Here is a 56165-nt window from a genome sequence, read left to right as displayed (position 1 = left end):
TGCTGCTACTGGGTGTGGTGTTGGCCCAGGCAGCCTTCGGAATGTGGACGGTCACCCTGAAGCTGTGGCCGCAGGTGGTCACGGCGCACTTGCTGGGTGGCTTTACCACGTTGAGCTTGCTGTTCCTGTTGTCTCTGCGTCTGTCCCGGGCTTTTGCGCCCTTGCCGAAACTGCCGCTGAGCCTGCGCCGGATCGCTGCACTGGCGCTGCTGGTGGTAATCGGCCAGATTGCTCTGGGCGGTTGGGTCAGCGCCAACTACGCAGCCGTGGCCTGCATCGACCTGCCGACCTGCCATGGCCAGTGGTGGCCAGCGGCGGATTTCAGCAACGGCTTCCACCTGACCCAGCATGTCGGCCCCAATTACCTTGGCGGGCAGTTGGACAGTGATGCGCGCACGGCCATCCACATCAGCCACAGGTTGGGCGCGCTGCTGGTGACCTGTGTGCTGTTGATGCTCAGCTGGAAGCTGCACCGCTGTGGTCTCCCCGGCCTGGCGCGGCTGGTGCTGCTGGCGCTGGCCTTGCAAGTGGGCCTGGGCATCAGCAACGTGGTGTTCCACCTGCCGCTGGCGGTGGCTGTTGCGCACAATGCCGGCGGGGCGATGCTGCTGCTGAGCATGGTGCTGGTGAACTACCGCATTCGAGTGGTCGACAAGGTTCGTATGGGTGTCGGCCATGGTTGGCGTCTGCGGCCGGTGGTCGGGGTGGGCATTTCCCATCACATGAGGAACGACTCGTGGCGACGCTTCTAAGCGTACGACGGGCCCGCTGGCGCGATTACCTTGAGCTGACCAAGCCCAAGGTGGTGGTGCTGATGCTGATCACCTCGCTGGCGGGCATGTTCCTGGCCACCCGGGCGGGCGTCAGCTGGAGCGTGCTGTTGTTCGGCAACCTGGGCATCGGCCTGTGCGCGGGTGGCGCAGCGGTGGTCAATCATGTGGTGGATCGGCGCATCGATGCGCTGATGGCACGCACCCACAAACGGCCTTTGGCCCAAGGCCGAGTCGAGCCCCTGCCGGCGCTGTTGTTCGCCTTGGCCCTGGCGCTGCTGGGCATGGTCCTGCTGCTGGTATTCACCAACGCCCTCACCGCCTGGCTGACCCTGGCCTCATTACTCGGTTATGCGGTGCTCTACACCGGCTTTCTCAAGCGCGCCACGCCACAGAACATCGTCATCGGTGGCCTGGCCGGTGCCGCTCCGCCGTTGCTCGGCTGGGTGGCGGTAAGCGGCCATGTCAGCGCCGAACCCTTGCTGCTTGTGCTGATCATTTTCGCCTGGACCCCGCCGCATTTCTGGGCGCTGGCCATCCACCGCAAGGAGGAATACGCCAAGGCCGATATCCCGATGTTGCCGGTGACCCACGGCGAGCGCTACACCAAACTGCATATCCTGCTGTACACCCTGATCCTGCTGGCGGTGAGCCTGCTCCCGTATGCCATCCACATGAGTGGCCCGCTGTACCTGGCCTGTGCCCTGGGCTTGGGCCTGCGCTTCCTGCATTGGGCCTGGGTGTTGTACCGTAGCAGCCGGCCGCACGCGGCGATCGGCACCTTCAAGTACTCTATCGGCTACCTGTTCGCGCTGTTCATCGCGTTGCTCCTTGACCACTACCTGTTGCTGAGCCTATGACCCGAACCCAGAAAACCGTCTTCATCCTCGTTGCCCTGGTCGCGTTGATCCTGGGCCTGACCGTCAACAAGGTGCTAAATGGTCGTGACCAGCCCAACCCTGCCGAGCTGATTGATGCGGGCATCATTCTGCTGCCGCAGAGCCGCGCCGTGGCTGATGTCACCATGACCAACCAGGACGGCCAGCCGGTGCAGATGGATGACCTCAAGGGCAAATGGTCGCTGCTGTTCTTTGGCTACACCTACTGCCCGGACATCTGCCCGACCACCCTGGCCCAGTTGCGCCAGGTGAAGAGCGAGCTGCCCAAGAATGCCGTCGACCGGCTGCAGGTGGTGTTGGTGAGTGTGGACCCTAACCGCGATACGCCGAACCAGCTGAAGCAGTATCTGGGCTATTTCGACAAGGACTTTGTCGGCGTGGCGGGGTCGATCGAGGATACCCAGAAGCTGGCCAATGCCTTGAGCATTCCGTTCATTCCGGCGGATACCAGCAAGCCGGGGTATACCGTGGATCACAGCGGTAACCTGGCGATTGTCGGGCCGGATGGGCGACAGCGTGGGTTCATTCGGGCGCCGTTCAACAACCAGAAGCTGGGGGCGCAGTTGCCGGGGCTGGTCAAGCGGGATTGAGAGTGCTGGGCTTCCTGCGCAGGCCTTTCGCGACACAAGGCCNGCCTTGCGTCGCGAAAGGGCCGCAAAGCGGCCCCGGGGATGTTGGCTCAGAACGCCGGAACCACAGCGCCTTTGTACTTCTCGATGATGAACTGCTTCACCTCAGGCGAGTGCAGTGCAGCCGCCAGTTTCTTCATGTCGTCCGAGTCCTTGTTGTCCGGGCGGGCAACCAGAATGTTCACGTAAGGCGAGTCGCTGCCCTCGATGGCCAGCGCGTCTTTTTCCGGGTTCAGCTTGGCTTCCAGCGCGTAGTTGGTGTTGATCAGGGCGGCATCTACCTGGGTCAGCACACGCGGGATGGTGGCGGCTTCCAGCTCGCGGAACTTCACGTTTTTCGGGTTCTCGGCAACATCCTTCACGGTCGACAGGATGTTCTTGTTGTCCTTGAGCTTGATCACGCCAGCCTTGTCCAGCAGCAGCAAGGCGCGGCCGCCGTTGGTGGCGTCGTTGGGGATGACCACGGTGGCGCCGGAGGACAGCTCGTCCAGTTTCTTGATCTTGGACGAATACACGCCCAGTGGCTCGATGTGCACGCCTGCCACGCTCACCAGCTGGGTACCCTTGGCCTTGTTGAACTCATCCAGGTAAGGCTGGTGCTGGAAGAAGTTGGCGTCCAGGCGCTTTTCGGCCACCTGCACGTTCGGCTGGATGTAGTCGGTGAATTCCTTGACCTTCAGCTCTACGCCTTCTTTGGCCAGTTGTGGTTTGACGAAGTTGAGGATCTCGGCGTGCGGCACCGGGGTGGCGGCGACGGTAAGGGTATCGGCCTGGGCCGAGAAGGCCGCGACAGCGGCAGCGACAGCAAGCAGCTTCTTCATTGATCACTCCTTGTGAGGGCCGCGACGGCCCCCGAACGGGTCGGCCAGGCCGACCCCATTGGGGTTACTTACGGGAAAAATGCACGACCAGTTTGTCGCCCACGCTCTGCAGGACTTGAACCAGTACCAGCAGCAGTACCACGGTCACTACCATCACATCGGTCTGGAAACGCTGGTAACCGAAGCGGATAGCCAGGTCACCAAGGCCACCGGCACCCACCACACCGGCCATGGCAGTGTAAGAAACCAGGGTGATGGCGGTTACCGTTATGGCCGCGAAGATGCCCGGACGGGCTTCCGGCAGCAGCGCACTGGTGATGATCTGGCGAGTGGTGGCGCCCATCGACTGGGTGGCTTCGATGATGCCGCGGTCCACTTCACGCAAGGCGGTTTCAACCAGGCGCGCAAAGAACGGCGTGGCACCCACCACCAGCGGCGGGATGGCGCCTGCAACGCCCAGCGAGGTACCGGTGATCAGCACGGTGAACGGGATCATCACGATCAGCAAGATGATGAATGGCAGCGAGCGCAGGATGTTGACCACCAGCGACAGCAGTGCGTAGACACCTTTCTGTTCGAACATCTGCTTTGGCCCGCAGAGGAACAGCAGCACGCCCAGTGGCAGGCCCAGTAGCACGGTGAAGAACAGCGAGCCGAACAGCATGATCATGGTATCGACGGTGGCCAGCCAGATTTCGGCCCAGTCGACGTTGGCAAAGAAATTCAGGGCGTCCATCAACGCAGTACCTCCATATGTACGTCAGCTGCCTTGAAGCGGGCGAACGCCGCTTCCATGTCTCCGCCGATCAGGGCGAGAGTGAGCTGGCCATAGGGGACATCCTTGATGCGGTCGATACGCCCGGCGAGGATGCTGTAGTCCACACCGGTTTCGCGGGCCACGGTACCCAGCAGCGGCGCGTAGGTGGCGTCGCCCTGGAAGGTCAGGCGTACGATGCGGCCTGGCACGTGGGCAAAGTCGTCGCGCTGCTCGCCTTCGTCGACCTGCTCGTCTTCCTGGACGAAGCGCTTGGTGGTGGGGTGCTGCGGGTGCAGAAACACCTCGGCCACCGAGCCTTGCTCGACGATCTGACCGGCGTCCATCACGGCTACGCGGTCGCAGACACGGCGGATCACGTCCATCTCGTGGGTAATCAGCACGATGGTCAGTTTCAGTTCACGGTTGATCTCGGCCAGCAGTTGCAGGACCGAGGCCGTGGTTTGCGGGTCGAGGGCACTGGTGGCCTCGTCGCATAGCAGAATCTTTGGGTTGGTGGACAGGGCGCGGGCGATGCCGACGCGCTGCTTCTGTCCGCCGGACAGCTGCGCCGGGTACTTTTTGGCGTGGTCCGACAGGCCAACGCGAGCCAGTAGTTCGGTGACGCGCTTGTCGATTTCGCTGCGCGACAGCTCACCGGCCAGGGTCAGTGGCAGGGCGACGTTGTCGGCGACGGTCTTGGAAGCCAGCAGGTTGAAGTGCTGGAAAATCATCCCGACTTGCTGGCGGAAGCCGCGCAACTGGCTGGCGTTGAACGCGGTGACATCTTCGCCGTCGACGATGATCGTGCCGCCGGAGGGCTCCTCCAGGCGGTTGATCAGGCGCAGCATGGTGCTTTTGCCAGCGCCGGAATGGCCGATCAGGCCGAACACCTGGCCATCTTCGATGGTCAGGCTGGTCGGATTCAGTGCGGGGATTTCCCTACCGGCAACGCGGTAGGTTTTATGTACCTGTTGGAACTCGATCACGTAGCGAACCTTGTGGGGCGCATTGAAATTTGGGTCAGCGGTTAGCTGGGGTCGCGCATTTTAGCCTTTTCCTATAGCTGTTCTTAGCATTTATTTCGTCATGCACCAATCCATCGGGCATATCGCGACAACCGGTAATCCTGATTGAACGCTCGGCAACGCCCTCCAGTCACTACTTGGACAAGCCCTGAACGGGCACGCCTTAAGACTGATGAGGAGAGCCGATCATGCCCAGCAAGAAAACGGATGCGCCCAAGCACAGCGAGGCCGCCGGTACCCAGACCCCTGACAGGGCCAACACCAATGCCAAGCTGCAGAGCCTGGAGGCCGACCGTAGCGATGCGACCGGGCATGCGCTGCGAACCAACCAAGGCGTGCGCATTGCTGACAACCAGAACTCCCTCAAGGCGGGTGATCGCGGGCCTTCGCTGCTTGAAGACTTCATCATGCGCGAGAAAATCACCCACTTCGACCATGAGCGTATCCCCGAACGCATCGTGCACGCACGCGGTACCGGGGCACACGGGTTTTTCCAGAGCTATGGCAACCACGCCGAGCTGACCAAGGCCGGCTTCCTGCAAGATCCGGAAAAGATCACTCCGGTTTTTGTCCGCTTTTCGACGGTTCAGGGCCCACGCGGTTCTGGCGACACGGTTCGAGATGTACGGGGCTTTGCCGTCAAGTTCTATACAGATGAAGGCAATTTCGACTTGGTCGGTAACAATATGCCGGTGTTTTTCATCCAGGATGCCATCAAGTTCCCCGATTTTGTCCACGCGGTGAAGCCAGAGCCACACAACGAGATACCGACCGGCGGTTCGGCTCACGACACCTTTTGGGATTTCGTCTCGCTGGTGCCGGAGTCGGCCCATATGGTCATGTGGGCCATGTCTGACCGCGCCATCCCGCGCAGCCTTCGAATGATGGAAGGCTTTGGCGTGCATACCTTCCGCCTGATCAATGCCGAGGGCGTGGCCAGCTTCGTAAAGTTTCATTGGAAACCACGCCAGGGCGTGCATTCCCTGCTGTGGGACGAAGCCCAGAAGCTGGCGGGCAAGGACACCGACTTCCAGCGCCGTGACCTATGGGAAGCCATCGAAACCGGTGACTACCCGGAATGGGAACTGGGCGTGCAGATTGTGCCTGAGGCTGACGAACACAAATTCGACTTCGACCTGTTGGACCCGACCAAGATCATCCCGGAGGAACTGGTACCCGTCACGCCGCTGGGCAAGATGGTGCTCAACCGCAACCCGGACAATTTCTTTGCCGAGGTCGAACAGGTGGCGTTCTGCCCAGGCCATATCGTGCCAGGTATCGACTTTACCAACGACCCGCTGCTGCAGGGCCGGCTGTTCTCGTACACCGATACCCAGATCAGCCGCCTGGGTGGGCCGAACTTCCACCAGATCCCGATCAACCGGCCGGTAGCGCCGAACCACAACAACCAGCGTGATGCCCTGCACCAGCACGTCGTGCACAAGGGCCGGGCTTCCTACGAGCCCAACTCGATTGATGGCGGCTGGCCGAAGGAAACCCCGCCTGCGGCGCAGGACGGCGGCTTCGAGAGCTATCAGGAGCGTATCGATGCGCACAAGATTCGCCAGCGCAGTGAGTCGTTCGGCGATCACTTCTCGCAGGCTCGGCTGTTCTTCCAGAGCATGAGCCCGACCGAGCAACAGCACATCATCAAGGCTTACAGCTTCGAGTTGGGCAAAGTGGAGCGTGAACATATCCGCGCCCGGGAAGTGAATGAAATTCTCGCCAACATCGACCTGAAGTTGGCGGCGGCGGTTGCGGCCAACCTGGGCCTCCCTGCGCCGAAAGCGGGTACGGTGAAGGTGAAGGGTAGCCAGCTGGCGCAATCGCCTGCGTTGAGCCAGATGAACCACCCAGGTTCGGTGGGTATCAAGGGGCGCAAGATTGCTGTGCTGGTGGCAGATGGCGTGGACGCTGCCAGCGTGGACAAACTGGTCAAGGCCCTGGAAGCGCACAGTGCCCGGCCGATGCTGCTGGGGCCGACCTCGGCGCCGGTGAAGGCGGCGGATGGCAAACAACTGCCGGTAGCGGCGTCGATGGAGGGGATGCCTTCGATCATGTTCGACGGGATTGTCGTGCCTGCGGGCAAGGCCTCTACGGATGCGCTGGCGGCTAGCGGATTGGCCAAGCACTTCTTGCTGGAGGGCTACAAGCACCTGAAGGCGCTGGTGCTGACCAAGGAACTGGCGAAAGCGTTGGGGCTCAAGGAGGACAAGGGGCTGCTGCTCGGGGATGAGCAGAAGGCAGTGGATGCCTTTGTCAAAGCGGTTGAAGGCCACCGGGTGTGGGAGCGGGAGGCGGCAGCTGAAGCTGTTCCTGCCTGATAAGGCCTCTTCGCGGGTAAACCCGCTCCTGNGCGGGTTTACCCGCGAAGCGTTTACTGCTGATGCGGGACCAGCACCACCTGTGCCGGCAGCGAGCGCTGGATCTGATGCTTCTGCTTCAGCTCGAACCCACTGTCAATCTTGCGCACGCGCTTTTCCAGCAAGGTCTTCAGCCAAGGTGCATCCTCGGTGCGCGGTACCTGAAATACCACTTCGCACTGGTAACTCACCACATCGGCGGCAATGTCGTCCAGTTGGCGGCGCAGCGCGCGGCTGTCAGTGGTCTTCAAGGCCACCACGGTACTTGGCGCTGTCGGGTCGATGATGCGTGCCTTGGGCTTGGCTTCGGCGGCTTTCAGCGCAGCTTCAGCCTTTTCCAGTTCGGCCTTGCGGGCCTGGGTCACGGCATCCCCGCCGGTCACCGCTGGCGCCTGCGGCATCAGTGCCCGGGCACGGGCCAGCGCGGTAGCTGCCGCGTTTACATCGCCCTTCTGCAGAACGATCTGGCTACGTTGCAGGTAAGCTTCGGCCAGTTGGCGCTGGTATTGCTCCAGGCGTGCATCATCCGGCGACTGGGCCTGCAGTGCAGCAAGCTGGTCTTCGGCGGTAGCCAGCTCATTGCTGGCGATGTTCTGTTGCAACTGCTGCCAGGCATCTGCTTGAGCAGGTGCGGTGGCCTGTTCGACCGGCGCATTGGAACAGGCAGCCAGGATCAGGGAAAACGCGGCAACAAGCAGATAACGGGAGGCGAACGGCTTCATTCCTGCGACTCTCTATTTGCGCAAAAAGCGAGCAAGTCTACACCCAGGTGCGCACGCTCGAAAATAGGCCTTACAGACCCTTTACGGGCCGAAGGTTGCAAGGCGTGCCTGCACACGCCTTGCTTTTCAGCGTTTTGGCAGAGCCAGGCTCAGCAAGAATAGCACCGCGGCGCAGACCACGATCGAGGGCCCGGCGGGGGTGTCCTTGAACCAGGACATGGCCAGGCCGCCGCACACTGCGGTGACACCCAGCAGGCTGGCACCCAGGGCCATCTGCTCTGGTGAGCGGGCGTGGCGCTGTGCCGCAGCGGCAGGAATGATCAGCAGTGAGGTAATCAGCAACACGCCAACGATTTTCATGGCAACCGCAATTACCACCGCGATCAGCAGCATCAGCGCCATGCGCAAGCCGGCCACGGGCAGGCCTTCAACCATGGCCAGTTCTTCGTGCACGGTAACCGCCAGCAGCGGCCGCCACAGCACAGCGAGCAGCAGCAGGACCAGTGCACTGCCGCCGAGGATCCAGGCCAGGTCGGTGGTGCTGATGGCCAGCAGATCGCCGAACAGGTAAGCCATCAGGTCAATGCGCACATCGTGCATGAAGCTCAGCACCACCAGGCCCAGCGACAAGGTGCTGGGGGCCAGGATACCCAGGAGGGTGTCGGAGGCCAGCGGCTGGCGTTGCTGCAATGTCACCAGCAGAATCGCCAGCAACAGGCAGCCCACGGTTACCGCCAGCGCCGGGCTGACATCCAGGGCAAAGCCCAGGGCCACACCGAGCAGCGCGGCGTGAGACAGGGTGTCGCCAAAATAGGCCATGCGCCGCCATACCACGAAGGAGCCCAGTGGGCCTGCAACCAGTGCGAGGGACAAGCCGGCAAGCAAGGCGTAGAGAAGAAAATCAGCCATGCTTGCAGTGCTCTCCGTGAACATGGGTGCCAGGGGCGACCACCGAGCCATGCAGGTCGTGGCTGTGGTCGTGATGGTGGTGGTAGATGGCCAGGCTCGGTGCGGTCTTGCCGAACAGCTCGACGAACGCCGGATCACCGCTGACTTGCTCAGGGTGACCCGAGCAGCACACGTGGCGGTTCAGGCACACCACCTGGTCGGTAGCGCTCATGACCAGGTGCAGGTCGTGGGACACCATCAGTACGCCGCAGCCGTGGCGGTCGCGCAGGCGGGTGATGAGGTTGTAAAGCTCGGTCTGGCCGACCACGTCCACACCTTGTACCGGTTCGTCGAGCACCAGCAACTGGGGTTCGCGCAGCAAGGCGCGGGCCAGCAGCACGCGTTGCATTTCGCCGCCGGAAATAGTCTGGATCGGGCTGTCGATGACCTGCTCGGCGCCCACTTCCTGCAGCGCCGACAAGGCTGCCACGCGGTCTACGCCGGGCACCAGGCGCAAGAAGCGCAGCACCGACAGCGGCAGCGTGGCATCAACCTGAATTTTCTGCGGCATGTAGCCAATGCGCAGCTTGGGTTTGCGCCATACCTTGCCGCGATGTGGCTTGAGCAGGCCAAGTACGGCCCGCACCAAGGTCGTCTTACCCGCCCCGTTGGGGCCAATCAGGGTGACGATCTGGCCTGGGGCGACCGACAGGTCGATGCTGTCGAGCACCGCCTCACCGCCAAAGGTGACGCCGACCTGCTCCAGGCGAATCAGGGCGTCGCTCATGCCGCGCTCCGGCAGTTACCGCACAGGCCGACCACTTCCACGGTCTGGGTCTCGACCGTGAAACTCACGCCTTTGGCGCTGTTGATGATGGCCTCGCTGATGCTGCTCTGCTCGAGCTCGATGGCCACATGGCAGGCCCGACAGATCAGGAACTGGCCTTGGTGCACGTGCTCGGGGTGGCTGCAGCCGATGAAGGCGTTGAGCGATGCGATGCGATGTACCAGGCCGTTTTCCAGCAGGAAGTCCAGCGCACGGTACACCGTGGGCGGCGCGGCGCGGCGGCCGTCCTGCTCACTGAGCACAGCGAGGATGTCGTAGGCGCCCAGTGGCTTGTGGCTCTGCCACACCAGCTCCAGCACACGGCGGCGCAGGGCTGTCAGGCGCAGGCCCTGGCGGGTGCACAAGGCGTCGGCTTCAGCCAGTGCGCTGTGTACGCAATGGGAGTGGTCGTGAGGACGGTTGGCCAGCGGTGTGATGGACATGGGCAGCGACGGTTCTGGACAGAGACGTTATTATGTTACCTGTTTCTGAAGATTCGAGTATCCACCGTGTCCCGATTCCTGGCTCTGTTTGTCGCTTTCATCGCATTATCCGCGCAGGCCGACGTGCGTGTGCTCACCAGTATCAAGCCCCTGCAGCAGATTGCCGCTGCCGTGCAGGAGGGTGTTGGCAGCCCTGACGTGCTGCTGCCGCCCGGCGCTTCACCCCACCACTATGCGCTGCGCCCCTCGGACGTGCGGCGGGTAGGCGATGCCGACCTGCTTTACTGGATCGGCCCTGACATGGAGAATTTCCTTCCGCGTGTGCTGGGAAGCCGTAGCAAGGCCACAGTGGCTGTGCAGTCGCTGCCGGGCATGAAGCTGCGCCACTTTGGCGAGGACAGCCATTCCCATGAGGAAGCAGACCATGACGATCATGACCACGATCACCGCCCAGGCAGCCTGGATGCGCATTTGTGGCTATCGTCGGTCAATGCGCGAGTAATCGCGGCAAAAATGGCAGCTGACCTGGCCCAGGTCGACCCGGCCAATGCGGCTCGCTATCAGAGCAACCTGAAGGCCTTCGATGAACGCCTGGATGCGTTGGATGGGCGTATCAAGGCGCGCGTGGCCGGTATTGCCGGCAAGCCGTACTTCGTCTTCCACGAAGCCTTCGACTATTTTGAAGCTGAATATGGCTTGAAGCACGCGGGCGTGTTCAGCGTGGCATCCGAGGTGCAGCCTGGGGCGCAACATGTGGCGGCCATGCGCAAGCGTCTTCAGGAAGTGGGCAAGACCTGCGTGTTCAGCGAGCCACCACTGCGGCCGCGATTGGCCGAGACCCTGACTGCCGGGTTGCCGGTGCGCCTTGCCGAGCTGGATGCCTTGGGTGGCACCGATCCGGTGGATGGCAAAGGGTATGAGCGCTTGCTGGAGAAGTTGGGCGGTGACCTGGCAGGCTGCCTGGAACAGCTGTAAGCCTGTACCGGCCCCTTCGCGGGTGAATCCGTGCCCACAGGTACTGCGCAGGCCTCAAGGCCGTCGCTATCCCTGTGGGAGCGGGTTCACCCGCGAAGAAGCAGACGTGGTCTACAGCGCGAACGGCAGGTGCAAAGCCACCTGCTGGCGCTGCGCCAGACGTACTTCAAACTCGCTCGGATCGTGGATCATCACATCCATCCCGGCAAACGATTCGGCGGCAATCAGGCGCGACAGCCAGAAACGTACGCAGCCTACCCTCAACATTTCCGGCCACAGCTCGGCTTCGGCTGCAGTGAACGGCCGCAGCGCCGCGTAGGCTGCCAGCAGTGCCTGGGCGCGTGGTACATCCACCGCTCCCTGCTCATCCAGGCACCAGTCGTTCACGGTGATGGCAATGTCATACAGCATCGGCCCGGAGCAGGCATTGTAGAAGTCGATCACACCGGTCAGGTGGGTGCCTTCGAACATCACGTTGTCGCGGAACAGGTCGGCATGCAGGTTGGCCCGCGGCAAGGCCAGGATCTGCGCCTTATGTGCGCTGATTTCGTCCAGCGCCGGCTGCAGCAATGCGGCTTGCTCCGCAGTCAGGCGTGGCAGTAGCTCGGCACCCGAGGCCAGCATCCAGTCCAGGCCGCGGTCGGTGCGGCGCTCGATGATGTGCTCTCGGGTGGCCAGGTGAATGTGTGCCAGTAGCTCGCCGACCTGGGCGCAGTGCTGGTTGTTGGGTGCCTTGATGTGTTTGCCCGACAGCCTGGGCTGCAGCAATGCCGGCTTGCCGCACAGCTCGCGCAGGCCGTTGCCGTCGCGATCACGAATGGCATAGGGCACCGGCATGTCGGCACCGTGCAGGGTATCGAGCAGTTCGATGAAGAACGGCATGTCCTCGCTGGGCCCACGCTCGATCAGCGTCAGGACGAACTCCCCCTGTTCGAGGCTGACGAAGAAATTGCTGTTCTCGGTACCGGCGGCAATGCCCTGGAAGTCGAGCAGACGGCCCAGCTCGTACGGCGCCAGAAAGGTTTCCAGCTCAGGCCGGGTCACGGGGGTGAAGACTGACATGATGAAAAATTGCCCATACGGGCACTTCCGCCGGGAAGTGCCGGGTTGATGTGAACGGTGCGCGTCAGCTTACCACTCGAAGATCTTCCAGGACGGAATCAGCATGTCCGGCTGGTCGGATCGAATGAAATTGGCATCAGTGCCATCAGCGCGTACCAGAAAGTAAGGCTTGCCGTTTTTCGGCGTGATCTTGATCGCATACAGGAAGCCGTTTTGCCGGTATTCCTGGATGGTTTTATCGCCTTCCGTGCGAATGGTCACCTCGGGATCGGCCGAGGGGGCGTCGTCCGCCGCCAGGGTGACGACAGGCGTGGTTGCCAACAGGCCGAGCAGTAACAGGCGATTGAGTGTGCGCATGATAACCTAGTCCCTTTGTCGTCAATGATTCTGGCTATTCTAGCGCCGGACCCGTCGAAAAGGTTGATTCTGCTCATGAGCCAAGCGCCCCTCGTCCTGGTGGACGGTTCCTCCTACCTTTATCGCGCCTTCCACGCGCTGCCACCGCTGACCACGTCCAAGGGCATGCCGACCGGTGCGGTGAAGGGTGTGCTGAACATGCTCAAGAGCCTGCGCAAGCAATATCCCGACAGCCTGTTTGCCGTGGTGTTCGACGCCAAGGGCGGCACTTTCCGCGATGCCATGTTCGCCGAGTACAAGGCTAACCGCCCCAGCATGCCGGATGACCTGCGGGTACAGATCGAGCCGCTGCACGCCAGCGTCAAGGCGTTGGGCTACCCGCTGCTGTGCGTGGAGGGTGTCGAGGCTGACGACGTGATCGGCACCTTGGCGCGCAGCAGTGCCGCCCTGGGTCGGCCAGTGATCATCTCGACCGGTGACAAGGACATGGCGCAACTGGTGGACGGGCACATTACCTTGGTCAACACCATGACCGGAAGCGTGCTGGACGTGGCTGGCGTGCACGAGAAGTTCGGCGTCGGCCCGGAACACATCATCGACTTCCTGGCCCTGATGGGTGACAAGGTCGACAACATCCCGGGCGTGCCGGGCGTGGGCGAAAAAACGGCGGTGGGGCTGCTGACCGGCATCGGCGGCGGTCTCAGCGACCTTTACGCCAACCTGGACAAGGTGCCAACGCTGGCCATTCGCGGCGCCAAGACCTTGCCGGCCAAGCTGGAGGAGCACCGCGACGCGGCATTCCTGTCCTACGAGCTGGCCACCATCAAGGTTGACGTGCCGCTGGATGTCGAGGTCGAGGCGCTGGTGTGCGGTGAACCTGACCGCGAGGCGTTGCTGGCGTTGTACACCGAGATGGAGTTCAAGAGCTGGGTCGCCGAAGTGCAGCGCGATGCGGCCAAGGCTGGTGATGATGTCGGCCCGGCTGTGGAGCCTGCGGCCAAGGTCGAGCCCAAATACGAAACCATCCTCGACCAGGCCCGTTTCGACGCCTGGCTGGAGAAGCTGCGCCAGGCACCGCTGTTCGCCTTCGACACCGAGACCACCGGCCTGGACGCCCAGCAGGCGCAGTTGGTCGGCCTGTCCTTCGCTGTCGAGCCGCATGAAGCGGCCTATGTGCCGCTGGCCCACGATTATGAAGGCGCGCCGGTCCAGCTGGACCGCGAGGCCGTGCTGTTGGCGCTGAAGCCCTTGCTGGAGGACCCGGCCAAGGCCAAGGTCGGGCAGAACGCCAAGTACGACATCAACATCCTCGCCAATGGCTCCCCCCCTATCGAGATGCGCGGTGTGGCCTATGACACCATGCTCGAGTCATACGTGCTGAACTCCACCGCCACCCGTCATGACATGGACAGCCTGGCGCAGAAGTACCTCGACCACACCACGATCGCCTTCGAGGACATCGCCGGCAAGGGTGCCAAGCAGCTTACCTTCAACCAGATCACCCTGGACAAGGCCGGCCCGTACGCCGCCGAAGACGCCGACATCACGCTGCGCCTGCACCATGCATTGCAGGCCCGCCTGGCACAGACGCCGAGCGTGCAACCGGTGCTGACGGATATCGAGATGCCGCTGGTGCCGGTGCTGGCCAGGATCGAGCGCCAGGGTGCGTTGGTCGATGCCGAGCTGTTGAAAGTACAGAGCGGTGAGCTGGGCGTGAAGATGGCTGAGCTTGAGCTGCGTGCCTACGAGCTCGCCGGTGAGACGTTCAACCTCGGCTCGCCCAAGCAGCTGGGCACGATTCTTTACGACAAGCTGGGCATGCCGGTGCTGAGCAAGACCGCCAAGGGCCAGCCATCCACCGCCGAAGCAGTGCTCGACGAACTGGCCGAACAAGGCTACCCGCTGCCAGAGGTGCTGATGCAGTACCGCAGCCTGAGTAAGCTCAAGAGCACCTACACCGACAAGTTACCGGGGCAGATCAACCCGCGCACCGGGCGCATCCACACGTCCTACCAGCAGGCGGTGGCGGCCACCGGCCGGTTGTCGTCGAGCGACCCGAACCTGCAGAACATTCCGATCCGCACCGCTGAAGGGCGGCGTATTCGCCAGGCGTTCATCGCCAGTCCGGGCTACAAGCTTCTGGCGGCGGACTATTCACAGATCGAGCTGCGCATCATGGCCCACCTGGCCAAGGACGAAGGCTTGCTGCATGCCTTCCGCAATGACCTGGACGTGCACCGCGCCACGGCAGCCGAAGTGTTCGGTGTGGCCCTGGAAGACGTGACCACCGACCAGCGCCGCAGCGCCAAGGCCATCAACTTCGGCCTGATTTACGGCATGAGCGCCTTTGGCCTGGCCAAGCAGATCGGCGTCGACCGCAAGCAGTCACAGGACTACATCGACCGTTATTTTGCCCGCTACCCGGGCGTGCTGGCCTATATGGAGCGCACCCGCGCCCAGGCGGCCGAGCAAGGCTTTGTCGAAACCCTGTTTGGCCGCCGGCTGTACTTGCCAGACATCAATGCCAAGAACCCTGCCCTGCGCAAGGGCGCCGAGCGCACGGCGATCAACGCCCCGATGCAGGGTACTGCTGCCGACATCATCAAGCGGGCCATGGTCAAAGTAGATAACTGGTTGAGCGAGAGCGGGCTGGATGCCCGGGTGATCCTTCAGGTGCACGACGAACTGGTGCTTGAGGTACGCGAGGACCTGGTGGAGCAGGTGAAAGATGAAATTCGCCAGCACATGAGCCAGGCCGCGCAGCTGGATGTGCCGCTGCTTGTCGAAGCAGGCGTTGGTGCGAATTGGGACGAAGCTCACTGATTGAGCAGGTAAAACTGTGTAGGATCTGCGGCGTAGTGACGCGGATCCGAGCACCGCTCAGTGCTGTGGGTGCTTAAGTTTCATGAAACTATCGCAAATAGTTTTGTGGGCTTCGGAACTAAACCGGTGAAGCGGAACTCAGAGTAACTGAATGGCTGGTGAAGCCCTTCGATGCTCCTATGTTGTGTTAAGTGTTGGCAGATATCTGGACCCCGCCCTAGCGGTCCGGACTTGGACCCCGAACTTCCCCCTCCCCATACGAAGTCCGGGGTTTTTTTTGCCCGGAATTTGCCGGATGGCTTGTACTGAGCCTCCGTAGGCGCGGGTTTNATGTCGAATTCACCGCTGCATTCGCGGGTAAACCCGCGTCTTCAAGGGCCTGCGCCCAATCACCAAAGCGTGTCCAACCCCGATCAGGTGTAGGAGCGGGTTTACCCGCGAATACGGTAGTGGCGGCAACGGTGAACGGCGGGTGGAGAGCAGGCTCGGCCCTTTTGCGGGCAAACCCGCTCCTACGGGTCAGGCGCAAAGCATTAAACGACCGGCTTGTCTTCCAGTTCCATCCAGTCTGCCAGCACTCGGTAGGCGTCTTCCACGCCCAGGCGCTTGGGTGCCGAGAACAGCTGGATGGTCACGCCATCCCCCCAGCCCTTGCGGATTTCCGACTGTACTTTCAGCAGTGTGTTCTTGCCCGCGCCGTGGGTCAGCTTGTCGGCCTTGGTCAGCAGGATGTGCATCGGCATGCTGCTGGCCTTGGCCCAGTCGAGCATCATCTTGTCGAAGTCGGTCATCGGGTGACGCACGTCCATCATCAGGATCACGCCACGCAGGCACTCACGGCTGCCCAGGTAGGCTTCCAGGTGTTTCTGCCAGTGCTGCTTGAGCGGAATCGGGACTTTTGCATAACCATAGCCCGGCAGGTCGACCAAACGCCGTTCATCGTCCAGACTGAAGAAATTCAACAGCTGGGTGCGTCCGGGCGTTTTCGAGGTACGCGCCAGGCTGGCATGAGTCAGGGTATTGAGGGCGCTGGATTTGCCGGCGTTGGAACGGCCGGCAAAAGCCACCTCGTAGCCCTGGTCGTCCGGGCATTGTTCGACCTTGGCTGCGCTGAGGGCGAATTTGGCTTTCTGGCAGAGGCCGAGGATGGGGTTCTTGACTTGCATGGGATATCCGATGTGGGTGTTGCCTGACTTTGTAGAGCCAAGCCTGGCAAGCGGTGTCGTTTCCGTTTGGATGGCGGAAGTATATAATGCCCCAGTTTTTGTGTGCTCATTCTCCCAGCGAAGGAGAACGGGCATGGGGTGTCGAACAATAGCTCGCGCAACAGAACGCAGCGCGGCCCCCAACCCTGAAGGTCGTTCCGCATGGCGAAATGGCTGCTTGCTGTCGGTATGTTCCTGCCGTTTTTCAGCGCACAGGCTACACAGGATCCCGAGGTGTTGTACAACCGCACGTGTGCGGCCTGCCACACCGGGCAGTTGCCACAGGCACCCAGACGGGGTGACCGGGCAGCATGGGAGCCAAGGCTGGCGCAAGGCATGGATGTACTGGTGAAGCACGTGACCCAGGGTTTCAAGGCTATGCCGCCGCGTGGATTGTGCATGGACTGCAGTGCCGAGGACTACCGTTTGGTCATCCTTTGGATGAGCGGCAGTCCCGATACATAACATTTCACCCTTAGCCGTGTTGGATTAGCTGATGAACAAACTAGTCGTGAGTCTGCTGTTGACCTTGGGTGTCGCTGGTGCGGCCACTGCTGCGCAACCTATCAAAGGCGATGCCGCCGCTGGCCAGGCCAAGACCGCCGTCTGTGGCGCCTGCCACAATCCTGACGGCAACAGCCTGGCACCGAACTTCCCGAAACTGGCCGGCCAAGGCCAGCGCTATCTTGAAAAACAACTGCACGATATCAAGTCGGGCAAGCGTACCGTGCTGGAAATGACCGGCATGCTGGCCGCATTCAGCGACCAGGATCTGGCCGATATCGCCGCCTACTTCTCCAGCCAGAAAGGCAGCGTGGGTGCCGCCGATCCCAAACTGGTCGAGCGCGGCCGTGCGCTGTTCAATGGTGGCGACCTGGAAAAGGGCATGCCGGCCTGCACGGGCTGCCACTCGCCTAACGGCGCGGGCATCGCCCTGGCCGGCTTCCCGCACCTGGGCGGGCAGCACTCGCAGTACGTGGCCAAGCAGCTCACTGATTTCCGCGAAGGCAACCGCACCAACGATGGCGATGCCATGACCATGCGCACCATCGCTGGCAAGCTGAGCAACCATGACATCGAAGCGTTGGCCAGCTACATCCAGGGCCTGCATTAACTTTCGGTTAATGTTGTAGGTCAATGATGAAAGGGCGGCCGGGCTGCCCTTTTTTCCGTCCGCAGCCGTTACACTACAGAACTCGAGCCCTTCCCGGCCTGTCTCAGTGCAGGTCGCGTCGTGGCGACCCATGACTGCTCAGGAGTAAAGCATGCGTAAACTGATTCTCAGCGCTGCGCTGGTCGCCGCCAGCGTATTCGGTATGACTGCCGTTCAGGCCGCCGAGCCTGTCGCCGGCAAGGAATACATCGAGCTGAGCAACCCTGTTCCGGTTTCCGTGCCTGGCAAGATCGAAGTCGTCGAGCTGTTCTGGTACGGCTGCCCACATTGCTACCACTTCGAGCCGACCATCAACCCTTGGGCTGAAAAGCTGCCCAAGGACGTCAACTTCAAGCGCGTACCGGCCATGTTCGGTGGCCCGTGGGATGCACACGGCCAGATGTTCCTGACCCTCGAAGCCATGGGCGTCGAGCACAAGGTGCACGCGGCGGTGTTCGATGCCATTCAGAACCAGCACAAGCGCCTGACCGACAAGAACGACATGGCCGACTTCCTCGCCACTCAAGGTGTGGACAAGGATAAGTTCCTCGCCACCTTCGACTCGTTCGCCATCAAGGGCCAGGTCAAACAGGCCAAGGAATTGGCGAAGAAGTATGAAATCACCGGCGTACCGAGCATGGTCGTCAACGGCAAGTACCGCTTCGACCTGGGGACTGCCGGCGGACCGGAAGGCGTGCTGAATGTCGCCGACCAGCTGATCGACAAGGAGCGCGCTGCCAAGTAGGCGGCGTCACCCATGCCCCGCTTCAGAGCTACGCGTGGCATTGGCCTGCACGAGCCGCAGGTCAACGAGCATCACCTGCAGGCCCCGGGCCTGCCCGAGGATGGTCGTCTGCGGCTGCTCAGTTTCAACATCCAGGTGGGCATAAGCACCGAGCGCTACCGCCATTACCTGACGCGTAGCTGGCAGCACCTGCTGCCGCATAACGGCCGTGCCGGTAACCTGCAGAAGATCGGCAGGTTGCTGGGCGACTTCGACCTGGTGGCCCTGCAGGAAGCCGATGGTGGCAGCCTGCGCTCGGGCTACGTCAACCAGGTCGAACACCTGGCCCACTTGGGGGCCTTCCCCTATTGGTACCAGCAGCTCAACCGCAACCTTGGGCGTTTTGCCCAGCACAGCAACGGTGTGCTCAGCCGCCTGAAGCCGCAACTGCTCGAAGACCATCCGTTGCCTGGCCCGGCCGGGCGAGGTGCGATTCTGGTGCGGTTTGGCGAAGGCGAAGATGCGCTGATAGTGGTGATGATGCACCTGGCATTGGGGGCCAAGACCCGCGCCCTGCAGTTGGGTTATATCCGCGAGCTGATAGGCGGTTACCGTCACCAGGTGCTGATGGGTGACATGAACACCCATGCCACCGACCTGCTGGAGCATTCGCCACTGCGCGACCTGGGCCTGGTCGCCCCGCAAGTCGAGGCCACCTTCCCCAGTTGGCGACCGCAGCGTTGCCTTGATCATATTTTGCTCAGTTCAAGCCTCACGCTGGAGCGTGTCGAGGTGCTGGCGCAGCCAATTTCGGACCACCTTCCCGTTGCTGTCGAGATTCGATTGCCTGATGCATTGACTGTGGATACGCTGCCGGTTTTGAGCTAATTGCCATCACCGTTTGCGGACCCGGGCATGACTGAAGACGCTGAGCGCTGGAAAGAAAAATACCTTAAAAGCATCGAGCAGCAAGAAAAGCTCGAACGCCGTTGGGATGCCCGTCTTGACCTGCTGCGTCGAGGCCTGGTGCGCAGCACCCTGGCTGCTGAAGGCAGTGACAAGGTGGTAGACGAGTGCATGAAGGAAATGCGCGATGTCATTCGCAGCGACAACATGGACGCCGGCCTCGCCGGCTTGATTCCGCGCCTTGAGAAAGCGGTACTGGATTCCGAACAGCGTCGCGAAACCCGCATGAACCAAGTCAGCGATGCGCTGACCGCACTGGTTGGCCAACTGCAAGGCCTGCCCCTGCCCAGTGATATCTCGCGGCCATTGAAAAAACTGGCGAAGAAGCTCGACGGCGGGGTTGCCCAGTCACGCGAGCTGCCGCCGCTGTTGGGCGAGTTGAGCGGCTTGCAGGGGCGCGCGCTGTCGGCCCTTGGCAAGCCGGGTGAAGAAGCCCGACCCGGGTTTCTGCAGCGGTTGTTCGGAAGCCGCGAGGAAGATGCACAGGCAGGAGCAGAGCTTGCGCCGGTGGCGTTGCCTGCTGCCGAGGTTGTGCCCCAGGCAGCCGGCAGTGCCGAGCCCTCGCGGCCCGATGACGTCGATACGCTACAACCGTTGCCGGCCCCTGCTGCTCCGACTGCCGAGGTGGCCGAAGCGCCCGAGCTTGAGCTGGAGGCATTTGGCCCGGCGCTGATCGAAACGGCCGAAATGGCGCCAGCCCCGTTGCCAAGGGACAAGGCGCCATTGCCGGAAGCTGCAGTTTCCGTCAGCGAGCCGTTGGCTGAGGCAGAACCCTTACATGCCCTTGAAGAAACCTTTGGTGAAGACGGCCCCTATGCCCTGCCCTACGCAGTGGAGCCGCCTTACAGCCAGGTTGCCGCGCACATCGAGCAGACCCTGATCGGTCTGCTCGATGACCTTAGCCTGCCCGAGCGCCACAAGGCTCAGGCGTTGGAAATGCGCGAGCGGGTTGCGCGCGGCTTGAACTGGTATGAGCTGATCCCGGTGCTGGATGACTTGGCAGTCCTCATGCTGGCGATCACCGACAGCGGCCAGCACGAATTCGAAACCTACCTGCAGCAGCTCAATGAACGCCTGGAAGGTTTCCAAAGCCACCTGCACGAGGCCAGCGCCGGTCACGCGGACAACAGCACCGCTGCCCGCGAGCTGGATAGCCAACTGCGTGAGCACGTCGACGGCCTGCAGAGCAGCGTGCAAGGTGCCGCCGATGTAGACAGCCTCAAGCACATTCTGGAAAACCGCCTGGAAGGCTTGCTGCTGACCATGGACGAGCACAAGCACGAGCGTGATCGCCGCGAGCAGGAACTGGCCGGTCGCCTGCAAGGCTTGTCGGAGCGGGTGGCGAGCATGGAGCATGAGGCGCTTGGCTATCGCGAGCACCTGGAAGAACAGCGCCAGAAAGCGCTGCTGGACCCGCTCACCGGCCTGCCCAACCGTGCGGCCTGGAGCGAGCAAGTCGAACGCGAAATGCTTGACTGGCAGGAAAACGGCGGTCATCTGGCGATGGCGATTCTTGACCTGGACCATTTCAAACGCATCAACGACAACTATGGTCATCTGGCTGGGGACAAGGTCCTCAAGATCGTGGCCGACCAGTTGCGCAAGCGCCTGCGGGGCCGGGATTTCATCGCCCGTTTTGGCGGCGAGGAATTCGTCTTGCTGTTGCCGCAGACTACGCCCGCAGTCGCTGCGCAAATGGCCGAGGTGTTGCGCGCCACAGTCGAAGCCTGCCCATTCCACTTCAAGGGTGAACGGGTAGTGATCACCACCTCCATCGGCCTGGGTGCATTCCGTTCTGGCGAACGCAGCGACCAGGTGCTCAAACGAGCCGATGCAGCGCTGTACCGGGCAAAGGAGCAGGGGCGTAATCGCGTCGAGCATGGTTAGCCAGCCGCTGTCCGGCAGGCACAGCGCAGGTGAGCACGTTATACTGTAGCGCTCATACGCTGAGGCCACTGACGTGCTTTCCACGCTTAAAAAAACCCTGATTTCCTTTTTGCTGTTGTCTGTCGCCGGTTGCTCGACGGGCCTGCGCATCGACCGCAGTCACCCTTCGGCCAATCAGGACAACCGCATCCAGTTCGTTGTCCTGCATTACACCAATGCTTCGCTGGAGCGCTCCCTGGCGCTGCTTACCCAGGGTGAAGTCAGCAGCCATTACCTGATCGGCGATGGCCCGGCAACGGTGTATCAGCTGGTGGATGAAAACCGTCGTGCCTGGCATGCCGGTGATAGCCAGTGGCAGGGGCGCACCTGGCTGAACTCCTCGTCCATTGGTATCGAGATCGTCAACCCGGGCTTTACCGACACCCCGAACGGCCGGGTCTGGCACCCTTACAGCGAGGCGCAGATCCAGTCGCTGATCGCGCTGCTCAAGGACATTGTCAAACGCAATAACATCGAACCACGCCATATCATCGGCCACAGTGACATCGCCCCGCTGCGCAAGCTGGACCCGGGGCCATTGTTCCCGTGGAAGCGCCTGGCCGATGCCGGGCTGGGTATCTGGCCGGATGCTAACGCCGTGGCACGGCAGCAAGCCTACTTCAGCGTCAACCCGCCAAGCGTTGGCTGGTACCAGCAGGAGCTGGCACGGTTTGGCTATCAGATCGAGCAGACCGGCGTGCTGGATGTCGCCACACGTCATGTGATTGCCGCCTTCCAGATGCGCTTCCGCCCGCAGCGCTTCGACGGCATGCCGGATGCACAGACAGCAGCGATGCTGCAGGTACTTAACCGCATGCGTTGAGTCGTGGCGGGCGAGGTACTTGTTGCAGCAGCCTTGCGCTACGAAGAGGCGGGTTTGGTCGACGCGGTTTATTAACGTTCTCATCGCAGCCACAAGGCTGCCTCTACAAAGAGCGTGGGTGGATTGCAGCGAAGCGCCAAACGGTGAGGGTGATTATTGATTCCGTTGCTATACCTTGGTTATCAACTGGATGCCTTCGATGTCAGCCTTCATTGCCTTGCTGCGCCAAATTTTTTACCGCCCCTGGATGCTGGCCACTTTGGCAGCGCTGGCCAGCGCCGCGGTGTTGCTCTCTGCCAGCATTGGCATTGCCCTGCAACAAATGAAGCAAAGCGAAAGCGAACAGATGAATGCCCAGGGCGAGCGTTTTCTGGACCGGCTCGAACAGGTGTTCGGCCAGTTGCGCGAAGGGGTAGACCTGCTGCAGGCCCAACCCTTGCGCGGCTGCAGCCCGGCGATGCTGGCAGCTCTGCAACAGGTTGGCCTGAGCTCGCGGTTCATCTATGAAGCGGCTTATGTAGATGACAATGTTGCCTGCTCCAACCGCGGTGATGAGCGAGCGTTCGTTCCCTTGCGGGCGCCAGATATCCAGGGGCCGACGTACAGCTACTGGCTTAACACAACCACCGAGCCGAACGAGAACCTGGCAGCACTGATGCTGGGCCGGGGCAAGTTTCTGGTGTCCACCTCCCGTGGGCATTTGACCGATGTGGTGGACCTGCCCCCGGGCGGCAGCCTGGTCGTGGTGCTGGATAACGGCGCCCGGGCCATTCCGGTGCTTGGCCCGCCACAGGTATGGCCTCCGCCCTCGGCCTGGTCGACCAGCCACAAGTCGCTGCTGGAACTCAGTGATCGGCTGATCTACCGAATGCCGACCAAGTCGCCGGATTACCAGTTGGTGCTGATTGCCCCGAGGGCCAGTCTGCCGCTGAGGATGAACGGCATGCTCTGGTTGCTGTTCCCCGGCAGCGTGCTGGCGGCCTGCTGTATCGGTTGGTTGGTACTGCAGTTGATTCTGCAACGGCGGTCGATGAGCTCAGAGTTGCAGAATGCCTTGCGTCGTGGAGAGCTGCAGGTGCTCTACCAACCCATCATCGAGCTCGACAGCCGGCGCTGTGTGGGCGCCGAGGCCTTGGTGCGCTGGCGCCGCCCGGACGGCACCCTGACCAGCCCGGACCTGTTCATTCCGCTGGCGGAGAATACCGGGCAGATTCGCCAGATCACCGACTTTGTCCTGCAGCGTGTGCTTGAACAGCTTGGCCAGCTATTGCGCTCGCACCCCAAGCTATACATCTCGATAAACCTGGCGGCCTGCGATGTGATGGTGCCACGTATTGGCCGGGTGGCGGCGCGCTTGTTGGCTTTGCATCGAGTGGCGCCCAGCCAGATTGCCTTCGAGGTGACCGAGCGCGGCCTGATCGACGTGGTGGTCGCCCGTGACAATCTGCAGGCGCTACGCGCCGTGGGGCACCAGGTGCTGATCGACGACTTTGGTACCGGTTATTGCAGCCTGGCCTACCTGCAAACCCTGCCAGTGGACTGCCTGAAGATCGACAAGGCATTCATCGACGCTCTGGGCCACGATGCCGCCAGTAGCGGCGTGGCCCCGCATATCATCCGCATGGCCCATGACTTGCACTTGCGGGTAATTGCCGAAGGTATCGAGTTCGAGGACCAGGCAGTGCTGCTGAACAGCGAGGGGGTCAATTATGGCCAGGGCTGGTTGTTCGCCCGCCCGCTGAACGCCCGGCAGTTTGCCGAGTTGGTGACTCGCGGGCACCTGCCGCGGCGGGTGTAGGCGCGTTTAAGCAATCAGACCGGCAACGCCATGTAGAACTGTGTCCCCTGCCCCGGCCGGGAAAACACGCCCATGCGCCCTCCGTGCAGCTGCACAATCTCCTTGCACAGCGCGAGCCCCAGCCCAGCACCGCCTTTCTTGCGACCTACCTGCACGAAAGGCTCGAAGATGCGCGCTTGCTGCCCATAGGAAATGCCCTCTCCATTGTCCTCGACGCTGATGATCACCCGTTCCGCATGCCGTCGGGCATGCAGGCGAATGCGCCCACCGTTGGCGGTATGGCGGATGGCGTTGTGCAGCAGGTTGTCCAGCACTCGATCCAACTGGGCGACGTCGGCCTGGATGCGCGGTAGCGGCGGGTCCAGTTCCTTGATCAACTCGATCTGCTTGTGCGCAGCGTGTTCGGCAAAGCGCAATTGCGCATGCTCCAGCAGGTCGTCGATGGCACAGGGGGCCAGCTCGAGCTTTTGCAAACCGCTCTGATAACGGGAGAAGTTGAGCAGGTCGTTGATCAGTTGGGTCAGACGCTGCATTTCTTCGCCGATGGTTTCCAGCAGGTCGTTCTCGCGGGCTTCGGGCGGGAACTTGACCCGCTCGCGCAGCAGGCCGAAGGCCATGTGCATGCCGGTCACCGGGGTGCGCAGTTCATGGGAGGCGCGCAGCACGAATTCGCTGCGCACTCGCTCGAAGGCCCTTTGCTCGGTCACATCGTGCAGCACCATCACTGCGCCGAGGATTGGCCCCTGCGGGTGGCTGACCGGGGTCAGGCTGTAGGTGAGCAGACGTGATTCGTCATCGACCTCCATGTTCAGGTCGTCCGGTGGGCGGTCGAGGCTGCCCCCGCGCAGAACCTGGCGCAGTTGTTGCTCAAGCTCGGGTCGCTGCAGGGCTTCGACCAAGCTGCTGCCCACGCGGCTATCGTTCCAGCCCAGCTGGCGCTGCGCTACCGGGTTGAGGTGCTCGAGGCGGCCCTGGCGGTCGATGATCAGCAGGCCGTCGTCAATGCTGTCGAGTACGGCCTGTAAACGCTGCTGGCCGGCCAGCAGCTCGTCAACGTTGGTGGCCTGGTGCTTGCGCAAGGCATCGGCCATCAGACCAAAACGGCGGGTCAGCTGGTTAAGCTCGGCGGCCTGGGTAACCGGCAACGTAACGTCGAAATTGCCCTTGCCTAGCTGGTCGGCCGCCTTGGCCAAGGCTTCGATCGGCTGGCCGAAACGCCTGGCGATGTTGTGCGCGGTGATAAACCCCAGTACCAACACCACCAACCCCATCAGGCCGAGTACACCACTGACCAGCAAGGCGCGGTCACGGGTGCGCTCCTCGCTACGGGTAATCAGGTCCAATGCCTGCTTGTGGGAATCGATCAGGTCGGTGCGCACCTGATTGAACGCGGCCCCAAGCGGCTGATCGGCACCCATGCTGCGAGCGGGTGTGGCGCTGTCGCGATAGGTCTGGAGGAAGGCCTGGTAGTTGCTGCTGGCCTTGCTGAAACCGGTGCGCTCACCGCCTTGCTCCAGCCCTTGGTTGAGCAGGTCCTGGAAGTTTTCCTGCAGCAGCCGCAGGCTTTCCGGGGCGGTGTCTTCATCGAGAATCAGCATCAGCTGTTCGCCCAGGTTCTGGCGCAACTTCAGCCCCACTTCCAGGACATGGGTGGTATCGCGCACCAGTTGCTGTTGCACTGTAGCCATCTGCAGCATGCTGACCAGACCCAGCAGCAGCCCCAGCAACGCCACCGTGACGAGCGTCGATATGCTGAGGAAAAGCCGCGTCCGCAGCTTCATGGGCGGCCATTTCATAGGTTGTACTGCTTGCGCTTGCGGTACAGGGTAGAAGCATCGATGCCCAAGGTCTTGGCGGCTTGATCAAGGGTATCGCTGGCGGCCAGTACGGCACCGATATGGGCACGCTCCAGCTCATCCAGGCTGAGCGCGGCACCTACGCGCGGGGCATTGCCGGCGGGTTGTTCACCCATGCCCAGGTGGCTGATTTCCACTCTTTCCTGCGGGCAGATGATGCTGGCCCGTTCCACTACGTTGCGCAGTTCGCGAATGTTGCCAGGCCAGCGGTAGTTGAGCAGGGCGGTGCGCGCCTCGTCACTGAAACCGCGGGCGGGGCGGGAGTATTCCTTGACGAAGCGGGCAAGGAAGCGGTCGGCCAGGATGAGGATGTCTTCACTGCGCTCGCGCAGCGGGGGCAGGTGCAGGGTAATCACGTTCAAGCGGTACAGCAGGTCTTCGCGAAAGCGGCTTTCGCGCACCATCTCTTCAAGGTTGAGGTTGGTGGCAGCCAGGATGCGTACATCGGCACGCCGGGTAACCGGGTCGCCGACGCGTTCATATTCCTTGTCCTGGATGAAACGCAGCAGTTTGGGCTGCAAGGTCAGCGGGAAATCGCCGATCTCGTCGAGGAACAATGTGCCCCCGTCAGCCTGGCTGACCCGCCCCAGGGTGCTTTCGCTGGCGCCGGTGAAGGCGCCGCGGGTGTGGCCGAATAGCTCGCTTTCCATCAGCTCGGCGTTGAGCGACGGGCAGTTGATGGTCACGCAGGCTTTGCGTGCACGCTTGCTCCAGCCATGGATGGCCCGTGCCAGTTCGCCCTTGCCGGTACCAGATTCGCCAAGGATGAGGATGTTGGCGTCCGTGATGGCGACTTGGCGGGCGGTTTCCAGCACCGCCATCATGGCCGGGCTATGGGAATCGAGGCCGTCCTTGGGTTTGCGTACTTCACCTTCCAGGGCTTCCAGGCGCGCAGAAAGCTGGCGCACCTCCAGTTGCTTGGCAGTGGCCAGGCGCAACTGGTCGGGGCTGCACGGCTTGACCAGGTAGTCGGCAGCGCCGGCCTGGATGGCATCCACTGCGGTGTCGATCGCTGAGTGCGCGGTGACGATCACCACCCGCATCCACGGGGCCTGGATACGCATCTGTGCCAGCACGTCGAGGCCGTTGTCTTCACCCAGGCGCAAATCGAGGAAGCATAGGTCGAACACCTGGCGCTGCAGTAGGGTTTCTGCCTGAGCGGCGCTGTTGGCCGTGGCCACGCTGTAGCCCTCGTCTTCCAGGCAGTAGCGGAACGTGCGCAGGATCGCGGACTCGTCATCCACCAGTAGAATGCGGCCTTGGTTGTCCTGGGCTGATTCCATTTCCTGTGCTCCTTAGGGAAAGATCTTTATTTAGTGTGGGAAAAATCGGGCAAGTTGCATGGTCAATTCTGAAGGATTCTGTCCTTTGCATGCTAGCCAGTGGCCGAACGATGTCTACAAGCCGTGATTCTTCAATGATTTGCTTAGAGACACGCGCTGGCACATTGGTTGCGATGTTTTTCAGATTTTGCCCACGAAGGAGGCACTGCCATGCCCTTTTCCCTGCGTACCGCCGTTTTGGCCGCCACCCTGCTACCCATGGTTACCCCGGCATTCGCCGACCCTGTGCAGGACGCGCGCCTGGAAGGCGCCCTGCAAACCGCTTTATCACTGAACCGCATGCTTGATTCATTTCGTATCAAGGTTGAAGTGGACGGCAAGCAGGCGCGGCTTTCCGGTGAGGTGGAGAACGAGGTCGAGCGGCAGCTGGCCGAGGACGTGGCCCGCGCTACCCGGGGCATCGAACAGGTGGAGAACCTGCTGCAGGTCAATACCCAACTGGTGGAGCGTCCACTGGAGCTGCGTGCCTACGCCCAGCGCCTGGAGGATGTGACCCTGGCGGCGGTGATCCGTGCTCGGCTGTTGTGGAGCCGTACCACCGAAAAGGCCCCGATAGAAGTACAAAGCAGTGAAGGTGTGGTGACGTTGCGTGGCAAGGTCGACAGTGCCGAAGCCAAGGAGTTGGCGGGCGTGGTAGCGCGTACCACCGACGGCGTGTACTTGGTCAACAACCTGGTCAGCCTCGATACCGCTGCCATGGCCAAGGCGCGAGAAACGCCGGCGGGTGCGCCAACCGGGCCGCAGCCAAGCGACAGCTGGATCGTCGACAAGATCCAGAGCAGCTATCGCTTCAGTCGCAACCTCGATGGCCTGAACCTGAAGGTGGCCAGCGAAGCAGGCATGGTGCGGCTCTCGGGCGAAGTGGTTAGCGCGGAGCAGAAAACCATCGCCGTGGAGATCGCCCGGCAGATCATCGGCGTACGGGGCGTGGACGCTGACCTGCTGAAGGTGGCGACCAAGGTTGAAGGCTGATCGTGCAATTCGCACGACCGTACAGGCGCCATCGTGCAGGATACGTCCTCACGATGCATTCGTTTATTCGTTAAGTCATTGATTTATAAGGATTTTATTTAAATCAAAAGGCTGGCATGCAGGCTGCAATTACCTGTTCAGGTTGAACAAAAATTACAGCAGGAGAGCCAGCATGAACCGCCAATCCGTCAACCGCTCGCAGAGCGCCGCACTGCCTTTGCGCCAGATGCTGACACTCGGCATGGCGATGCTGCTGACCTTGGCCGCTGGCCTCTTCTATTACAGCTTGCAGACGGCGCGTCTGGCTGAGCAAGTGGCAGCTCAGACTGCCCTGTTGACGCAGATTCAGGCAACCCGTGCCAACACCTTGGTCAAGGCTGCTGACTGGCAGCCAGCTGGCCAGGCCATTGCCTCACCGGCCACTGTGGAAAAAGTTGTTCCCCAGGAACGCTGGGTTTTCTGACCAGGCGGCCGGATCGATTCCGCAAAAAGAAAGGAGAACTACCATGCTGAGTTGGGCTATCACTTTCCTCATCATCGCCATTGTCGCCGCCGTATTGGGCTTCGGTGGTATCGCGGGCGCTGCTACAGGTATCGCCAAGATCCTGTTCATTGTCTTCCTGGTATTGTTTGTAGCCTCCTTCTTCTTTGGACGCGGACGAGGTTGAAGATGAGCAGGAAGCTTCGTTCAGCCGTGGTCGCCGCCCTGTTGCTGGGCGGCAGCGCGGCGGCCATGGCGGCCAATGACGGTCAAGTTCGGGTCGACCAGTTGCTCGGGTCGGACCCGGAGTACCGGGAAACCTGGCAGGACACCCTCGAAGGCGAGGAACGCCTGCCCGATTGGGTGGTCAATCTGACCGGCAGTGCCCAGGAGCAGATGTCTGCCGTTACGGAAGACGGCGACAAATACCTGGTCGGCCCGCTGTGCGAAAAACAGGACAACTGTACCTACAAGCGGCTGATCGTGGCGTTCAGTTGGGACAAGGATGATGCCTACGGAATGCTCGTGGAGGTACCCGAAGGTTTGCCGAGCGACAAGTCGCCCACCCGTCATGCGCAGTACCGCTGGCTGGGCAAACCTGACGACGGCATGAAGGCGATGCTGCAGGAGCAGCTCAAACGTGACCCGAACTGGTACTGAACATTATTGCCGGCACGGATGAAAGGTCACTCACTGTCACGTAATAGAAGCTGAAGCTTTCTATGATGCGCCGCCCCGAGGAGGGGTAGCACATGACCAAGGGGTCGGGCTGTTCTGATTGTTTCAGGATCGGAGTGGCCTAGGGGTACAGGGAGTGCCTCCAGTAATGGGCCGGGTCAGGAAAGGCGGAATCGGAAGCCTCAGGTCGGCGGTGTCACAGGGATGCCTTGCCAGACCTGACTTCCGAGGAGCCATGTAGGAAACGTCGCTTCCCTTGCGCGTTTTTTCCCCTGGGACACATTTTGTCTCGACCGTACATCAAATTTTTTTCGACCTTCTTGGTGCTGCTACAAGTGGCATTTACGCCATTCGGATTGTCGAACAGGCCATCTTTCATGTACTACCTGTCCCGCCAAATCTGCCGAAATATGGCGGTTTGGTCTTGTTCGGGATTCCGAATGTTATAAATCAAGCACTTGCGAAGCTGCCGGCTAGGTCGAAAACAGTATGCATAAACGGCATGGGCTATGCGTTTCAGGCATTAGCTTTCGCCCCTTGCCGTCGCAATAGTTGCCGCCTTTTTCGCTGGCCAGAGCGCCCGGTCGCTCGCCTGCGGTGTCCTTACATGACGTCGCCTGACGGAACCCTTACTGCCCGTGACCTTGCCTATGGCGCTGTTACGCGTGTTTCCGCCAGGTGCCATGACCACTAAAACAAAGGGTAAAGACATGAAGAAGGCAAAACTGAGCCTCGCCTGGCAGATCGTCATCGGTCTGGTCCTGGGTGTTGCAATCGGCGCGCTACTGAATCATTTCAGTGCAGAAAAGGCATGGTGGATCAGCAACGTCCTTCAGCCCGCTGGTGACATCTTCATCCGCCTGATCAAGATGATCGTCGTCCCGATCGTGATTTCGTCGCTGATCGTGGGTATCGCCGGTGTTGGCGACGCGAAGAAACTGGGCAGCATCGGCCTGAAGACCATCATCTACTTCGAAGTGGTGACCACGATCGCCATCGTCGTAGGCCTGGTGCTGGCCAACCTGTTCCATCCAGGTGCCGGCATCGACATGAGCACCCTGGGCACGGTGGACATCTCCAAGTACCAGGCGACAGCGGCCGAAGTGCAGCATGAGCACGCGTTCATCGAAACCCTGCTCAACCTGATTCCGTCGAACATCTTCGCAGCGCTGATGCGTGGCGAAATGCTGCCGATCATCTTCTTCTCGGTGATGTTCGGCCTGGGTCTGTCGAGCCTGCAGGCAGAGCTGCGTGACCCGCTGGTTCGTACCTTCCAGGCTGTTTCGGAAACCATGTTCAAGGTCACTCACATGATCATGAACTATGCCCCGATCGGCGTGTTCGCCCTGATTGCCGTGACCGTGGCCAACTTCGGTTTCAGCTCGCTGCTGCCGCTGGCCAAGCTGGTGCTGCTGGTGTACTTCGCCATCGCCTTCTTCGCCTTCATGGTATTGGGCCTGGTTGCCCGCCTGTTCGGCTTCTCGGTGATCAAGATCATGCGCATCATGAAAGATGAGCTGATCCTGGCCTACTCCACCTCCAGCTCGGAAACCGTGCTGCCGCGGGTGATCGAGAAGATGGAGAAGTACGGTGCGCCAAAGTCGATCTGCTCGTTCGTGGTACCGACCGGCTACTCGTTCAACCTCGACGGTTCGACCCTGTATCAGAGCATCGCGGCGATCTTCATTGCCCAGTTGTACGGTATCGACCTGTCGTGGAGCCAGCAGCTGCTGCTGGTACTGACCCTGATGGTCACTTCCAAAGGTATCGCGGGTGTGCCGGGCGTATCGTTCGTGGTACTGCTGGCCACCTTGGGCAGCGTGGGCATTCCGCTGGAAGGCCTGGCCTTCATCGCTGGCGTGGACCGCATCATGGACATGGCCCGAACTGCGCTGAACGTTGTGGGCAACGCCTTGGCTGCATTGGTCATTGCTCGCTGGGAAGGCATGTACGACGCGGTCAAGGGCGAGCAGTACTACGCCTCGCTGCTGGCCGAGAAGCAGGAAGCTGCAGTGGTTGGCGAAACAGCCAAGCGCTGAGCTTGATGGCTGTTTGACCAAGAGCCCCGACTTGTCGGGGCTTTTTGCTATCTGCGAGATCTTGAGCCGCGCCTACAAAGGCTCGCGATCGCCAGTCACAGGCTGCGATACGCTATTATTCGGGCACTTTTCAGGGGGAACATACGGATGCTCAACGGCCTTTGGCTCGGCTTTTTCCTGGTGGCGGCGGTGTCCGCCATGGCCCAATGGCTGGTGGGTGGCAACGCAGGCATCTTCGCGGCAATGGTCGAAAGCATCTTCGCCATGGCCAAGCTGTCGGTCGAGGTGATGGTGCTGCTGTTCGGCACACTGACCCTGTGGCTGGGCTTTCTGAAGATCGCCGAGAAGGCCGGTATCGTCGAGTGGCTGGCCAAGGTGCTAGGCCCGCTATTCGCCCGCCTGATGCCGGAGGTGCCGCCCGGCCACCCGGCCCTGGGCCTGATTACCATGAACTTCGCCGCCAACGGCCTGGGACTCGACAACGCCGCTACGCCGATTGGCCTGAAGGCCATGCGCGCGCTGCAGGAGCTGAACCCTGGCAGCACCACCGCGAGCAACGCGCAGATCCTGTTCCTGGTGCTCAACGCCTCGTCGCTGACCCTGCTGCCGGTAACCGTCTTCATGTACCGGGCGCAGCAAGGCGCACCAGACCCGACCATGGTGTTTCTGCCAATCCTGCTAGCGACCAGCGTCTCGACCCTGGTAGGTCTGCTGTCGGTGGCAGTGATGCAGCGTTTGCGTCTGTGGGACCCGGTGGTGCTTGCCTACTTCATCCCCGGCGCTTTGCTGCTGGGAGGCTTCATGGCTTTTCTTGGCACCCTGTCGGCCGCCGCGCTGGCCAGCCTGTCGTCGCTCATGGGCAACCTCACGCTGTTTGGCGTGATCATGCTGTTCCTGGTGGTGGGCGCCCTGAAACGGGTGAAGGTGTATGAAGCCTTTGTCGAAGGCGCCACGGAAGGCTTCGATGTGGCCAAGAGCCTGCTGCCCTACCTGGTGGCGATGCTGGTGGCGGTGGGTGTGCTGCGCGCCTCTGGTGCCCTGGAGCTGGCCCTGGACGGTATTCGCCATGCGGTGAACTGGATGGGCCTGGACACGCGCTTTGTCGAGGGCTTGCCCACCGCGCTGGTCAAGCCGTTCTCTGGCAGCGCAGCGCGGGCAATGCTGATCGAGACCATGCAGACCCAAGGCGTGGACAGTTTCCCTGCCTTGGTGGCGGCGACGATTCAGGGCAGCACCGAAACCACCTTCTACGTACTGGCCGTGTACTTTGGTGCCGTGGGCATCCAGCGCGTGCGCCATGCGGTCGGTTGCGCACTGCTGGCCGAGTTTTCAGGGGTGGTCGCGGCGATCTTCGTCTGCTACTGGTTCTTCACCTGAACCTTCAGCTGTGCCTGGTTGGCCTGGGCAATGGTCCAGCTCACCACCTGCCCCACCAGCTGGTCGCTGGCCTGACCAAAGCCGGCGACTACCGCTGACACTTGCTTGTCGGCAAGCGGCTGGCGAATCTCGAAGCGCTTGCTGGCCTGGATGCGCTGGTCGCGCCCCTTAACCAGACGCGCATCGTAGCGGATCACCACCTCCACCGCCCCGCCCGGGCGATACTCACTCTGAAACGCCTGCAGCTCGCCAGCCAGCTCGTAGTCGGCTTGCAGGTTGCTGTCGTCAGCGCTCAGGCGCTGCACCTGGCCGTCACGCTGGAATCCATCAAGCAGACGGTTGCGCAGCAGCACCGGAGCCGCATCGCTCCAGCGTGCGCCCTTGTAACTGCTTATCACATCGCCTTGGGGAATGACGGCAATGCGCGGCCCGGCCAACACTTCACTGGCCAGCGGCTTGTTCAGGCGCAATGACCACTCCAGCGGCGGCGCTGTGCGGCTGGGCTGGTTCACCGGCAGGCGATAAAGGTCCACAGGTTCGCTCTTCGGCAGGATTGAGCAGGCACTGACCAGGCTCAGCGAGGCCGCCAGGGTCAGCAGGCGCAGCGACAGATTCATGGCTGGAACTCCTTGTTGTTGTCGCGGCCAAGCAGGTAGCCGCTCGGGTCGGCCTCCAGTTGCCGGGAAATGCCTTTGAGCGCGTTAAGGGTTTCGCGCAGTTCACGAATGGCCGGGGCGAGCTGGTTCAGGCTCTGGGCGCCGTCACCGATAGCCTCGCTGTTGTTCTGGAGCAGGCTATTGATGGTTGCCGTGCTTTGGGCCAGTGACTGCATGGCCTGTTCGGCGCTACCGATCGCCTGTTTGCCTTCGCTACCCAGCAGGCCGTTGGCATTGCGCATCAGCGCCTGGGTTTCGGCCAGGGTGGCGCTGGCCTGATTACCCACCTTTACCAGCTGTTCGATGGCCTCGGCGATGCTGCCGTGCTGGCCGGCAAAGGCGCCGGTGGTCTTGTCGAGGTTGGCCAGCGTGTTGCTGAGGTGGCCTATGTTGTCCTCGGAGAACATCTGGTTGGCGTTATGGAGCAGCATGTTGATGTTGGTCACCAGGTCGCTGCTGTCGTTGAGCAGGCGCGAGATTGGCGATGGCGAAGCGATGATCACCGGCAGCTTGCCATCCTTGCCTTTAAGCTCGGGGCTTTGCGGGGTGCCGCCACTGAGCTGGATGAATGAGTTGCCGGTGACGCCGGCCAGGGTCAGCTTGGCCTGGGTGTCTTCCTTCACCGGGGTATCGGCGCTCAGGCGCACCCGTGCCAATACCCGGCGCGGGTCTTTCGGGTCCAGACGCAGGGTCGAGACGTCGCCCACCTTGATGCCGTTGTACTGCACCGTGCTGCCTCGGGAAAGGCCAGACACGGCTTCGTTGAACACTACTTCGTAATCCTTGAAGGCGTCGTCGACACTGGACTTGGCCAGCCACAGGCCGAACAGCATGGCCCCGGCCACCACCAGAACGGTGACCAGGCCGATGAGGACGTGATGGGCTCGGGTTTCCATTGCTCAGCGCTCCTGCCCGGCACGGGTGGCAGCCTGTTCGGCGGCGCGCCCGCGGGGGCCGTGAAAGTATTCTTGGATCCAGGTGTCGTTGGTCTTCTCGACCTCGGCCAGCGGGCCGGCCACCAGGACTTTCTTTTGCGACAGCACCGCGATGCGGTCGGTGATGGTGTACAGGGTGTCGAGGTCGTGGGTGATCAGGAACACCGACAGCCCCAGAGCATCGCGCAGGGTAAGGATCAACTGGTCAAATGCCGCGGCACCGATCGGGTCCAGGCCAGCCGTGGGTTCGTCGAGGAACAGGATGTCCGGGTCCAGGGCCAGGGCGCGGGCCAGCGCTGCGCGCTTGATCATGCCCCCCGACAACGAGGCCGGGTACTTGTCGGCAGCCGAGATCGGCAACCCGGCAAGGGCCAATTTCACCCCGGCCAAGTGCTCGGCATCATTGCGCGACAGCCCGGCGTGCTCGATCAGCGGCAAGGCCACGTTTTCGGTCACCGTCAGCGAAGAGAACAGCGCCCCCTTCTGGAACAGCACGCCAAAGCGCCGCTCGACCAGTGAACGCTGTTCTTCGCGCAGGCCGGTCAGGTCCTGGCCGAGCACCTTGATCTGCCCTTCATTGGGCCGGCGCAGGCCAATGATGCTGCGCAGAAGCACCGACTTGCCGCTGCCTGAGCCGCCTACCACGGCGAGGATTTCGCCGCGGTACAGGTCAAGGTCTAGGTTTTCATGTACCACCTGGCGGCCGAAGCGGTTGCAGATGCCGCGGGCTTCGATTACGCAATCCTGGCCACTCACCAGCCCATCTCCATGAAGAACAGCGCTGCCACCGCATCCAGCACGATGACCACAAAAATTGACTGCACCACTGCCGAGGTGGTGTGTGCCCCCACCGACTCGGCGCTGCCGCTGACCTTGAAGCCTTCCAGGCAGCCGATGGCGGCGATCAGGAAGGCGAAGAACGGTGCCTTGGCCAGGCCTACCAGGAAGTGCTGCACGCCAATGTCGCTTTGCAGCAGCGACAGGAACATGGCCGGCGAAATATCCAGTGTCAGGGCGCATACCACCGCACCGCCAACGATGCCGCAGATCATCGCGACAAAGGTGAGCAACGGCAGCGAAATCAGCAGGGCCAGTACCCGCGGCACCACCAGCAGTTCCATGGGGTTGAGGCCCAGCGTGCGGATGGCGTCAATTTCTTCGTTGGCCTTCATCGAGCCGATCTGCGCGGTGAACGCGCTGGCAGTGCGGCCGGCCATGAGAATGGCTGTCAGCAGCACGGCGAACTCGCGCAGGAACGAGAATGCAACCAGGTCGACGGTGAAAATGGTCGCACCGAAGTCGGCCAACACCGTGGCACCGAGAAATGCGACTACGGCGCCCACCAGAAAGGTCAGCAACGCAACGATGGGCGCGGCATCCAGCCCGGTCTGTTCAATGTGTGCCACCACAGGAGTGAAGCGCCAGCGATGTGGCTGGAAGGCGCGGCGCAGCAGGGTTTCTAGAATCACACCAACGAAACCAAGCAGTTGCATGCTGTCCTGCCACAGCGTGCCGACGGCGCAGCCGATGCGCTCCAGCAGCAACAACAGCACATTGCGCTCGGGCTCCTTGACCGGGATGCAGTAATCCTGGACCGAACAGTAGACATTCTTCAGCAGCGCCTGGCTGGCTTCAGGCAGCGCGTGGGTACAGCGCGACAGGCGCTCGGAGCCTAGCAGTTCGGCCAGCAGCGAAGCGCCGGCGGTGTCCAGGCGGCCCAGTTGGCTGAGGTCGGCGATCGTGTTGGCAGCGCACTGCGTGCGCAGGCGCTCGCTCTCGCGCTTGAGGTTGGCGTAGTGTGCCAGGGTCCAGTCACCGGTAATACGCAGGCAGGCGGGTTGGCAGCTGGTGTCCAGGGTGGCGCTGGGGGTGGTCATAGGCTCCATGCAATTGACTCGGCGCTAAGGCTTAGGGGCTGATCATAGCGCAGGGGGCATGGGCTGTTTGGTGATTATGTGCTGTGTGTGCGCTTGGCAGCAGTGCCTTGGCGCAGGCTTGTGCTGCGAAGAGCTCGTAAGCGCCCACGGAAGTGGTGTGCTGTACTGGCCCTTTCGCAGCACAAGGCTGTTCATGCGCAAGGCAGGGGGTCAACTACCCGCGGGTGCATCATTGACCACCTTGAAGCGCAGCACGCCAATCACTTGCCCATCCTCGGTCAGCACCCTCACCTGCCACTTGCCTACCGGGTTGGGTGGGAAGTTCTGCTTGTGGGTCCAGGCCCGATAGCCTTCCTTGCGCCCGCCGTGGATGTCCAGGGCAATGCGGTCGACCTCTTGGCCGTCCTTCTGCCACACGTGGTAGATCCGCTCGTTCAGGCCGCGTGGCGCGTTGATGGCGGTGTAGGCATACAGGCCACTGCTGCGAATGCGGCTGGCGGCAATTTCGTCCAGCGAGTCGCCCGGTTGGCGGTTCATGACTTCGGTACTCACCGCCACCTCGGTCATCCACAGGGTTGCCGGCGGTACCCAGGAGCGCAGCAGCCAGCCACCGGCACCGACCGACAGGGTAACCAGCACCAGAGCCACGGCGCGGCGCCAGTTGTTGATCGGGAAGCTGCTGGCCAGGCTGGGGAAGGACAGGGCCATGGCTGCGATCAGGGCCAGCTTGAAGCTTTGTGCGGTGGTCAGGTGCAGGATGATCGGTAGCGCGGTCAGCAGAGCGGCAAACAACGTCAGGGTATGCAGCGCCAGGAACAGCCAGCGCCGTGGTGCCAGCCACTTGTAGTACAGCGGGTCGGTGATCGAAACCAGGCCGGCGGCGCCGAGCAAGCCGGTGAACACCAGCTGACCGCTGTTCCAGGTGGTGGTGATGAAAAAGAACGGCAGCACGAAGAACAGCGTTTCCTGGTGGATCATCTGCGTTGCATAGCGCAGCAGCGGCTGAGGGATCTCGCGGTTGAACGTGCGCGCGAACAGCCCGGTGAGGGTGTTCTCCAGCATCAGCCAGACCCAGCTGACCAGCATGAGCACGGCGACCCAGCTGGCCAGGCCAGCCTGGCGGTCGACCAGGATGAAGCTGCCGATACCGGAGAGGAAACCGCCGAGCGCAATGATGCCGGGGTAGCGCTTGAGGAGTTCGATGACGCGCTGGACGATATGGGGGATTTGGGGCATTGGGGGCTACAACAGAAAAGTGAGGTGGCTGTGCCAGCCTCTTCGCGGGCAAGCCTGCGAAAGGGTCGGTACTGGCAAAAGGATACCGCCGATTTACCGCTGCCGTGTAGCACCACTGGGCCGTTCAGGCCCATGCCGTCGCCAGCGCAACAGCCCTGCCGCCAGGCACAGCCCCACAAGCAAGGCCATCAGCCCGTAAAGCTCGTCATAGCCTAGCAACGGCTTTTCGATGCGCACATAGCCATCTTCCTTGAGCAGATCCTTCAGTGCCTCGTTGGCCTGTTCCAGGCTGACCTGGCGCAGCTTGCGCACCGGGCTGGCAAAGCGCCCGTCGGTATAGTCGTTCAGCGCCCCCCAGTAGTAGTCGGCCAAGGCGCTGTTGCCTTGGGTGCTCCAGCTTTCCTTGGCGATGCTGGCTTCCTTGATGCGGGCGAAGGTGTCCGGGTCCAGGCCTTCCTTGCGCAGGTGGTCGAACAGGGCCTGCATCACCTTGACAGCCTTGTCGATGTCATCGCGCTCAAGGTCTGCATTGAGGCTGAGCAGGCCGGTGTCGCCAAAGCTTTCACGTTGCACGGAGGGGCCGTAGGACAGCCCGTTGCGCAGACGCAGCTGGTCGTACAGCGCCCAGTCCAGGTAGCGCGAAAGCAGGTCGAGGGTGGCTTGATGGTCGTTGTCCAGCACCGGCTCGATGAACAGCCAGTGCAATTTGACACTATCACCCAGCCAGCCGCGGGTCAGGTTGCGACGCTGTTCGGCCTGTTGGCTGATGCTTTCAAGGTTGCGGCGCTCTTCGGGTTCAGTGGCGGGCAGTTCGCCGAACGACCGCTCCAGATAGGCCGGAAGCAGGCGATCGAGGCCACCGACCATGATCAGGGTCATGTTGTTGGCCGCGTACCAGCGGTCACGCAACGCCTGAACTTGCTCCAAGGTCATGTCGTCGAGGTTGGAGCGCTCCGGGCATTTCAGACCCAGCTCGGTGGCCAGCTGGTCGTTGGCCGGATGGCCGATATCCTGGCGGTCGAGCCAGCGCTGCAGGTGGCCATAGTGGCCGCCATCCTCGCGCTCTATGATGCGCTTGGCGGTGGTCAAGGCCTTGGCGTCGATGGTGGTATCGCGGATGACTGCCAACAGCAGGTCGAGGACCTTGCGCTGGTTGCGCGCCGGGGCCTCGATGACAAAGGTGGTGTCGGCACTGCTGGTATAGGCGTTCCACTCGCCGCCGAGCGCTTGCAGGCGCTCTTCCAGCCCGCCTTCGCCTGTTTCGTCGATGCCACTGAACAACAGGTGCTCAAGCAGGTGTGGCAGCTCTTTCTGCTCGCAGTCGAAATCATCCAGGCCCACGCCGACCACTAGACGAATCGCCACATGGTCCCGTTCGTAGCCGTTTTTCAGGATGACCTGCAGACCATTAGGCAACAGGTAGCCTTCAACCCGCGAGCGGTCGAGGGCGAACGAGGGCAGGCTGCAGATCAGCAGGCAAACGAACATCAGGCAACGCATGGGCGAGCGAGGGTCCTCAGCTAGGAGAAATCACGGCTGGCGGGCTTCATCGGGCACACTGTCGAGCATCAGCCCTCCGGTGTCCGAGCCGCCCAGTACCACATAGGCACTGCTACAGAACAAAGAGTTCAACCGCTTCATGTCGGCGATCAGCTCCAAGTGTAGCGAACTGGTCTCGATACTTTGCACGACCTTGCGCTGCAGGCGGCTGACATGGGCGTGTGCGAGGCGCCGTTCCTGGGCACGGAACCGGCGTTTTTCCCGCAGCAGCAAGCGGGCGCTTTCCGGGTCGGCACTGAGGAACACCGACAGGCCCAGGCGCAGATTGGCCAGCAATTGCTCCTGTAGGCCGGTCAGCTCTTCCAGGCCTACCTGGGAAAATTCCCGACGCTGGCTGGTTTTCTGCTGCTGGACCTTGCGCAGCATGCGTTCGATCAGGTCACAGGCGAGTTTGAGGTTTATTGCCAGCTCGATGATTTCGGCCCAGCGGCGGTTGTCCTGTTCGCTGAGGTCTTCCCGTGACATCTGCGCCAGGTACAGCTTGATTGCGCTGTACAGGGCTTCGGCGTCTTCGCCCAAGGCGCGAACTTGCTGTGGCAAGGCGGTCTGGGTGCCACGCAGGGCTCCAAGCATCGCTTCGAGCAGGCTGTCGACAATATCCCCCAGGCGCAGCGTTTCGCGGGCGGCGTTGGCCAGCGCCAGGCTGGGCGTTTCCAGGGCCGAGGCATCAAGGTGACGGGGGCGGACCTGACCATTGCCGTTTTCCCGTTCAGGCAGCAGGACGTTGCACAGCCGACCCATCGGTTTGACTGTGGGCAGCATGATCAGACAGCGCAGCGTGTTGTAGAGCAGGTGAAAGCCGATGACCAGCTCCTGCGGGCTGAAACTCAGCGAGTCCATCCATGCCACCAGCGGGTGCAGCACAGGGATGATCAGCACCAGGCCGATCAGCTTGTACAGCAGGCTGCCCAAGGCCACCCGACGCCCGGCGGCGTTCTGCATGCTGGTACTGATGAAGGCCAGCAGCCCGCTGCCGATGTTGGCGCCGACCACCAGCCCGATGGCTACCGGCAAGCTGATCAGTTCGGCGCCGGCCAGTGTCGCTGTGAGCAGAACGGCGGCCAGACTGGAATAGGAAATCATGGCGAACATTGCCCCGACCAGAGCGTCGAGCATGATGTCGCCGGTCAGTGAGGCAAACAGCACTTTCACGCCCTGGGCATGGGTGATCGGCGCGGCTGCCTGCACGATAAGCTCAAGTGCCAGGATGATCAGGCCAAGCCCGATGCCTACTCGGCCCAGTTGGCCGGCCCGTGTCTGCTTGCGCGAAAGGAAGAAGATCACGCCAAGGAAGATCAGCAGCGGCGACAGCCAGGACAGGTCGAAGGTCAGTACCCGGGCCATCAGTGCGGTACCCACGTCGGCACCCAGCATGATCGCCAAGGCCGGGGTCATGGCCATCAGGCCTTGGCCGACGAAAGAGGTGACCAGCATGGCCGTGGCGTTACTGCTTTGAACCATGGCTGTGACCAGAATACCGGCGATGAATGCCAGCGGGCGCTTGTCCATGTTCTGGCTGATGATGCGTCGCAGGTTCGAACCGAATACCCGAAGGATGCCGGTACGCACAATGTGGGTACCCCAGACCAGAAGCGTCACGGCCGAGAGCAGGTTGAGCAGGGTCAGCATGGCGAAGGCCCCCTGTTGCATAGGCCCATCGGGCCAAGAAAAGAAACGTGAGCGTTTGAAGAATTTTCGGTGCTCACTCAAAGCTTTAGCTGTTTTGCCAAGCTGTCGCCAGCTTCGCATGGCAGTCATTTATTTGAAACAGATCTTGAAACGAATGACGGCCTGGCGGGGCCGCTTCGCGGGCAAGCCTCCACAGTGACAACGCGCAGGAAAAAACGCACAGAAAAAAGGCATGAAAAAGGGCCCTGCGAAGGGCCCTTGTTGTGCAGCACTTCCTTGGCCTTATTGACCCGGAATGTCCTTGCGCAGTTTCACCGGTTCATGATCTTTGCCTTCCTTGCGGGCCATGGCGGTGCGCATGCGTATGTTGATGGCTTCCACCCCCAGCGAGAAGGCCATGGCGAAGTAGACATAGCCCTTCGGCACATGCACATCGAACGCTTCAGCGATCAGTACAGTACCGACCACGATCAGGAACGACAGCGCGAGCATCTTCAGCGACGGGTGCTTGTCGATGAAATTGCTGATGGCGCCGGCGCACAGCATCATCACCAGCACGGCCACGACGATGGCGGCGATCATCACCGGTACGTGGGAAACCATGCCCACAGCGGTGATCACCGAGTCCAGCGAGAACACGATGTCGATGATGGCGATCTGGATGATGGTGTAGAAGAACTTGCCACCTGCGCCTTTGGGCTCCTCTGCGTTCTCGTCCTCGCCTTCCAGGCCGTGGTAGATCTCTTGCGAGCTCTTCCATAGCAGGAACAGGCCACCGAAGAACAGGATCAGGTCACGCCCGGAGATGCCTTGGCCAAAGACCACGAACAGGTCTGCGGTAAGGCGCATCACCCAGGTAATCGACAGCAGCAGCATGATACGGGTGACCATGGCCAGGGCCAGGCCGAAGATCCGGGTGCGTGGCTGCATGTGCTTGGGCATGCGGCTGACCAGAATCGAGATCATGATGATGTTGTCGATACCGAGGACGATCTCAAGCGCGGTAAGGGTGAAAAAGGCAACCCAGATTTCCGGGCTGGTCAGCCATTCCATGTATTTTCCTTCGAGCGGTAATGGCAACGCGCCCCGGTCAGGGCGCGTCGCGTACGTGATACGGATGTATTAAAGACTACTGAACAGCGGGAAAATCCCCATCAGCAGTGCGCCGAGCATTATGCACAGGCATACCAGCACTGCCCACTTGAGCGTGAAGCGCTGATGATCGCCGAACTCGATACCGGCCAGGGCCACCAGCAGGTAGGTGGAGGGTACCAGCGGGCTGAGCAGGTGTACCGGCTGCCCGACGATCGACGCACGGGCCATTTCCACCGGGGTGATGCCATAGTGGCTGGCGGCCTCGGCCAGCACCGGCAGTACGCCGTAGTAGAACGCGTCGTTGGACATGAAGAAGGTGAACGGCATGCTCACGATCGCGGTGATGACGGCCAGGTATGGGCCCAACGCCTCGGGGATGACCGCCAGCAGGCTCTTGGACATGGCGTCGACCATGCCGGTGCCGGACAGGATGCCGGTGAAGATGCCGGCGGCGAAGATCAGCCCGGTCACGGCCAGTACACTGCCGGCGTGGGCGGCGATGCGGTCCTTCTGCTGTTGCAGGCACGGGTAGTTGACGATCATGGCGATACTGAAGGCAATCATGAACAGCACTGGCAGCGGCAGCACGCCGGCGATCAGCGCGACCATCAGGGTGGCGGTCAGGGCACCGTTGAAGTACAGCAGCTTGGGCCGGCGTGCGTCCGGGTACTGCGAGACGGTGATTTCGCTGTGGTCGATGTCGTCGGTAGGCAGATGCAGTTCGCCCAGGCGGGCACGCTCACGCTTGCCATACATGTAGGCAATGGCCAGGATCGCCAACACACCGAACAGCATGGCCGGGATCATCGGCACGAAGATGTCTGACGGGTCTACGTGCAGGGCGCTGGCAGCACGCGCGGTCGGCCCACCCCAGGGGGTCATGTTCATCACGCCGCCGGCGAGGATGATCAGGCCGGCCATGATCCGCGGGCTCATGCCCAGGCGGCTGTACATCGGCAGCATGGCGGCGCAGCAGATCATGTAGGTGGTGGCTCCGTCACCGTCGAGCGAGACCACCAGGGCCAGTACAGCGGTACCGACCGAGACTTTCAGCGGATCGCCCTTGACCAGCTTTAGGATCTTGCGAACGGCCGGGTCGAACAGGCCGGAATCGATCATCAGGGCGAAATAGAGGATGGCGAACATCAGCATCACGCCGGTAGGTGCGAGCTTGCTGATGCCCTCTAGCATCATGGGGCCGATCTTGGCGGAAAAACCACCGAACAGGGCGAACAGGATCGGTACCAGAATCAGCGCGATCAAGGCCGAAAGGCGCTTGGTCATGATCAGGTACATGAACGTGATGACCATGGCAAAGCCGAGGAAGGTCAGCATGGCAATACTCCAGGCGGGGCGCGGCGAAAGGACAGTCGATTCGGGCGTATCAGCGCGTAGGGCACTGTGCGGGGAGCATGCGGAGGGGGACTACGAAAAGGCGGGCACAGGAATACATCAGAATCACCATTGTTGTTGTTGATTGGGCCGGGCGCGGTATTGACCGGGTGCCCTGGCTGACCGGTCTTGTGCCGGTAGTGGGCGCTATCCTAAAAGGGCAAGCTTTCAGCCAGCTTTCGCTGAAGCAAAGGTGACGAGAGGTAGGTGATGCAGGATGTAACCGAAGGTGGCTGCCATTGTGGAGCCCTGCGTTATCGACTGGAGGGCAACCTGACGGACATTGCCCACTGTCATTGTTCGATCTGCAGGCGGGTCAGCGGTGGACTGGTGGTCACCTGGCTTACCCTGCCCCGTTCTGGGTTCCAGTGGTTGACGGGCGAGCCGAACTGCTATGTGGCGCCTGCCAGTTGCAGCCGCTACTTCTGTGGGCAGTGTGGGGCGCATGTGGCGCTGGTGACCACGCATAGCCCGCAGACGATCGATGTGACGGTGGCCACGCTGGATCACCCTGAGCGGGTACGAGCCAACCGGCATATCTGGGTGGGCAGCCGGTTGCCCTGGTTGCATCTGGATGAGGATTTGCCCTCGGAAGATGAGGAGCGCCTGTAGGGGGGGCTTGCCCGCGAAAGGGCCAGCCCGTCATCCATCACAACTGCAGGCCACCAGCAGCCTTGTGCAACGCCCGCAAGTGCTCGCCGATCTGCTTCACGTTGGCCTCGACCGCTGCAATTTCCTTGGCTCGCGACGGCTCCAGCAGCGCCCTCACCTCTTTGTCCAGGCTGGTGCTCAAGCGCAACAGCTGTGCCTGCCGCTCTCTGCTCACCTGCTCCAGGTGCTTGCGCTCTTCTGGCTGCGGCAGCCCGTAGCCTTTGGAATCGAGCAACTCTGCCGGGCGGCTGAGAAAGCCGCTGTTGGCAAGCATTTGCTTGAGCGTGGCATCGGCTTTGTTGATGCTGCCATCCTTCAAGGCTGCGGCGTTCAGGTAACGCTGCTTGACCTCGTCCTGGGCCAGCAGAAGCTGCCGGCGCAGGCTGGCCTGCTCAAGCAGAAGCAGTGCCGCGCTGGTGCGCAGGTCAGCCTTGGCGAACCAGCTACGGCGCTGCTCGGCATTGAGGGCCAGCCAGTCTTCAACCAGAGCTTGCTTGATTGGCAACTGTTTTCTCAGCACCTCGAACATGGCCTGGTACCGGTCGCGGTAAGAATCGAAGCGGTAGCCCAGGCGTAACGCTTCGCGCGGGTTATCAAGCACGCTGGTATCTGCCAGCCCCCTGCCCTTGAGCACGGCCAGCAAACCGTTGGGCATGATGCTGTCCAGGTCGTTGAGGCGCGCATTGGCGGTGCCGCTGCGCAGCAGCTTCAATGACTCCACGGCACAGTTGTTGGACAGGAACCAGTAGTTGCCGTCATAGCTCCAGTGCATCTCGGCGGCCTGGCGCACCAGGTTCTCGATTTCGTCGCGGTTGAGCTTCAAGGGCACCGAGGCCAGGCTGCGCAGCTCGGTCTTGGTGTATTCGTCGATCACCTGGCCCAGCGGAAGCACGAATAGCCGCGACGGGTAGTTGCCGACCAGGCCGTCCCAGCTGGAGAGTTGCACGTCGTTGACGAAGGCGCGGTACGAAAGCACCAGGCTTTGATCAAGGTCCAGGCGGCAGTCTGGACCGCGTGGTCGGCCCGGCTTGCAGATCACCAGGCGCAGCATGCTGTGCCCCCAGCGGCTGACCAGGTTCTGATTGGCTTCAGCCAGCAGATAGTCCACTTCGTAGACCCGCTCTGGGTCGATTTCACCTAGCGGCTGGCGGGCGAAGTCGCTGCCGGCATTGATGAATGGCAGGCCTTTGGCACAGGTGTCCTGTTGGGGTGCCCAGCCGAAGTGTTCGCGGAGGTACTGATACAGCGCCGGGCGACGGCAGCTGTAGCTCGGGTCGAGGAGGAAATACTCCATGTTGACCGCGATGTATTCCTTGGGGCTGCTCAACTCATAGCTGTCGGGGCTGCGCACGAATTGGCCATTGTGCTGTTCGCGCTCGCCTCGTCGGCCCACGTACTGCTGCCACCCGGCCAGGTCGAGCAGGCGTGGGTCGTCGCTCAGGGTGAAGCGGCGCTCGGCCTGCCCGCGGCATTCTTCCGGCAGGCCGACCTTGCCCAGCGTGCCTTGCTGGCGCTTGCAGCGTGCAATCAGCGAACTCTCGACGCTGGGCCACAAGCGGGCACGGTCGTAGAGATGGGTGAGCTCGTGCAGCACGGTGGCCAGCAGCTCTTCTCGCACCGTGCCATGTGGGCGGTCGGTGCGCTCAGTGGCGGCGCTGCCATCGGTGAGGCTGGGCAGCAAGCTGCGGTTGAGCTCGAGGGTGGATATCAGTGAAGCCTGCCCATAGGCGTCGGTAGGCATGTTGTCGCTCCAACTGACCCGCACGCGACGGTCCAGCTGTTGCTTGAAGCGCGGTGGCAGCTTACCCATGGCCTCGTTGAGCAGGGCTTGGGAAGCTTGTGCTTGTTGCGGGTCCAGGCCGGACGACTGCAGCTCAAGCTGCAGGTCGGCCAAGGCGGGCGTGCCGAGCAGCGTCAGGGCGCAGCCGAGCAGCCAGGCGCGCACGCGCGTCACAGTGCGAGTATGGCTTCAGCCAGCACCTGGTCGCTGGCGCCTCGCGCTTCCGGTACGCGCTCGCGCAGGGTATTGAAGGCTGCCTCGAGTTGGACGCCGCGGATATCACCGTTGCTGGCGACAAAGCTTGCAGCGTCGTCGTGGGCTTCACGCACCACTTTGGAGTCGCGGATCGAGGTGGTGGTGTCTGAGGTGAAGTCGATCGAACGGCCAAAGGCACGCACGATGATGTTGCTGGTGGCCACCAGGGTCTGTGCCTGGGCCAGGTCGGCCAGCAGCAGCATGCCGAGGGAAGCGGCAATCAGCGGTTTACGCATGGAGCATCTCCGAAAAATACAGGGAGTCAGATGTAGTTATTGGACGAGAATTGCCTGCGCCAGTTCCAGATCGCCGACGGCATGCCGTGCGCAATTGTGGCGTAATGATTCAAGGGCGGCTTCCAGGCGTGCACCACGGATCAGGCCGTCGCTGGCAACGAATGCGGCGGCATCGTCGCGGGCCTGTCTGACCAGTTTGCGGTCGAATGGTGCGGCTGTGACCTGGCTGGTGACATAGCCGGTGATGACCAGGCTTTGTGTGGTCGTATCCATGGCATGGGCGCTGGCCATGCCTGCGGCGGCGAACAGCAACGGCAACAGATAACGCATGAGCTTTCTTGAAGGCTGGAAAAATGAACGGCGAAGCCTACCTCAGGTGCGAGGGCAGAAGCCAACGCACCTGTCTCGCATGGGGTGTATCAGAGTGCCAGGATGGCCTGGGCCAGCTGTGCATCGCTGGCTTGCAGGGCAGGCATGTTCGAACGGATGTGTACAAAGGCGCTTTCCAGTCGGGCGCCGCGGATAGCGCCCTGGGTACCGACGAAGCTGGCTGCGTCATCGCGGGCTGCCTGGACGATCTTGTCGTCGCGGAACGAAGAACTCACGTCGGATGTGGCGTCGGTGGAGGCAGCAACGGCGCCCACTACCGCGTCGGTGGTGACAACGAAACTGGTGGCATTGGCAGTGCCAGCCAGGCCAAGCAGCAGGGCGGCGCCAAGCAGGTGTTTACGGGACATGATCGTGGACTCCTGGGGTAGGGTCAGGTTGGTTCTGCTTTATCGGACGTTTGCAGGGATCGTCACGGTACGTTTCAACAACGGGTTCCAGCAGACGGTTATGCCAAGCGTATCACGCAGTGCTGCGTAGGGATGATAACGAGTGCTACGCTAGGCAACTGTTAAGGCATTTTTTTGTATTTGTAAAACTGTACTGGTCGTGATCTGAAGTGCTCTACAGCGTATCTCTCGGGCAATAAAAAACCCGCTGCAGTTACCTGCAACGGGTTTGGGGAATTCACGGTGCCGGCCGAAGCCGGCAAGCCGGGAGCTTAGCGCCAGAAAGGCTTGCTCAGCTCTTCGTAACGCTGCGACTCGCTGATACCGGCGTCTGCCAGCAGGCGGGAGTCCAGGCGAGCCAGTTGACGACGGCTGGTCATACGGCGCTGCCACAGCAGCAGGGTCGACAATGCGCGCAGCGGCAGCGAGGTGTTGGATTGCTGGGCGTTGCTTTCAAAAACCAGACCGGAACTGAGGGTACGTTCCATGATGCTTCATCCTTCCGCTTATGGCGGCATTAGGTAGTGATTTAACTGATGCCAATGATCCTCCTCTGTCGTCCATAACAGTAGATACAGTTCAGTTGAAAGACGATGGCTCAGTTAACTGTGTAACCCTACTGTTGCACTCGAAATAGGCGTAACTGTACTGGTCTGCACTTCTTTGGTGCACTTTGATTCGAAGAAGGGGATTCTTCAGTCGGGAAGATCTGAAAACACCAGTACAGTAGAACAGATTACTCTGATGATGGCGGAAAGGTGTATTGATAGAAGGGTTTGACTGTTATGGCCCATTCGCGAGCTTGCCCGCTCCCACAGGGAAAGTGCTGCNGGCAAGCCCGCGAAGAGGCCGGAACAGCGGAGGCAGGGCCGCCGTTCCGTACCACATCTGGATCAGCTAGCCAGCATGCGCCCGGTTTCTTCCAGGTTTTCGTGCCAGCTCAGGGCTTCACGCAGGATGTGCGGGGTATGGCCGCCACGCTGGCAGGCACGGTCGAAGTAGTCGTTCAGCGCAGCGCGATAGTCTGGGTGCACGCAGTTGTCGATAATCGCTCGCGCCCGTTCGCGCGGCGCCAGGCCACGCAGGTCCGCCAGGCCCTGCTCGGTGACCAGGATGTCCACGTCGTGCTCGGTGTGGTCGACATGGCTGACCATTGGCACCACGCTGGAAATCGCCCCGCCTTTGGCAATCGACTTGGTGACGAACACGGCCAGGTGGGCGTTACGGGCGAAGTCGCCGGAGCCACCGATGCCGTTCATCATCCTGGTGCCACAGACGTGAGTGGAGTTGACGTTGCCGTAGATATCGAACTCCAGTGCGGTGTTGATACCGATGATGCCCAGGCGACGTACCACTTCCGGGTGGTTGGAGATTTCCTGCGGGCGTAGCACCAATTTGTCCTTGTAGCGCTCCAGGTTGCCGAACACATCGGCATTGCGGCGCGTTGACAGGGTGATCGAGCTGCCCGATGCGAAGCTAAGCTTGCCGGCGTCGATCAGGTCGAAGGTGGAGTCCTGCAGCACTTCGGAGTACATGGTCAGGTCTTCGAACGGCGACTCGATCAGGCCGCACATCACCGCATTGGCAATGCTGCCAATGCCAGCTTGCAGCGGGCCGAGCTTGTTGGTCATACGGCCTGCATCCACTTCCTTCTTGAGGAAGTTGATCAGGTGGTCGGCGATGCCCTGTGTTTCATCATCTGGCGGCAGCACAGTGGACGGCGAGTCTGGCTGGTCGCTGATGACGATACCGACGATCTTGGCGGGGTCGATCGGGATCGCGGTGCTGCCGATACGGTCGTCTACCTTGACCAGCGGGATTGGCGTGCGAGTCGGACGGTAGGTTGGGATATAGATGTCGTGCAGGCCTTCGAGGTTGGTGTTGTGCGAGAGGTTGATCTCCACAATCACCTGCTTGGCGAAGATCGCGAAGCTGGCCGAGTTGCCCACCGAGGTGGTTGGCACGATGTGGCCTTGCTCGGTGATGGCCACAGCTTCGATGACCGCGATGTCCGGCAGCTTCAGCTGCTGGTTGCGCAGTTGCTCGACGGTTTCCGACAGGTGCTGGTCAATGAACATCACCTGGCCGTCATTGATGGCTTTGCGCAGGGTGCTGTCGACCTGGAACGGCATGCGGCGGGCCAACACACCGGCCTCGGTCAGTTGTTTGTCCAGGTCATTGCCCAGGCTGGCGCCGGTCATCAGGCTGATTTTCAGTGGCGATTGCTTGGCGCGTTCGGCCAGTGCATGCGGTACGGCCTTGGCTTCGCCGGCGCGGGTGAAGCCGCTCATGCCGACAGTCATGCCGTCCTCGATCAGACCAGCGGCATCAGCCGCACTCATTACCTTGCTGTGCAGGGAGGACAAGCGGATACGATCACGGTACATGGATTGTTATCTCGGGCTACTGAAACTACTGCAGCGCAGTCTAGAGATTTCGCCCATTGCCGTCCCACGACCATGGTCGTATGAGAAGCCTTGTATTTGAGCCGTTGATCCGGATCAATAAAAGAAAAGCCCCGGCAGATTCTGACCGGGGCCTCCTTTATATCAGCTGGTTTGCAGCGGCTGGTGTCACTCCACTGCCTTGACCATGTCCTCGATGACCTTCTTGGCGTCACCGAACACCATCATGGTCTTGTCCAGATAGAACAGTTCGTTGTCCAGGCCGGCATAGCCGCTGGCCATCGAGCGTTTGTTGACGATGATGGTCTTGGCTTTGAACGCTTCGAGGATCGGCATGCCGGCGATTGGCGACTTGGGATCGTTCTTCGCCGCCGGGTTGACCACGTCGTTGGCGCCCAGCACCAGCACCACGTCGGCCTGGCCGAACTCGGCGTTGATGTCTTCCATCTCGAATACCTGATCGTACGGCACTTCAGCCTCGGCCAGCAGTACGTTCATGTGCCCGGGCATGCGGCCCGCCACCGGGTGAATCGCATACTTCACGGTCACGCCGTTGTGGGTCAGCTTCTCGGTCAGCTCTTTCAGCGCGTGTTGTGCGCGGGCCACCGCCAGGCCGTAGCCCGGAACGATGATCACGCTGTCGGCGTTGCTGAGCAGGAAGGTGGCATCGTCAGCCGAACCGGACTTCACCGGCCGCTGTTCTTGCGAACCTTGCGCCGCGCCAGTGTCGGTATCGCCACCGAAGCCGCCAAGGATGACGTTGAAGAACGAGCGGTTCATCGCCTTGCACATGATGTACGAGAGGATGGCACCGGACGAACCTACCAGGGAACCCGCGATGATCAGCATCGAGTTGTTCAGCGAGAAGCCGATGCCGGCCGCTGCCCACCCCGAGTAGCTGTTGAGCATCGACACCACCACTGGCATGTCGGCGCCGCCGATCGGAATAATGATCAGCACACCCATGATGAAGGCCAGGACCAGCATCAGGGTGAAGGCACTGTAGTGGCCAGTGAAAGTGAAAAGCAGGCCAAGGGCGATGGTGGTCAGGCCAAGGATCAGGTTCAGTTTGTGCTGGCCAGCGAACTGTACCGGTGCGCCTTGGAAAAGGCGGAACTTGTACTTGCCCGACAACTTGCCAAAGGCGATCACCGAACCGGAGAAGGTAATGGCACCGATGGCAGCACCGAGGAACAGTTCCAGGCGGTTGCCGGTGGGGATCGGATCGCTGATGGCAGCCACAATGCCCATCGACTGTGGCTCCAGCACGGCGGCGATGGCAATGAACACCGCGGCCAGGCCGATCATGCTGTGCATGAAAGCGACCAGCTCGGGCATTTTGGTCATTTCGACGCGCTTGGCCATGATCGAACCGGCGGTGCCGCCGACCAGCAGGCCGACGATGACATAGCCGATACCGGCTGTGGCAAGTTCAGCCCCAAGCTTATAAATGAGGCCGACCGTCGTGAGGATGGCGAGCCCCATGCCGATCATGCCGAACAGATTGCCGCGCCGCGAGGTAGTCGGGTGCGACAGGCCCTTGAGCGCCTGGATGAAGCACACCGAGGCGACGAGGTAGAGGAGCGTTACCAGATTCATGCTCATGCTTACTTCTTCGCCTCGTTCTTGGTTTTCTTCTTGAACATTTCAAGCATGCGGCGGGTGACCAGGAAGCCACCGAACACGTTGACTGCGGCAAGGGCCACAGCCAGGGTGCCCATCAGCTTGCCGGCCGGGGTCACGGTCAGGGCCGCGGCCAGCATGGCGCCGACGATGACGATTGCCGAGATGGCATTGGTGACCGCCATCAGTGGGGTGTGCAGCGCCGGGGTGACGTTCCACACCACGTGGTAGCCCACATAGATGGCCAGCACGAAAATGATCAGGTTGTAGATGCCGTGGGAAATCAGCATGTCTTCCATTGTCGTGCTCCTTAGCCGTTCTTGCGGACGATCTGACCATCACGGCACATCAGGCAGGCCGCGACGATGTCGTCTTCGAGGTTGATGATCAGCGCGCCATCCTTGTCGAACAGCAGCTTCATGAAGTCCAGCAGGTTGCGTGCATACAGTGCCGAGGCATCGGCACTCACCTGGGCCGGCAGGTTGGTCGGGCCGACGATGGTCACGCCGTTCTCCTGCACCACCTGGTCTGCGACGGTCAGCGGGCAGTTGCCGCCTTGGGCTGCAGCCAGGTCGATGACCACCGAGCCAGGCTTCATCTGCGCCACTGTTTCGGCGCTCAGCAGGGTCGGCGCCTTGCGCCCGGGGATCAGCGCGGTGGTGATGACGATATCGGCCTGCTTGGCGCGCTCGTGCACGGCCTGCGCCTGGCGCTGCATCCAACTGGCCGGCATTGGTCGGGCATAGCCGCCAACACCTTCGGCGCATTCTCGCTCCTCGTCGGTCTCGTAGGGCACGTCGATGAATTTTGCACCCAGTGATTCGATCTGCTCTTTCACCGCCGGGCGAACGTCGGATGCTTCGATCACCGCACCCAGGCGCTTGGCGGTGGCGATAGCCTGCAAGCCGGCAACGCCAGCGCCCAGTACCAGGACGCGTGCGGCCTTAACGGTACCGGCAGCGGTCATCAGCATTGGCATGAAGCGTGGGTAGTAATGGGCTGCCAGCAACACGGCCTTGTAGCCGGCGATGTTGGCCTGCGACGACAGCACGTCCAGGCTCTGCGCCCGCGAGGTTCGCGGCGCGGCTTCCAGGGCGAAGGCGGTAATACCGCGTTCGGCCATCTTGCCGATCAGTTCACCGTTGAAGGGGTTGAGCATGCCCACCAGAAGGCTGCCGCTGTTGATCAGGGCCAGTTCCTGGTCGTTGGGGGCGACCACTTTGAGTACCAATTGGGCGCCGTAGGCATCGGCGGCGCTCCCAAGGGAAGCACCCACGGCTTCATAGGCACTGTCCGGAATGGCGGCGTTGAGCCCTGCCCCCCGTTGAACGGTGACCTGATGGCCCTGGCCAATCAGTTTCTTGATGGTTTCGGGGGTCGCAGCGACCCTTGTCTCACCGGTCTGCGTCTCGAGAGGAACACCAATGTGCACGACTATTTCTCCTGCGGTGACCTTTTGTCTTTGTAGAAGCCAGCACACTTCGGATGGTGCGCTGGGGCGGCTGTGGAGCGCCAACCCGCCGGATCCCGGGCGGGGCGAAGCATTTTGCAGACGAACCCGAAGGCCTTCAACCGGTTCTGAAGCGAAACGAAGTCAAAACTACAAGTCACCCTGTGACCGCTTGTCGCAGCAATAGGGTTGCAGCCCGTCAAACATGCGCCATTGGCAGATTAGGAGAAAAAATCAAAAAAAAAGCGGCCAATTCGCTTACGACTAGTTGGATGTCGCAAAATAACCCGCAAAGCCGCGTACTGAGCACGGTTAAAGGGTGTTTTTATGCTTGCGTTACAGTTTGCGAATATGCGACATATACATATATCTGTAGGTGTTTAAAATAATTGACTACAGGGTCAATTTGTCGCGCTTGCCCCTGATCTATTCAGGTAGGCCTGAGCCTGGCTTACGAGCCAGTCGCGAAAGGCGCGTAGCGACGCCGACTCCACCTTGCGCTCTGGAATCATCAGATAGTAGGCCTTGTCGCTACTCAGGGCATGCCTGTTAGCGACCACCAGCCGTCCCTCCTCCAACTCCCGCTGGATCAGGAACGGCGGTATCAGGGCAATGCCCATATCGTGCATGGCCGCCTGGGCGAGCATCGAGAATAGTTCATAGCGCGGGCCTGTCATGTCGCGCTCCACATTCATGCCCACACTGCCGAACCATTGCCGCCAGGCATACGGGCGCGTGCTCTGCTGCAGCAGTGGTAGCTGCGCGATGTGGCGTGCCTCGAGCATGCCCTGGCCGTTCAGCAGTGCCGGGCTGCACACGGGTACTGGGTTTTCACCCATCAGTTGGTGCGACTGGGTGCCTGACCAGTCCGCATCACCAAAATAGATGGCGGCATCGAAGGTAGTGTCGGCGAACAGGAATGGCCGGGTGCGGTTGGTGAGGTTGACTGTGACCTCCGGGTGGCGCTGCTGGAAGTCCTTGAGCCGTGGTAGCAGCCATTGAGTGCCAAACGTCGGCACTACCGCCAGCTCGATCACATTGGCGCCTTGCTGGCGCATGACCGACAAGGTATCGCGCTCCACGGCGTCCAGTTGGGCCGCCACCTGGCGACTGTAGGACAGGCCGGCTTCGGTCAGCCTTACGCCGCGGCGCGAGCGACGGAACAGTTCCACATTAAGGAAGGCTTCCAGGCCACCGATCTGCCGACAGACGGCACCCTGGGTCAGCGCGAGTTCCTGGGCAGCCTTGGTAAAGCTCTCGTTACGGGCTGCCGCCTCGAAGCAAATCAGGGCGGCGGTACTGGGGATCTTACGGCGCATGTACGTCAACCTCACTTGTAAGGCTGTCAATAAGGCGTTTTGCCGATTTACGGAGTGACAAAATATCACTAATTGGTGCGCAATCCTCGTTTGTCCCGGCGGCCGATCAGGCCTAGGCTCAAAGGCACAAGAAACTGACCCCTATTTCGAGGATTCGCTCATGGCCGGTAAAGCAAGCTTCAACTGGATCGACCCGTTGCTGCTGGATCAGCAGCTCACTGAAGAAGAGCGCATGGTGCGTGACAGCGCTTATCAGTTCGCCCAGGACAAGCTGGCCCCGCGTGTGCTTGAGGCCTTCCGCCATGAGCAGACCGATCCGGCGATCTTCCGCGAGATGGGTGAAGTCGGCCTGTTGGGTGCAACCATTCCCGAGCAATACGGTGGCAGTGGCCTGAATTATGTGTGCTATGGCCTTATTGCTCGCGAAGTGGAGCGTATCGACTCAGGTTACCGCTCGATGATGAGTGTGCAGTCGTCACTGGTGATGGTGCCGATCAACGAATTTGGCACCGAAGCTCAAAAGCAGAAGTACCTCCCCAAGCTGGCCAGTGGCGAGTGGATCGGTTGCTTCGGTCTGACCGAGCCTAACCATGGCTCCGATCCTGGTTCGATGATTACGCGCGCGAGGAAGGTCGACGGTGGCTACCGGCTGACCGGCAGTAAAATGTGGATCACCAACAGTCCTATCGCCGATGTGTTCGTGGTGTGGGCCAAGGATGATGCGGGCGATATTCGTGGCTTCGTACTGGAAAAAGGCTGGCAAGGCCTCAGTGCCCCGGCAATCCATGGCAAGGTTGGCCTGCGCGCGTCGATCACTGGTGAAATCGTCATGGACAATGTGTTCGTGCCAGAAGAGAACATCTTCCCGGACGTGCGTGGCCTCAAGGGCCCGTTCACCTGCCTGAACTCGGCTCGCTATGGTATTTCTTGGGGGGCGCTGGGTGCCGCTGAAGCCTGCTGGCACACCGCTCGCCAGTACACCCTGGACCGTCAGCAGTTTGGTCGTCCACTGGCCGCCAACCAGTTGATTCAGAAGAAGCTTGCCGACATGCAGACAGAAATCACCCTGGCGCTGCAGGGCTGCCTGCGTCTGGGGCGCATGAAGGATGAAGGGACGGCTGCGGTGGAAATCACCTCCATCATGAAGCGCAATTCCTGCGGCAAGGCGCTGGATATCGCCCGTATGGCGCGTGACATGCTGGGTGGCAACGGCATCTCCGACGAGTTTGGTGTGGCCCGCCATCTGGTTAACCTGGAGGTGGTCAACACCTATGAAGGTACCCATGATGTGCATGCACTTATCCTGGGGCGTGCGCAAACCGGTATCCAGGCGTTCTATTGATAAGGAGCTAACCATGGGCGCGCTATCACATCTGCGGGTGCTAGACCTTTCGCGCGTGTTGGCCGGCCCGTGGTCTGGTCAGATTCTGGCTGACCTTGGTGCCGACGTTATCAAGGTCGAGCGCCCAGGCAGTGGCGACGATACCCGCTCATGGGGGCCGCCTTTTCTCAAGGATGTCGAAGGTGAGGACACCAGTGAGGCGGCTTACTACCTGTCGGCCAACCGCAACAAGCGCTCAGTGACCATCGACTTTACCCAGCCGGAGGGGCAGCGGCTGGTGCGGGAGCTGGCGGCGAAGTGCGATATCGTCATAGAGAACTTCAAGGTGGGTGGGCTGGCTGCCTATGGCCTGGACTACCAGAGCCTCAAGGCGGTAAACCCGCAGCTCATCTATTGCTCCATTACCGGCTTCGGTCAGACCGGGCCCTATGCCAAGCGCGCTGGCTATGACTTCATGATCCAGGGCTTGGGTGGGCTGATGAGCCTGACTGGTCGTCCGGAGGGTGAAGAGGGCGCCGGGCCGGTCAAGGTGGGGGTGGCGCTTACCGACATTCTGACCGGGTTGTATTCCACGGTCGCCATGCTGGCTGCCCTCGCCCACCGGGATCAGGCCGGGGTCGGCCAGCATATCGACATGGCATTGCTCGATGTACAGGTGGCCTGCCTGGCGAACCAGGCAATGAACTACCTGACCACGGGCAGCCCTCCTCGTCGGCTGGGTAATGCGCATCCTAATATAGTCCCTTACCAGGACTTTCCGACGGCAGATGGCGATTTCATTCTTACCGTGGGCAATGACAGCCAGTTCCGCAAGTTCGCTGAGGTGGCCGGGCAGCCGCAATGGGCGGAAGACCCTCGATTCATTACCAATAAGCTGCGGGTGGCCAACCGGGCCGAACTGATTCCATTGATTCGCCAGGCTACGGTGTTCAAGACCACGGCTGAGTGGGTGGCCCAGTTGGAGGCTGCAGGAGTGCCATGTGGGCCTATCAATAACCTGGCGCAGATGTTCCAGGATCCCCAGGTGCTGGCGCGCGGGTTGGCGTTGAATATTCCGCATCCATTGGCGGGTAGTGTGCCGCAAGTTGCGAGCCCGATACGGTTGTCGGAGACGCCAGTGGAGTATCGCCGGGCACCACCCTTGTTAGGCGAGCATACCGAAGCGGTGCTGGGGGAGGTGCTGGGGCTGGATGTCGGCGAGGTGCAGCGCCTTCGTGGTGCTGGTGTGCTCTAGATGAGTAGCGGGG

Annotated in this window: 53 protein-coding genes (1 of these 53 running past the window's edge); 22 read left to right on the top strand and 31 right to left on the bottom strand. The window is 61.5% G+C overall.

Features of this window, described 5'->3' with window-relative positions; translation table 11 throughout:
• The 3 genes in view from ACTJJN_RS09730 to ACTJJN_RS09720 are tightly spaced (each overlapping or abutting the next) and all read left to right on the top strand, a layout consistent with a single transcriptional unit that may run on beyond the window.
• Nucleotides 1–752: the 3' portion of a COX15/CtaA family protein gene (locus tag ACTJJN_RS09730; protein ID WP_011953144.1), read on the top strand. The gene continues 328 nt to the left of window position 1, outside the view; the window shows 752 of its 1080 coding nt (coding positions 329–1080); its start codon lies beyond the left edge, outside the window; the stop codon is at nt 750–752.
• Nucleotides 737–1630, top strand: coding sequence for a heme o synthase (gene cyoE / locus ACTJJN_RS09725; protein WP_004575259.1), 894 nt, complete (start codon nt 737–739; stop codon nt 1628–1630). Before ACTJJN_RS09730 ends, cyoE begins: the two co-directional genes overlap by 16 nt.
• Nucleotides 1627–2259, top strand: a complete 633-nt coding sequence (locus ACTJJN_RS09720; RefSeq protein WP_014754964.1) for an SCO family protein — start codon at nt 1627–1629, stop codon at nt 2257–2259. Before cyoE ends, ACTJJN_RS09720 begins: the two co-directional genes overlap by 4 nt.
• 89 nt (nt 2260–2348) lie before the next feature.
• On the opposite strand, the gene ACTJJN_RS09715 is transcribed toward ACTJJN_RS09720, so the two are convergent.
• The 3 genes from ACTJJN_RS09715 to ACTJJN_RS09705 all read right to left on the bottom strand — a co-directional run bounded on the left by ACTJJN_RS09715 (nt 2349) and on the right by ACTJJN_RS09705 (nt 4862).
• Entirely contained in the window at nt 2349–3119 is a 771-nt protein-coding gene (locus ACTJJN_RS09715) for a MetQ/NlpA family ABC transporter substrate-binding protein (protein WP_003253017.1), read from the bottom strand.
• A 64-nt stretch (nt 3120–3183) separates the two neighbouring features.
• The gene (locus tag ACTJJN_RS09710) at nt 3184–3855 is read right to left on the bottom strand and encodes a methionine ABC transporter permease (protein WP_010951513.1); all 672 of its coding nucleotides are present in this window, start codon (nt 3853–3855) and stop codon (nt 3184–3186) included.
• Entirely contained in the window at nt 3855–4862 is a 1008-nt protein-coding gene (locus ACTJJN_RS09705; RefSeq protein ID WP_011953146.1) for a methionine ABC transporter ATP-binding protein, read from the bottom strand. The genes ACTJJN_RS09710 and ACTJJN_RS09705 overlap by 1 nt, the downstream gene beginning before the upstream one ends.
• 227 nt (nt 4863–5089) lie before the next feature.
• Here ACTJJN_RS09705 and katE point away from each other — a divergent pair, with 227 nt between their 5' ends.
• Nucleotides 5090–7225 (top strand): catalase HPII, encoded by a 2136-nt coding sequence (katE, locus tag ACTJJN_RS09700; RefSeq protein ID WP_440781214.1) that lies wholly within the window; start codon nt 5090–5092, stop codon nt 7223–7225.
• 53 nt (nt 7226–7278) lie between these two features.
• Here the strand turns inward: katE and ACTJJN_RS09695 are convergent, their stop codons facing one another.
• From ACTJJN_RS09695 to zur, 4 genes are all read right to left on the bottom strand, one after another.
• The gene (locus ACTJJN_RS09695) at nt 7279–7986 is read right to left on the bottom strand and encodes a PA5502 family lipoprotein (protein WP_011953148.1); all 708 of its coding nucleotides are present in this window, start codon (nt 7984–7986) and stop codon (nt 7279–7281) included.
• A gap of 126 nt (nt 7987–8112) precedes the next feature.
• Nucleotides 8113–8895 carry a zinc ABC transporter permease subunit ZnuB gene (gene znuB / locus ACTJJN_RS09690; RefSeq protein WP_004575255.1) on the bottom strand — a complete coding sequence of 261 codons (783 nt, stop codon included), beginning with the start codon at nt 8893–8895 and terminating at the stop codon, nt 8113–8115.
• Nucleotides 8888–9661 carry a zinc ABC transporter ATP-binding protein ZnuC gene (znuC, locus tag ACTJJN_RS09685; protein WP_011953149.1) on the bottom strand — a complete coding sequence of 258 codons (774 nt, stop codon included), beginning with the start codon at nt 9659–9661 and terminating at the stop codon, nt 8888–8890. The genes znuB and znuC overlap by 8 nt, the downstream gene beginning before the upstream one ends.
• On the bottom strand, nt 9658–10143 hold the full coding sequence (zur, locus tag ACTJJN_RS09680) for a zinc uptake transcriptional repressor Zur (protein ID WP_004575253.1): 486 nt from the start codon (nt 10141–10143) through the stop codon (nt 9658–9660). The genes znuC and zur overlap by 4 nt, the downstream gene beginning before the upstream one ends.
• 66 nt (nt 10144–10209) lie before the next feature.
• Between zur and ACTJJN_RS09675 the strand changes: the two genes are divergently transcribed.
• Nucleotides 10210–11118, top strand: a complete 909-nt coding sequence (locus ACTJJN_RS09675; RefSeq protein ID WP_003253000.1) for a zinc ABC transporter substrate-binding protein — start codon at nt 10210–10212, stop codon at nt 11116–11118.
• A 111-nt stretch (nt 11119–11229) separates the two neighbouring features.
• On the opposite strand, the gene ACTJJN_RS09670 is transcribed toward ACTJJN_RS09675, so the two are convergent.
• Complete coding sequence (locus ACTJJN_RS09670; RefSeq protein ID WP_003252998.1) at nt 11230–12180, bottom strand: homoserine kinase; 951 nt, start codon at nt 12178–12180, stop codon at nt 11230–11232.
• Between the two features lie 69 nt (nt 12181–12249).
• Nucleotides 12250–12537, bottom strand: coding sequence for a DUF2782 domain-containing protein (locus ACTJJN_RS09665; protein WP_003252997.1), 288 nt, complete (start codon nt 12535–12537; stop codon nt 12250–12252).
• A 75-nt stretch (nt 12538–12612) separates the two neighbouring features.
• Here ACTJJN_RS09665 and polA point away from each other — a divergent pair, with 75 nt between their 5' ends.
• A complete protein-coding gene (gene polA, locus ACTJJN_RS09660; protein WP_017147857.1) occupies nt 12613–15360 on the top strand; it encodes a DNA polymerase I in 2748 nt (915 codons plus the stop codon).
• A 533-nt stretch (nt 15361–15893) separates the two neighbouring features.
• Here the strand turns inward: polA and yihA are convergent.
• Entirely contained in the window at nt 15894–16526 is a 633-nt protein-coding gene (gene yihA, locus ACTJJN_RS09655; RefSeq protein ID WP_010951522.1) for a ribosome biogenesis GTP-binding protein YihA/YsxC, read from the bottom strand.
• A 201-nt stretch (nt 16527–16727) separates the two neighbouring features.
• Between yihA and ACTJJN_RS09650 the strand changes: the two genes are divergently transcribed.
• The 7 genes from ACTJJN_RS09650 to ACTJJN_RS09620 all read left to right on the top strand — a co-directional run bounded on the left by ACTJJN_RS09650 (nt 16728) and on the right by ACTJJN_RS09620 (nt 23955).
• Nucleotides 16728–17030, top strand: coding sequence for a c-type cytochrome (locus tag ACTJJN_RS09650; protein ID WP_003252992.1), 303 nt, complete (start codon nt 16728–16730; stop codon nt 17028–17030).
• Nucleotides 17031–17061: 31 nt separating this feature from the next.
• Entirely contained in the window at nt 17062–17679 is a 618-nt protein-coding gene (locus ACTJJN_RS09645) for a c-type cytochrome (protein WP_003252989.1), read from the top strand.
• A gap of 151 nt (nt 17680–17830) precedes the next feature.
• Entirely contained in the window at nt 17831–18463 is a 633-nt protein-coding gene (dsbA, locus tag ACTJJN_RS09640) for a thiol:disulfide interchange protein DsbA (RefSeq protein ID WP_003252987.1), read from the top strand.
• 12 nt (nt 18464–18475) lie between these two features.
• On the top strand, nt 18476–19330 hold the full coding sequence (locus ACTJJN_RS09635; RefSeq protein ID WP_003252985.1) for an endonuclease/exonuclease/phosphatase family protein: 855 nt from the start codon (nt 18476–18478) through the stop codon (nt 19328–19330).
• Nucleotides 19331–19357: 27 nt separating this feature from the next.
• Nucleotides 19358–21295 carry a diguanylate cyclase gene (locus ACTJJN_RS09630; protein ID WP_435652963.1) on the top strand — a complete coding sequence of 646 codons (1938 nt, stop codon included), beginning with the start codon at nt 19358–19360 and terminating at the stop codon, nt 21293–21295.
• 73 nt (nt 21296–21368) lie between these two features.
• Nucleotides 21369–22157, top strand: a complete 789-nt coding sequence (locus tag ACTJJN_RS09625) for an N-acetylmuramoyl-L-alanine amidase (RefSeq protein WP_011953154.1) — start codon at nt 21369–21371, stop codon at nt 22155–22157.
• 199 nt (nt 22158–22356) lie between these two features.
• A complete protein-coding gene (locus ACTJJN_RS09620; RefSeq protein WP_003252978.1) occupies nt 22357–23955 on the top strand; it encodes an EAL domain-containing protein in 1599 nt (532 codons plus the stop codon).
• 14 nt (nt 23956–23969) lie between these two features.
• On the opposite strand, the gene ACTJJN_RS09615 is transcribed toward ACTJJN_RS09620, so the two are convergent.
• Both ACTJJN_RS09615 and algB read right to left on the bottom strand, forming a co-directional pair.
• Nucleotides 23970–25751, bottom strand: a complete 1782-nt coding sequence (locus tag ACTJJN_RS09615) for a KinB sensor domain-containing domain (RefSeq protein WP_011953156.1) — start codon at nt 25749–25751, stop codon at nt 23970–23972.
• Nucleotides 25748–27094 carry a sigma-54-dependent response regulator transcription factor AlgB gene (gene algB, locus ACTJJN_RS09610; protein WP_003252973.1) on the bottom strand — a complete coding sequence of 449 codons (1347 nt, stop codon included), beginning with the start codon at nt 27092–27094 and terminating at the stop codon, nt 25748–25750. The genes ACTJJN_RS09615 and algB overlap by 4 nt, the downstream gene beginning before the upstream one ends.
• A 210-nt stretch (nt 27095–27304) precedes the next feature.
• Between algB and ACTJJN_RS09605 the strand changes: the two genes are divergently transcribed.
• The 6 genes from ACTJJN_RS09605 to ACTJJN_RS09580 all read left to right on the top strand — a co-directional run bounded on the left by ACTJJN_RS09605 (nt 27305) and on the right by ACTJJN_RS09580 (nt 32701).
• Complete coding sequence (locus ACTJJN_RS09605; protein ID WP_017147859.1) at nt 27305–28126, top strand: BON domain-containing protein; 822 nt, start codon at nt 27305–27307, stop codon at nt 28124–28126.
• A gap of 172 nt (nt 28127–28298) precedes the next feature.
• A complete protein-coding gene (locus ACTJJN_RS09600; protein WP_003252968.1) occupies nt 28299–28589 on the top strand; it encodes a hypothetical protein in 291 nt (96 codons plus the stop codon).
• Between the two features lie 43 nt (nt 28590–28632).
• Entirely contained in the window at nt 28633–28794 is a 162-nt protein-coding gene (locus tag ACTJJN_RS09595) for a DUF1328 domain-containing protein (RefSeq protein ID WP_003252966.1), read from the top strand.
• A 2-nt stretch (nt 28795–28796) separates the two neighbouring features.
• Nucleotides 28797–29267 (top strand): inhibitor of vertebrate lysozyme family protein, encoded by a 471-nt coding sequence (locus ACTJJN_RS09590; RefSeq protein WP_004575249.1) that lies wholly within the window; start codon nt 28797–28799, stop codon nt 29265–29267.
• A gap of 728 nt (nt 29268–29995) precedes the next feature.
• A complete protein-coding gene (gltP, locus tag ACTJJN_RS09585; RefSeq protein ID WP_011953158.1) occupies nt 29996–31324 on the top strand; it encodes a glutamate/aspartate:proton symporter GltP in 1329 nt (442 codons plus the stop codon).
• A 147-nt stretch (nt 31325–31471) separates the two neighbouring features.
• The gene (locus tag ACTJJN_RS09580; RefSeq protein WP_392490492.1) at nt 31472–32701 is read left to right on the top strand and encodes a nucleoside recognition domain-containing protein; all 1230 of its coding nucleotides are present in this window, start codon (nt 31472–31474) and stop codon (nt 32699–32701) included.
• Here the strand turns inward: ACTJJN_RS09580 and ACTJJN_RS09575 are convergent.
• From ACTJJN_RS09575 to ACTJJN_RS09535, 9 genes are all read right to left on the bottom strand, one after another.
• Nucleotides 32683–33318, bottom strand: a complete 636-nt coding sequence (locus tag ACTJJN_RS09575; RefSeq protein WP_440781213.1) for an ABC-type transport auxiliary lipoprotein family protein — start codon at nt 33316–33318, stop codon at nt 32683–32685. The genes ACTJJN_RS09580 and ACTJJN_RS09575 overlap by 19 nt on opposite strands.
• Nucleotides 33315–34253: an MlaD family protein gene (locus ACTJJN_RS09570; RefSeq protein WP_324737279.1), complete on the bottom strand. Its 939-nt coding sequence runs from the start codon at nt 34251–34253 to the stop codon at nt 33315–33317. Before ACTJJN_RS09570 ends, ACTJJN_RS09575 begins: the two co-directional genes overlap by 4 nt.
• Before the next feature lie 3 nt (nt 34254–34256).
• Nucleotides 34257–35048, bottom strand: a complete 792-nt coding sequence (locus ACTJJN_RS09565; RefSeq protein WP_014754977.1) for an ABC transporter ATP-binding protein — start codon at nt 35046–35048, stop codon at nt 34257–34259.
• Nucleotides 35045–36178: an ABC transporter permease gene (locus tag ACTJJN_RS09560; RefSeq protein ID WP_011953163.1), complete on the bottom strand. Its 1134-nt coding sequence runs from the start codon at nt 36176–36178 to the stop codon at nt 35045–35047. The genes ACTJJN_RS09565 and ACTJJN_RS09560 overlap by 4 nt, the downstream gene beginning before the upstream one ends.
• Before the next feature lie 201 nt (nt 36179–36379).
• A complete protein-coding gene (locus ACTJJN_RS09555) occupies nt 36380–37405 on the bottom strand; it encodes a DUF5924 family protein (RefSeq protein WP_003252945.1) in 1026 nt (341 codons plus the stop codon).
• Nucleotides 37406–37498: 93 nt separating this feature from the next.
• The gene (locus ACTJJN_RS09550; RefSeq protein ID WP_088512668.1) at nt 37499–38905 is read right to left on the bottom strand and encodes a M16 family metallopeptidase; all 1407 of its coding nucleotides are present in this window, start codon (nt 38903–38905) and stop codon (nt 37499–37501) included.
• Nucleotides 38906–38935: 30 nt separating this feature from the next.
• A complete protein-coding gene (locus ACTJJN_RS09545; protein WP_011953165.1) occupies nt 38936–40594 on the bottom strand; it encodes a Na/Pi cotransporter family protein in 1659 nt (552 codons plus the stop codon).
• A gap of 282 nt (nt 40595–40876) precedes the next feature.
• A complete protein-coding gene (locus tag ACTJJN_RS09540; protein ID WP_003252940.1) occupies nt 40877–41647 on the bottom strand; it encodes a TerC family protein in 771 nt (256 codons plus the stop codon).
• A 69-nt stretch (nt 41648–41716) separates the two neighbouring features.
• On the bottom strand, nt 41717–43024 hold the full coding sequence (locus ACTJJN_RS09535) for a CitMHS family transporter (protein WP_003252938.1): 1308 nt from the start codon (nt 43022–43024) through the stop codon (nt 41717–41719).
• Nucleotides 43025–43291: 267 nt separating this feature from the next.
• Between ACTJJN_RS09535 and ACTJJN_RS09530 the strand changes: the two genes are divergently transcribed.
• Nucleotides 43292–43693 carry a GFA family protein gene (locus tag ACTJJN_RS09530; RefSeq protein WP_011953166.1) on the top strand — a complete coding sequence of 134 codons (402 nt, stop codon included), beginning with the start codon at nt 43292–43294 and terminating at the stop codon, nt 43691–43693.
• 37 nt (nt 43694–43730) lie between these two features.
• Here the strand turns inward: ACTJJN_RS09530 and ACTJJN_RS09525 are convergent, their stop codons facing one another.
• The 10 genes from ACTJJN_RS09525 to ACTJJN_RS09480 all read right to left on the bottom strand — a co-directional run bounded on the left by ACTJJN_RS09525 (nt 43731) and on the right by ACTJJN_RS09480 (nt 53576).
• Complete coding sequence (locus tag ACTJJN_RS09525) at nt 43731–45686, bottom strand: DUF7844 domain-containing protein (protein ID WP_324737280.1); 1956 nt, start codon at nt 45684–45686, stop codon at nt 43731–43733.
• Complete coding sequence (locus ACTJJN_RS09520) at nt 45683–46003, bottom strand: DUF2388 domain-containing protein (RefSeq protein WP_003252932.1); 321 nt, start codon at nt 46001–46003, stop codon at nt 45683–45685. Before ACTJJN_RS09520 ends, ACTJJN_RS09525 begins: the two co-directional genes overlap by 4 nt.
• 36 nt (nt 46004–46039) lie before the next feature.
• On the bottom strand, nt 46040–46333 hold the full coding sequence (locus tag ACTJJN_RS09515) for a DUF2388 domain-containing protein (RefSeq protein ID WP_011953168.1): 294 nt from the start codon (nt 46331–46333) through the stop codon (nt 46040–46042).
• An 89-nt stretch (nt 46334–46422) separates the two neighbouring features.
• The gene (locus tag ACTJJN_RS09510; protein WP_011953169.1) at nt 46423–46740 is read right to left on the bottom strand and encodes a DUF2388 domain-containing protein; all 318 of its coding nucleotides are present in this window, start codon (nt 46738–46740) and stop codon (nt 46423–46425) included.
• 311 nt (nt 46741–47051) lie between these two features.
• Entirely contained in the window at nt 47052–47267 is a 216-nt protein-coding gene (locus tag ACTJJN_RS09505; RefSeq protein ID WP_003252924.1) for a DUF1127 domain-containing protein, read from the bottom strand.
• A gap of 405 nt (nt 47268–47672) precedes the next feature.
• On the bottom strand, nt 47673–49166 hold the full coding sequence (locus ACTJJN_RS09500; protein ID WP_003252922.1) for an acetyl-CoA hydrolase/transferase family protein: 1494 nt from the start codon (nt 49164–49166) through the stop codon (nt 47673–47675).
• Between the two features lie 186 nt (nt 49167–49352).
• Nucleotides 49353–50789 (bottom strand): NAD(P)(+) transhydrogenase (Re/Si-specific) subunit beta, encoded by a 1437-nt coding sequence (locus ACTJJN_RS09495; protein ID WP_003252919.1) that lies wholly within the window; start codon nt 50787–50789, stop codon nt 49353–49355.
• A 2-nt stretch (nt 50790–50791) separates the two neighbouring features.
• Nucleotides 50792–51106 (bottom strand): NAD(P) transhydrogenase subunit alpha, encoded by a 315-nt coding sequence (locus tag ACTJJN_RS09490; protein ID WP_003252914.1) that lies wholly within the window; start codon nt 51104–51106, stop codon nt 50792–50794.
• A gap of 11 nt (nt 51107–51117) precedes the next feature.
• A complete protein-coding gene (locus tag ACTJJN_RS09485) occupies nt 51118–52239 on the bottom strand; it encodes a Re/Si-specific NAD(P)(+) transhydrogenase subunit alpha (RefSeq protein ID WP_011953170.1) in 1122 nt (373 codons plus the stop codon).
• 419 nt (nt 52240–52658) lie between these two features.
• Entirely contained in the window at nt 52659–53576 is a 918-nt protein-coding gene (locus tag ACTJJN_RS09480) for a LysR family transcriptional regulator (RefSeq protein ID WP_004575245.1), read from the bottom strand.
• 160 nt (nt 53577–53736) lie between these two features.
• On the opposite strand from ACTJJN_RS09480, the gene ACTJJN_RS09475 reads away from it, so the two are divergent.
• Nucleotides 53737–54918: an acyl-CoA dehydrogenase gene (locus ACTJJN_RS09475; protein ID WP_003252907.1), complete on the top strand. Its 1182-nt coding sequence runs from the start codon at nt 53737–53739 to the stop codon at nt 54916–54918.
• 13 nt (nt 54919–54931) lie between these two features.
• Nucleotides 54932–56152: a CaiB/BaiF CoA transferase family protein gene (locus ACTJJN_RS09470; RefSeq protein WP_011953171.1), complete on the top strand. Its 1221-nt coding sequence runs from the start codon at nt 54932–54934 to the stop codon at nt 56150–56152.
• Nucleotides 56153–56165 lie beyond the last annotated feature (13 nt).

Origin of the sequence: Pseudomonas sp. 22515 (genome assembly GCF_052044625.1) — a bacterium.
Taxonomy (GTDB): domain Bacteria; phylum Pseudomonadota; class Gammaproteobacteria; order Pseudomonadales; family Pseudomonadaceae; genus Aquipseudomonas; species Aquipseudomonas alloputida.
The sequence above is the reverse complement of the archived record's forward strand: the minus strand, read 5'-3'. Positions and strand labels throughout refer to the sequence as shown.

Excerpts from the sequence above, each read along its gene's own strand:
- ACTJJN_RS09575 (WP_440781213.1), bottom strand. The coding sequence starts at position 33,318 with ATGAATCTGTCGCTGCGCCTGCTGACCCTGGCGGCCTCGCTGAGCCTG.
- ACTJJN_RS09630 (WP_435652963.1), top strand. The coding sequence starts at position 19,358 with ATGACTGAAGACGCTGAGCGCTGGAAAGAAAAATACCTTAAAAGCATC.
- znuB (WP_004575255.1), bottom strand. The coding sequence starts at position 8,895 with ATGGCTGATTTTCTTCTCTACGCCTTGCTTGCCGGCTTGTCCCTCGCA.
- ACTJJN_RS09615 (WP_011953156.1), bottom strand. The coding sequence starts at position 25,751 with ATGAAATGGCCGCCCATGAAGCTGCGGACGCGGCTTTTCCTCAGCATA.
- ACTJJN_RS09475 (WP_003252907.1), top strand. The coding sequence starts at position 53,737 with ATGGCCGGTAAAGCAAGCTTCAACTGGATCGACCCGTTGCTGCTGGAT.
- ACTJJN_RS09495 (WP_003252919.1), bottom strand. The coding sequence starts at position 50,789 with ATGAGCATGAATCTGGTAACGCTCCTCTACCTCGTCGCCTCGGTGTGC.
- ACTJJN_RS09555 (WP_003252945.1), bottom strand. The coding sequence starts at position 37,405 with ATGCCCCAAATCCCCCATATCGTCCAGCGCGTCATCGAACTCCTCAAG.
- ACTJJN_RS09710 (WP_010951513.1), bottom strand. The coding sequence starts at position 3,855 with ATGGACGCCCTGAATTTCTTTGCCAACGTCGACTGGGCCGAAATCTGG.
- ACTJJN_RS09605 (WP_017147859.1), top strand. The coding sequence starts at position 27,305 with ATGCCCTTTTCCCTGCGTACCGCCGTTTTGGCCGCCACCCTGCTACCC.
- ACTJJN_RS09540 (WP_003252940.1), bottom strand. The coding sequence starts at position 41,647 with ATGGAATGGCTGACCAGCCCGGAAATCTGGGTTGCCTTTTTCACCCTT.
- ACTJJN_RS09480 (WP_004575245.1), bottom strand. The coding sequence starts at position 53,576 with ATGCGCCGTAAGATCCCCAGTACCGCCGCCCTGATTTGCTTCGAGGCG.
- ACTJJN_RS09570 (WP_324737279.1), bottom strand. The coding sequence starts at position 34,253 with ATGGAAACCCGAGCCCATCACGTCCTCATCGGCCTGGTCACCGTTCTG.
- ACTJJN_RS09645 (WP_003252989.1), top strand. The coding sequence starts at position 17,062 with ATGAACAAACTAGTCGTGAGTCTGCTGTTGACCTTGGGTGTCGCTGGT.
- ACTJJN_RS09600 (WP_003252968.1), top strand. The coding sequence starts at position 28,299 with ATGAACCGCCAATCCGTCAACCGCTCGCAGAGCGCCGCACTGCCTTTG.
- dsbA (WP_003252987.1), top strand. The coding sequence starts at position 17,831 with ATGCGTAAACTGATTCTCAGCGCTGCGCTGGTCGCCGCCAGCGTATTC.
- ACTJJN_RS09590 (WP_004575249.1), top strand. The coding sequence starts at position 28,797 with ATGAGCAGGAAGCTTCGTTCAGCCGTGGTCGCCGCCCTGTTGCTGGGC.
- katE (WP_440781214.1), top strand. The coding sequence starts at position 5,090 with ATGCCCAGCAAGAAAACGGATGCGCCCAAGCACAGCGAGGCCGCCGGT.
- algB (WP_003252973.1), bottom strand. The coding sequence starts at position 27,094 with ATGGAATCAGCCCAGGACAACCAAGGCCGCATTCTACTGGTGGATGAC.
- ACTJJN_RS09695 (WP_011953148.1), bottom strand. The coding sequence starts at position 7,986 with ATGAAGCCGTTCGCCTCCCGTTATCTGCTTGTTGCCGCGTTTTCCCTG.
- zur (WP_004575253.1), bottom strand. The coding sequence starts at position 10,143 with ATGTCCATCACACCGCTGGCCAACCGTCCTCACGACCACTCCCATTGC.
- ACTJJN_RS09545 (WP_011953165.1), bottom strand. The coding sequence starts at position 40,594 with ATGCTGACCCTGCTCAACCTGCTCTCGGCCGTGACGCTTCTGGTCTGG.
- ACTJJN_RS09720 (WP_014754964.1), top strand. The coding sequence starts at position 1,627 with ATGACCCGAACCCAGAAAACCGTCTTCATCCTCGTTGCCCTGGTCGCG.
- ACTJJN_RS09535 (WP_003252938.1), bottom strand. The coding sequence starts at position 43,024 with ATGCTGACCTTCCTCGGCTTTGCCATGGTCATCACGTTCATGTACCTG.
- znuC (WP_011953149.1), bottom strand. The coding sequence starts at position 9,661 with ATGAGCGACGCCCTGATTCGCCTGGAGCAGGTCGGCGTCACCTTTGGC.
- ACTJJN_RS09505 (WP_003252924.1), bottom strand. The coding sequence starts at position 47,267 with ATGGAACGTACCCTCAGTTCCGGTCTGGTTTTTGAAAGCAACGCCCAG.
- ACTJJN_RS09715 (WP_003253017.1), bottom strand. The coding sequence starts at position 3,119 with ATGAAGAAGCTGCTTGCTGTCGCTGCCGCTGTCGCGGCCTTCTCGGCC.
- ACTJJN_RS09620 (WP_003252978.1), top strand. The coding sequence starts at position 22,357 with ATGTCAGCCTTCATTGCCTTGCTGCGCCAAATTTTTTACCGCCCCTGG.
- ACTJJN_RS09635 (WP_003252985.1), top strand. The coding sequence starts at position 18,476 with ATGCCCCGCTTCAGAGCTACGCGTGGCATTGGCCTGCACGAGCCGCAG.
- ACTJJN_RS09470 (WP_011953171.1), top strand. The coding sequence starts at position 54,932 with ATGGGCGCGCTATCACATCTGCGGGTGCTAGACCTTTCGCGCGTGTTG.
- ACTJJN_RS09665 (WP_003252997.1), bottom strand. The coding sequence starts at position 12,537 with ATGCGCACACTCAATCGCCTGTTACTGCTCGGCCTGTTGGCAACCACG.
- ACTJJN_RS09650 (WP_003252992.1), top strand. The coding sequence starts at position 16,728 with ATGGCGAAATGGCTGCTTGCTGTCGGTATGTTCCTGCCGTTTTTCAGC.
- ACTJJN_RS09670 (WP_003252998.1), bottom strand. The coding sequence starts at position 12,180 with ATGTCAGTCTTCACCCCCGTGACCCGGCCTGAGCTGGAAACCTTTCTG.
- gltP (WP_011953158.1), top strand. The coding sequence starts at position 29,996 with ATGAAGAAGGCAAAACTGAGCCTCGCCTGGCAGATCGTCATCGGTCTG.
- ACTJJN_RS09510 (WP_011953169.1), bottom strand. The coding sequence starts at position 46,740 with ATGTCCCGTAAACACCTGCTTGGCGCCGCCCTGCTGCTTGGCCTGGCT.
- yihA (WP_010951522.1), bottom strand. The coding sequence starts at position 16,526 with ATGCAAGTCAAGAACCCCATCCTCGGCCTCTGCCAGAAAGCCAAATTC.
- ACTJJN_RS09550 (WP_088512668.1), bottom strand. The coding sequence starts at position 38,905 with ATGCGTTGCCTGATGTTCGTTTGCCTGCTGATCTGCAGCCTGCCCTCG.
- ACTJJN_RS09500 (WP_003252922.1), bottom strand. The coding sequence starts at position 49,166 with ATGTACCGTGATCGTATCCGCTTGTCCTCCCTGCACAGCAAGGTAATG.
- ACTJJN_RS09515 (WP_011953168.1), bottom strand. The coding sequence starts at position 46,333 with ATGCGTTATCTGTTGCCGTTGCTGTTCGCCGCCGCAGGCATGGCCAGC.
- ACTJJN_RS09530 (WP_011953166.1), top strand. The coding sequence starts at position 43,292 with ATGCAGGATGTAACCGAAGGTGGCTGCCATTGTGGAGCCCTGCGTTAT.
- ACTJJN_RS09490 (WP_003252914.1), bottom strand. The coding sequence starts at position 51,106 with ATGGAAGACATGCTGATTTCCCACGGCATCTACAACCTGATCATTTTC.
- polA (WP_017147857.1), top strand. The coding sequence starts at position 12,613 with ATGAGCCAAGCGCCCCTCGTCCTGGTGGACGGTTCCTCCTACCTTTAT.
- ACTJJN_RS09580 (WP_392490492.1), top strand. The coding sequence starts at position 31,472 with ATGCTCAACGGCCTTTGGCTCGGCTTTTTCCTGGTGGCGGCGGTGTCC.
- ACTJJN_RS09520 (WP_003252932.1), bottom strand. The coding sequence starts at position 46,003 with ATGCGTAAACCGCTGATTGCCGCTTCCCTCGGCATGCTGCTGCTGGCC.
- ACTJJN_RS09595 (WP_003252966.1), top strand. The coding sequence starts at position 28,633 with ATGCTGAGTTGGGCTATCACTTTCCTCATCATCGCCATTGTCGCCGCC.
- ACTJJN_RS09560 (WP_011953163.1), bottom strand. The coding sequence starts at position 36,178 with ATGGAGCCTATGACCACCCCCAGCGCCACCCTGGACACCAGCTGCCAA.